This is a genomic window from Citrobacter sp. A316, from assembly GCF_002042945.1.
GTDB lineage: Bacteria > Pseudomonadota > Gammaproteobacteria > Enterobacterales > Enterobacteriaceae > Citrobacter > Citrobacter portucalensis.
The window spans coordinates 57672-115342 of sequence record NZ_MVFZ01000001.1 but is presented as its reverse complement, the minus strand read 5'-3'; the positions used below and the strand labels follow the sequence as shown (position 1 = coordinate 115342).

At 52.3% G+C, this 57671-nt stretch carries 54 protein-coding genes, 1 tRNA gene and 1 pseudogene (2 of these 56 cut by a window edge); 32 read left to right on the top strand and 24 right to left on the bottom strand.

Features of this window, described 5'->3' with window-relative positions; genetic code table 11:
• Positions 1-1998, bottom strand: the 5' portion of a protein-coding gene (locus BZK41_RS00550) for a glycyl radical protein (RefSeq protein WP_079936834.1). It extends 435 nt beyond the left edge of the window; the window shows 1998 of its 2433 coding nt (coding positions 1-1998); it begins with the start codon at positions 1996-1998; its stop codon lies beyond the left edge, outside the window.
• Between the two features lie 5 nt (positions 1999-2003).
• The gene (locus tag BZK41_RS00545) at positions 2004-2903 is read right to left on the bottom strand and encodes a glycyl-radical enzyme activating protein (protein WP_079936833.1); all 900 of its coding nucleotides are present in this window, start codon (positions 2901-2903) and stop codon (positions 2004-2006) included.
• Positions 2904-3035: 132 nt separating this feature from the next.
• Between BZK41_RS00545 and fsa the strand changes: the two genes are divergently transcribed.
• The gene (gene fsa / locus BZK41_RS00540; RefSeq protein WP_003836983.1) at positions 3036-3698 is read left to right on the top strand and encodes a fructose-6-phosphate aldolase; all 663 of its coding nucleotides are present in this window, start codon (positions 3036-3038) and stop codon (positions 3696-3698) included.
• Positions 3699-3784: 86 nt separating this feature from the next.
• On the opposite strand, the gene moeB is transcribed toward fsa, so the two are convergent.
• Both moeB and moeA read right to left on the bottom strand, forming a co-directional pair.
• A complete protein-coding gene (moeB, locus tag BZK41_RS00535) occupies positions 3785-4534 on the bottom strand; it encodes a molybdopterin-synthase adenylyltransferase MoeB (RefSeq protein WP_079936832.1) in 750 nt (249 codons plus the stop codon).
• Complete coding sequence (gene moeA, locus BZK41_RS00530) at positions 4534-5769, bottom strand: molybdopterin molybdotransferase MoeA (protein WP_079936831.1); 1236 nt, start codon at positions 5767-5769, stop codon at positions 4534-4536. The genes moeB and moeA overlap by 1 nt, the downstream gene beginning before the upstream one ends.
• Before the next feature lie 175 nt (positions 5770-5944).
• Here moeA and BZK41_RS00525 point away from each other — a divergent pair, with 175 nt between their 5' ends.
• The 6 genes from BZK41_RS00525 to gsiD all read left to right on the top strand — a co-directional run bounded on the left by BZK41_RS00525 (position 5945) and on the right by gsiD (position 13195).
• Entirely contained in the window at positions 5945-6733 is a 789-nt protein-coding gene (locus tag BZK41_RS00525; protein ID WP_079936830.1) for an aminoglycoside adenylyltransferase family protein, read from the top strand.
• 190 nt (positions 6734-6923) lie between these two features.
• Positions 6924-7889, top strand: coding sequence for a beta-aspartyl-peptidase (iaaA, locus tag BZK41_RS00520; RefSeq protein WP_079936829.1), 966 nt, complete (start codon positions 6924-6926; stop codon positions 7887-7889).
• Entirely contained in the window at positions 7876-9747 is a 1872-nt protein-coding gene (gsiA, locus tag BZK41_RS00515) for a glutathione ABC transporter ATP-binding protein GsiA (RefSeq protein WP_079936828.1), read from the top strand. The genes iaaA and gsiA overlap by 14 nt, the downstream gene beginning before the upstream one ends.
• A gap of 28 nt (positions 9748-9775) precedes the next feature.
• Positions 9776-11314 carry a glutathione ABC transporter substrate-binding protein GsiB gene (gsiB, locus tag BZK41_RS00510; RefSeq protein ID WP_079936827.1) on the top strand — a complete coding sequence of 513 codons (1539 nt, stop codon included), beginning with the start codon at positions 9776-9778 and terminating at the stop codon, positions 11312-11314.
• Between the two features lie 46 nt (positions 11315-11360).
• Positions 11361-12281 carry a glutathione ABC transporter permease GsiC gene (gene gsiC / locus BZK41_RS00505; protein WP_048235754.1) on the top strand — a complete coding sequence of 307 codons (921 nt, stop codon included), beginning with the start codon at positions 11361-11363 and terminating at the stop codon, positions 12279-12281.
• Positions 12282-12283: 2 nt separating this feature from the next.
• Positions 12284-13195, top strand: a complete 912-nt coding sequence (gene gsiD / locus BZK41_RS00500) for a glutathione ABC transporter permease GsiD (RefSeq protein WP_079936826.1) — start codon at positions 12284-12286, stop codon at positions 13193-13195.
• Positions 13196-13250: 55 nt separating this feature from the next.
• Here gsiD and rimO read toward each other — a convergent pair whose 3' ends face one another.
• The gene (gene rimO, locus BZK41_RS00495; protein WP_003831616.1) at positions 13251-14558 is read right to left on the bottom strand and encodes a 30S ribosomal protein S12 methylthiotransferase RimO; all 1308 of its coding nucleotides are present in this window, start codon (positions 14556-14558) and stop codon (positions 13251-13253) included.
• 231 nt (positions 14559-14789) lie between these two features.
• On the opposite strand from rimO, the gene BZK41_RS00490 reads away from it, so the two are divergent.
• Both BZK41_RS00490 and glgP read left to right on the top strand, forming a co-directional pair.
• Entirely contained in the window at positions 14790-14978 is a 189-nt protein-coding gene (locus BZK41_RS00490; RefSeq protein ID WP_249418755.1) for a glycine cleavage system protein T, read from the top strand.
• A gap of 48 nt (positions 14979-15026) precedes the next feature.
• On the top strand, positions 15027-17477 hold the full coding sequence (gene glgP, locus BZK41_RS00485) for a glycogen phosphorylase (protein ID WP_079936824.1): 2451 nt from the start codon (positions 15027-15029) through the stop codon (positions 17475-17477).
• Between the two features lie 32 nt (positions 17478-17509).
• Here the strand turns inward: glgP and BZK41_RS00480 are convergent, their stop codons facing one another.
• Positions 17510-18436 (bottom strand): LysR family transcriptional regulator, encoded by a 927-nt coding sequence (locus tag BZK41_RS00480; protein ID WP_079936823.1) that lies wholly within the window; start codon positions 18434-18436, stop codon positions 17510-17512.
• Positions 18437-18655: 219 nt separating this feature from the next.
• Between BZK41_RS00480 and bssR the strand changes: the two genes are divergently transcribed.
• Positions 18656-19039, top strand: coding sequence for a biofilm formation regulator BssR (gene bssR / locus BZK41_RS00475; protein WP_008784229.1), 384 nt, complete (start codon positions 18656-18658; stop codon positions 19037-19039).
• A gap of 102 nt (positions 19040-19141) precedes the next feature.
• Positions 19142-20239: a PQQ-dependent sugar dehydrogenase gene (locus BZK41_RS00470; RefSeq protein WP_079936822.1), complete on the top strand. Its 1098-nt coding sequence runs from the start codon at positions 19142-19144 to the stop codon at positions 20237-20239.
• 5 nt (positions 20240-20244) lie between these two features.
• Here the strand turns inward: BZK41_RS00470 and BZK41_RS00465 are convergent, their stop codons facing one another.
• Positions 20245-20871: a glutathione S-transferase family protein gene (locus tag BZK41_RS00465; RefSeq protein ID WP_003831628.1), complete on the bottom strand. Its 627-nt coding sequence runs from the start codon at positions 20869-20871 to the stop codon at positions 20245-20247.
• Positions 20872-21199: 328 nt separating this feature from the next.
• Between BZK41_RS00465 and dacC the strand changes: the two genes are divergently transcribed.
• The gene (dacC, locus tag BZK41_RS00460) at positions 21200-22402 is read left to right on the top strand and encodes a serine-type D-Ala-D-Ala carboxypeptidase (protein WP_032944358.1); all 1203 of its coding nucleotides are present in this window, start codon (positions 21200-21202) and stop codon (positions 22400-22402) included.
• A 45-nt stretch (positions 22403-22447) separates the two neighbouring features.
• Here dacC and deoR read toward each other — a convergent pair whose 3' ends face one another.
• On the bottom strand, positions 22448-23206 hold the full coding sequence (gene deoR, locus BZK41_RS00455; RefSeq protein ID WP_079936821.1) for a DNA-binding transcriptional repressor DeoR: 759 nt from the start codon (positions 23204-23206) through the stop codon (positions 22448-22450).
• 64 nt (positions 23207-23270) lie between these two features.
• On the bottom strand, positions 23271-23879 hold the full coding sequence (gene ybjG, locus BZK41_RS00450) for an undecaprenyl-diphosphate phosphatase (RefSeq protein ID WP_079937010.1): 609 nt from the start codon (positions 23877-23879) through the stop codon (positions 23271-23273).
• Positions 23880-24177: 298 nt separating this feature from the next.
• On the opposite strand from ybjG, the gene BZK41_RS00445 reads away from it, so the two are divergent.
• Positions 24178-25410, top strand: a complete 1233-nt coding sequence (locus BZK41_RS00445; protein ID WP_008784235.1) for an MFS transporter — start codon at positions 24178-24180, stop codon at positions 25408-25410.
• A 28-nt stretch (positions 25411-25438) separates the two neighbouring features.
• On the opposite strand, the gene BZK41_RS00440 is transcribed toward BZK41_RS00445, so the two are convergent.
• The 3 genes from BZK41_RS00440 to BZK41_RS00430 all read right to left on the bottom strand — a co-directional run bounded on the left by BZK41_RS00440 (position 25439) and on the right by BZK41_RS00430 (position 27851).
• Positions 25439-25720, bottom strand: coding sequence for a hypothetical protein (locus BZK41_RS00440; RefSeq protein ID WP_079936820.1), 282 nt, complete (start codon positions 25718-25720; stop codon positions 25439-25441).
• Positions 25721-25827: 107 nt separating this feature from the next.
• Positions 25828-26643 carry a Cof-type HAD-IIB family hydrolase gene (locus BZK41_RS00435; RefSeq protein ID WP_079936819.1) on the bottom strand — a complete coding sequence of 272 codons (816 nt, stop codon included), beginning with the start codon at positions 26641-26643 and terminating at the stop codon, positions 25828-25830.
• Positions 26643-27851: an MFS transporter gene (locus tag BZK41_RS00430; RefSeq protein WP_079936818.1), complete on the bottom strand. Its 1209-nt coding sequence runs from the start codon at positions 27849-27851 to the stop codon at positions 26643-26645. Before BZK41_RS00430 ends, BZK41_RS00435 begins: the two co-directional genes overlap by 1 nt.
• A gap of 85 nt (positions 27852-27936) precedes the next feature.
• Here BZK41_RS00430 and BZK41_RS00425 point away from each other — a divergent pair, with 85 nt between their 5' ends.
• On the top strand, positions 27937-28497 hold the full coding sequence (locus BZK41_RS00425; RefSeq protein WP_079936817.1) for a TetR/AcrR family transcriptional regulator: 561 nt from the start codon (positions 27937-27939) through the stop codon (positions 28495-28497).
• Here the strand turns inward: BZK41_RS00425 and BZK41_RS00420 are convergent.
• Entirely contained in the window at positions 28484-29281 is a 798-nt protein-coding gene (locus tag BZK41_RS00420; protein WP_079936816.1) for an SDR family oxidoreductase, read from the bottom strand. The two genes, BZK41_RS00425 and BZK41_RS00420, sit on opposite strands and share 14 nt — an antisense overlap.
• A 517-nt stretch (positions 29282-29798) precedes the next feature.
• Between BZK41_RS00420 and BZK41_RS00410 the strand changes: the two genes are divergently transcribed.
• From BZK41_RS00410 to tssD, 3 genes are read left to right on the top strand one after another with little or no spacing between them, the layout of a single operon-like run.
• A complete protein-coding gene (locus BZK41_RS00410) occupies positions 29799-30263 on the top strand; it encodes an STM2901 family protein (protein ID WP_079936814.1) in 465 nt (154 codons plus the stop codon).
• Positions 30257-30583, top strand: a complete 327-nt coding sequence (locus tag BZK41_RS00405) for a DUF1493 family protein (protein ID WP_079936813.1) — start codon at positions 30257-30259, stop codon at positions 30581-30583. The genes BZK41_RS00410 and BZK41_RS00405 overlap by 7 nt, the downstream gene beginning before the upstream one ends.
• Before the next feature lie 21 nt (positions 30584-30604).
• Positions 30605-31090, top strand: coding sequence for a type VI secretion system tube protein TssD (tssD, locus tag BZK41_RS00400; RefSeq protein WP_079936812.1), 486 nt, complete (start codon positions 30605-30607; stop codon positions 31088-31090).
• Positions 31091-31296: 206 nt separating this feature from the next.
• On the opposite strand, the gene BZK41_RS00395 is transcribed toward tssD, so the two are convergent.
• Positions 31297-32982, bottom strand: a complete 1686-nt coding sequence (locus tag BZK41_RS00395) for an aspartate:alanine antiporter (RefSeq protein ID WP_003035354.1) — start codon at positions 32980-32982, stop codon at positions 31297-31299.
• 269 nt (positions 32983-33251) lie between these two features.
• On the opposite strand from BZK41_RS00395, the gene BZK41_RS00390 reads away from it, so the two are divergent.
• A complete protein-coding gene (locus BZK41_RS00390) occupies positions 33252-33632 on the top strand; it encodes an inner membrane protein YbjM (protein WP_079936811.1) in 381 nt (126 codons plus the stop codon).
• 34 nt (positions 33633-33666) lie between these two features.
• Here the strand turns inward: BZK41_RS00390 and BZK41_RS00385 are convergent, their stop codons facing one another.
• Positions 33667-33930, bottom strand: coding sequence for a GrxA family glutaredoxin (locus BZK41_RS00385; RefSeq protein ID WP_003035358.1), 264 nt, complete (start codon positions 33928-33930; stop codon positions 33667-33669).
• Positions 33931-34102: 172 nt separating this feature from the next.
• Here BZK41_RS00385 and BZK41_RS00380 point away from each other — a divergent pair, with 172 nt between their 5' ends.
• The 10 genes from BZK41_RS00380 (at position 34103) to rlmC (ending at position 42967) form a co-directional block, all read left to right on the top strand.
• Complete coding sequence (locus BZK41_RS00380; RefSeq protein WP_079936810.1) at positions 34103-34393, top strand: YbjC family protein; 291 nt, start codon at positions 34103-34105, stop codon at positions 34391-34393.
• Positions 34377-35099, top strand: a complete 723-nt coding sequence (nfsA, locus tag BZK41_RS00375) for a nitroreductase NfsA (RefSeq protein ID WP_079936809.1) — start codon at positions 34377-34379, stop codon at positions 35097-35099. The genes BZK41_RS00380 and nfsA overlap by 17 nt, the downstream gene beginning before the upstream one ends.
• A 59-nt stretch (positions 35100-35158) precedes the next feature.
• Positions 35159-36061, top strand: a complete 903-nt coding sequence (gene rimK / locus BZK41_RS00370) for a 30S ribosomal protein S6--L-glutamate ligase (protein WP_079936808.1) — start codon at positions 35159-35161, stop codon at positions 36059-36061.
• A 90-nt stretch (positions 36062-36151) separates the two neighbouring features.
• Entirely contained in the window at positions 36152-36628 is a 477-nt protein-coding gene (locus BZK41_RS00365) for a YbjN domain-containing protein (protein WP_079936807.1), read from the top strand.
• A 432-nt stretch (positions 36629-37060) separates the two neighbouring features.
• The gene (gene potF / locus BZK41_RS00360) at positions 37061-38173 is read left to right on the top strand and encodes a spermidine/putrescine ABC transporter substrate-binding protein PotF (RefSeq protein ID WP_079936806.1); all 1113 of its coding nucleotides are present in this window, start codon (positions 37061-37063) and stop codon (positions 38171-38173) included.
• Positions 38174-38311: 138 nt separating this feature from the next.
• Positions 38312-39445 (top strand): putrescine ABC transporter ATP-binding subunit PotG, encoded by a 1134-nt coding sequence (gene potG / locus BZK41_RS00355; protein WP_079936805.1) that lies wholly within the window; start codon positions 38312-38314, stop codon positions 39443-39445.
• 9 nt (positions 39446-39454) lie between these two features.
• Positions 39455-40408, top strand: a complete 954-nt coding sequence (potH, locus tag BZK41_RS00350; protein WP_079936804.1) for a putrescine ABC transporter permease PotH — start codon at positions 39455-39457, stop codon at positions 40406-40408.
• Entirely contained in the window at positions 40405-41250 is an 846-nt protein-coding gene (gene potI, locus BZK41_RS00345) for a putrescine ABC transporter permease PotI (RefSeq protein WP_008784246.1), read from the top strand. The genes potH and potI overlap by 4 nt, the downstream gene beginning before the upstream one ends.
• A 59-nt stretch (positions 41251-41309) precedes the next feature.
• Positions 41310-41798 (top strand): YbjO family protein, encoded by a 489-nt coding sequence (locus BZK41_RS00340; protein ID WP_079936803.1) that lies wholly within the window; start codon positions 41310-41312, stop codon positions 41796-41798.
• A gap of 41 nt (positions 41799-41839) precedes the next feature.
• Complete coding sequence (rlmC, locus tag BZK41_RS00335) at positions 41840-42967, top strand: 23S rRNA (uracil(747)-C(5))-methyltransferase RlmC (protein WP_079936802.1); 1128 nt, start codon at positions 41840-41842, stop codon at positions 42965-42967.
• Positions 42968-43293: 326 nt separating this feature from the next.
• On the opposite strand, the gene BZK41_RS00330 is transcribed toward rlmC, so the two are convergent.
• The 3 genes from BZK41_RS00330 to BZK41_RS00320 form a co-directional block, all read right to left on the bottom strand.
• A tRNA-Ser gene (locus tag BZK41_RS00330) sits at positions 43294-43381 on the bottom strand.
• Positions 43382-43530: 149 nt separating this feature from the next.
• Positions 43531-44208, bottom strand: coding sequence for an isochorismatase family protein (locus tag BZK41_RS00325; protein ID WP_032939929.1), 678 nt, complete (start codon positions 44206-44208; stop codon positions 43531-43533).
• A gap of 16 nt (positions 44209-44224) precedes the next feature.
• Entirely contained in the window at positions 44225-45085 is an 861-nt protein-coding gene (locus tag BZK41_RS00320) for a pirin family protein (RefSeq protein ID WP_079936801.1), read from the bottom strand.
• A 108-nt stretch (positions 45086-45193) separates the two neighbouring features.
• Between BZK41_RS00320 and BZK41_RS00315 the strand changes: the two genes are divergently transcribed.
• The gene (locus tag BZK41_RS00315) at positions 45194-46105 is read left to right on the top strand and encodes a LysR family transcriptional regulator (RefSeq protein WP_079936800.1); all 912 of its coding nucleotides are present in this window, start codon (positions 45194-45196) and stop codon (positions 46103-46105) included.
• Between the two features lie 79 nt (positions 46106-46184).
• Here the strand turns inward: BZK41_RS00315 and infA are convergent, their stop codons facing one another.
• The 6 genes and pseudogenes from infA to trxB all read right to left on the bottom strand — a co-directional run bounded on the left by infA (position 46185) and on the right by trxB (position 52009).
• Positions 46185-46403, bottom strand: coding sequence for a translation initiation factor IF-1 (infA, locus tag BZK41_RS00310; protein ID WP_002211347.1), 219 nt, complete (start codon positions 46401-46403; stop codon positions 46185-46187).
• Positions 46331-46688, bottom strand: a pseudogene (locus BZK41_RS00305) (hypothetical protein). Before BZK41_RS00305 ends, infA begins: the two are co-directional and overlap by 73 nt.
• Positions 46689-47393 (bottom strand): leucyl/phenylalanyl-tRNA--protein transferase, encoded by a 705-nt coding sequence (gene aat, locus BZK41_RS00300; RefSeq protein ID WP_079936799.1) that lies wholly within the window; start codon positions 47391-47393, stop codon positions 46689-46691.
• 44 nt (positions 47394-47437) lie between these two features.
• Entirely contained in the window at positions 47438-49159 is a 1722-nt protein-coding gene (gene cydC / locus BZK41_RS00295) for a cysteine/glutathione ABC transporter ATP-binding protein/permease CydC (RefSeq protein WP_079936798.1), read from the bottom strand.
• Positions 49160-50926 (bottom strand): cysteine/glutathione ABC transporter permease/ATP-binding protein CydD, encoded by a 1767-nt coding sequence (gene cydD, locus BZK41_RS00290; RefSeq protein WP_079936797.1) that lies wholly within the window; start codon positions 50924-50926, stop codon positions 49160-49162.
• Between the two features lie 114 nt (positions 50927-51040).
• Entirely contained in the window at positions 51041-52009 is a 969-nt protein-coding gene (gene trxB, locus BZK41_RS00285) for a thioredoxin-disulfide reductase (RefSeq protein WP_003831889.1), read from the bottom strand.
• 547 nt (positions 52010-52556) lie between these two features.
• Between trxB and lrp the strand changes: the two genes are divergently transcribed.
• The 3 genes from lrp to lolA form a co-directional block, all read left to right on the top strand.
• Positions 52557-53051, top strand: a complete 495-nt coding sequence (gene lrp, locus BZK41_RS00275) for a leucine-responsive transcriptional regulator Lrp (RefSeq protein WP_000228473.1) — start codon at positions 52557-52559, stop codon at positions 53049-53051.
• A gap of 134 nt (positions 53052-53185) precedes the next feature.
• Entirely contained in the window at positions 53186-57250 is a 4065-nt protein-coding gene (gene ftsK, locus BZK41_RS00270) for a DNA translocase FtsK (RefSeq protein ID WP_079936796.1), read from the top strand.
• A 111-nt stretch (positions 57251-57361) separates the two neighbouring features.
• Positions 57362-57671, top strand: the 5' portion of a protein-coding gene (gene lolA, locus BZK41_RS00265) for an outer membrane lipoprotein chaperone LolA (protein ID WP_003831898.1). The gene runs 302 nt beyond the window's last position; only the first 310 of its 612 coding nucleotides appear in the window; it begins with the start codon at positions 57362-57364; its stop codon lies beyond the right edge, outside the window.

The window sequence follows — 57671 nt, the reverse complement described above, 5'->3', positions numbered from 1 at the left end:
TGCTGAGATAGACGAGGTACCGGCGTAGTAATTGCCGCCAACCGGGCCACGTCCGTAACGCGGATTATGATACTGTTTCAGTTCATCGATATAGGTCTGATAAGCGCGGGCCAGCAGCGTATCAACGCTATCGTCATCGTTGCCGTATTTCGGCGCGCCGTTGATTAGTCGTTGGCGTAACTGCTCATGGGTCAGACCGTCAAAATCATCGGCCAGCGCAGCGGCCAGTTGTTGTTGACCGATAGCGCCCTGTTCAAAGACCAGTTTCTTCACTGCTGCCAGGCTGTTACCGAGGTTGGCAATACCCACCTGCAAACCTGATACCCAGTCGTATTTCGCGCCGCCTTGCTTAATGCTTTTCGCCCGCTCAATGCAGTCGTCTACCAGCGCGGAGCACAGAATATCGTGCACGTTCTCTTCCAGCATGGTGTCGACGACATACTCAATTTCGATGGATTTACGCGTGTAGTAGCGGATCTGCGTATCCCATGCTTCCATTACTTCGTCGAAATTGTTGAAGTTACCAGCCGAGAGCGCTTTTTCCTGTGGCAGAAAGACTTTGCCGCTGGTGGCATCGCGCCCACCTTCCAGTGCCGCCAGCATCACGCGGGCAAAGTTAATAAAGCTCATGCCGGTGCAACGGTAGCCCCATTTCCCGCCAACGGCGGTTTCGATACACCCAATGGCCGCATAGTCATAGGCATCCTGAGGTTCAATGCCCAGCTTAATGAATTCTGGTATGACGATTTCATCGTTGTTAAAGGCAGGCATCCCGAAGCCGCAGCGGATCACCTGCACGCAGGCATCCAGGAAGTCATTACTCATCCCTGCGTGATAACGCACGCTCAGGTTTGGCTGCGTAGAACGCAGACGGCCGCAGGACTCCAGAATCGCGTAGGAGAGCGGGTTGACGGCATCCATCGGCTGGCCGTTAACCAGATTTTGACCACCAATGGTCACGTTCTGATACAGCGGGCTGCCCGCTGAGGCTTTCGAATGGGAGCCGGAGCGGATTTTGTTCACTTCCAGCAGTTTCAGCCAGCAGCTGTGCAGCAGCTCAATGGCGTGCTCGCGATCCAGACTCTGGTTCAGTTCGACGTCGCGACGATAGAACGGGTAGAGGTATTGATCCATACGACCAAACGAAACCGAGTGACCGTTTGATTCAATTTGCAGGATCAGCTGGATGAAATAGCACAACTGCAACGCCTGCCAGAACGTTTTCGGCGGCTCATGGGCGATCACATCGCAGTTTTCCGCCATGGTCAGCAGTTCATCTCGACGGCTGGTGCGGGTTTCCGTGGACGCCATTTTACGCGCCAGCGCGGCAAAGCGCTCAATGTGCAGACTGACGGCTTCCAGCACGATATCAATCGCTTTCAGGAACTGATCGCCATGGAGATCGTCCAGACACGTCAGATTGATACGGGAGCGACGTTCATCAACTTTGTGACGCAGACCATCAAGACCTTTTTCCAGCAGCAGCGGGAAGTTTACCGCCAGGTGTGCATCGCCGGAGGTCATGTTACCTTCGGCTTTGATAATGCCGGTTTCCAGCAGCCCTTTCTGTTCGTCGGTAAACATCCCGTAGCAGCGATCCTGCACGGTCTGACCACGCCACCATGGGCACACCTCGTGCAACACGCGTTTGTTCTCTTCGCTTACCGCAAAGCCTGCACCTGGTCTGTCGGCGAGGTCGTCGATCTCTTTTTCAATCCAGGAGACGGTGTATTCCGGGAAGATAGGCGCGGCACGCACTTCGCTTGCCTGGTTACCAATGATCAGTTCGTCATGTTTGATCCAGATGGTGCGTTCCGCCAGATGATGGGCCAGTGCCAGTGCGCGACGTACCGGGATAGGCTTATCCAGGTGTTGCTGATACATCTCGGTATAGTGCTGGGCGCGCTCGGTACAAACCGGCGGCTTCACGATGTGGATCAGGGCCGTTTTATGCGCTTTGATACGGTCGCTGAGAGTGTCCAGTTTCAGAGTGGTCATGGCGATTATCCTCGTAGGGTCGCGGTTAAACCTTTAAGGCTGGCGTACTGCTGGGCAAATTCGAGCAGTGCTGGCGCATCAAGTGGTTTATCCGGTGCGTTGTAGGGTTGACTGAGTAAGTGGTATTTGTTGATGCCAAGGGTGTGATAGGGCAAAAAATGGATCTCACCGACGTGAAGCTCATCGGCGGCAAAATCGGTAATGGCCTGAATAGCGGCTTCGTCTGCGTTGAATCCCTGAATCAGCGGCACACGGATGATCATTTTTTTACCGGCAGCGGCCAGTTTTTTTAGATTTTCCAGTACACGAGAGGCGCTGCCATCGGTCCACTGTTTAAACGGCGCATCGGCTACATGTTTTAAATCAGCCAGGAACAGATCGATGTAAGACAGTGACGGTTCAATATACTTCCACGGGACATGCAGGCAGGTTTCCACCGCGGTATGAATGCCTGCGTCGTGGCTGGCTTTGAGCAAAGCCGCTGCCAGCTCTGGCTGCATAAACGGTTCACCGCCGGACAGGGTGAGGCCTCCGCCACTGCGGTCGTAAAACGGTTTATCTCGCAATACGGTCGCCATGATATCGTCCACGCTTTTTACCTCTCCACAGACGGTTAACGCCTGAGTCGGACAGCAGTCGGTCAGCGCAGTGAGAGCGTCATCGGTCAGTTTTTCGCGATGAATCAGTAATCCGCCCAGCGCCCGTTCAATCACCGCGGGTGCTGCCTGAGCACAGAGATCGCAACCGTCGAGGCACAAACGCGCGTCATAAAGCAGGTCCTGCGTGCGGGCGCGGCTTTCCGGATTCTGGCACCACCGACAGCCCAGGGAGCATCCCTTAAGGAACACCACGGTACGAATACCGGGACCATCATGCGTGGAATAGCGCTGGATATTGAAAATCATAAGTGGCCTCATTTCTTTCATATAAAGATTAAATTACTTTCGAATGAAAGTTATATTGACATGCGTCAACTAACCGTGAGGTTTCGCCGTGCTACTTTTTATTCATGCTAATTATTCGTTTGAGGAAAGGTTATGGAACTCTATTTAGATACGTCTGATGTTGATGCGGTAAAAGCTCTGGCGCGCATTTTCCCGCTGGCAGGGGTGACCACTAACCCGAGCATTGTGGCGGCAGGGAATCAGACGCTGGAAGTACTACTGCCACAACTGCAGGAAGCGATGGGAGGGCAAGGCCGTCTGTTTGCTCAGGTGATGGCGACCACTGCCGAAGGGATGGTCAGCGATGCGCGTAAGCTGCGGGCAATCATTGCTGATATCGTGGTCAAAGTGCCGGTGACAGCAGAAGGCCTGGCGGCTATAAAATTGCTCAAAGAAGAAGGGATCCCGACGTTGGGTACTGCGGTATACGGTGCAGCTCAAGGGTTATTAGCTGCTCTGGCGGGTGCGGAATACGTTGCGCCATACGTTAACCGCGTGGATGCGCAAGGAGGGGATGGCATTCAGACGGTGACTGACCTGCAGACGTTACTGAAAATGCATGCCCCGCACGCCAAAGTACTGGCAGCCAGTTTTAAAACGCCGCGTCAGGCGCTGGATTGTCTGCTGGCGGGCTGCGAGTCCATCACGCTACCGCTGGACGTTGCTCAGCAGATGATTAGCTCTCCGGCGGTTGACGCTGCCGTCGCGAAGTTTGAGCATGACTGGCAGAGCGCATTTGGACGCACGTCAATCTGATGCTGTTGCCGGGTGGTGCTAACGCTTACCCGGTCTACGTTCGAGTCGTTGTAGGTCGGGTAAGGCGAAGCCGCCACCCGACTTTTTTACCGACTACAAACCTCACACCCCGGGTTGCGCATCAGCTTCATTTCGCGAAACTGGCAGGTCATGGCATCGTACATGACGATTTTTCCGGATGCCGGTTTACCGTAGTTTGCCAGCAGCTTAATGGCCTCCATTGCCTGTAACGATCCGATCACGCCGATCAGCGGGGCCATCACTCCGGCTTCTACGCAGGTCAGGGCATTTTCACCGAACAGACGACTCAGGCAACGGTAGCAGGGCTCTCCTTCCTGATATGTAAATACGGTAATTTGCCCTTCCATGCGAATTGCCGCACCGGAAACCAGCGGAACTCTGGCGGCAAAACATCCGGCATTCAGCTGATTGCGGATGCTGATGTTATCCGTACAGTCCAGCACCAAATCGTGTTCGGCAATAAGCGCGTGAATCTCGCTATCGTCAAGCAGCGCATTCACCGGCGTAATGGCGATATAAGGGTTAATCCGCGCTAGCGCATCACGGGCTGATAGCACTTTGGGTTGCCCTACGGTTGCATCGCTGTGCAGCGTCTGGCGTTGGAGGTTCGATACGGAGACCGTGTCAAAGTCGAGCAGGGTTAAATGCCCGACGCCAGCGCCCGCAAGGTACTGGGTTGCTGCGCATCCCAGTCCCCCCAGACCAACGACCAGTACCCGCGCATCTTTGAGCGCTTCCTGACCTTCGAAATCGAAGCCGCGCAGAATGATTTGCCGGTTATAGCGCATCATCTCCTGGTCGCTGAGTTCTGCCATTACAGGCCTCCAAACAGTGCGTTAAACGGCTCGACCTCAACCCATTCTCCGGCCTCAACGTTACCGCGATCGCGCTCCAGCACGATAAAGCAGTTGCCCTGGCTAAAGGAGCTAAAAATATGCGAGCCCTGGTGTCCAGTGGTGGTGACTTCCAGCTCGCCTTCCGCAGTACGCTGCAATACACCGCGCTGAAAATCCAGACGCCCTGGCGTTTTCTTCAGACGTGATGCGGTGCGCACGCGCTGGCGCGGAGGCAACCCACAGGCGGTGTTGCCGCTGAGTTTCGCCAGCAGCGGTTGCACCAGTTGATAAAAGGTGAGGGCCGCAGAAACCGGATTACCCGGCAGGCCACAAAACCAGCTGTTGCTCAGTTTACCAAACGCGAACGGTTTGCCGGGTTTAATGGCCAACTTCCAGAAGGCAATTTCTCCCAGCTCTTCCAGAATGGTTTTGGTGTAATCCGCTTCGCCTACCGAAACGCCACCAGAGCTGATGACGACGTCGGCCTGGCTGTCGGCTTCGATAAACGCGGCCCGCAGCGCGTTGGGATCGTCGCGAATAATTCCTAAGTTGATCACTTCGCAGCCCAACTGCTGCAGCATCAGGTGAACGGTCAGACGGTTTGTGTCATAAATCTGCCCGTCGCCCAGCGGCTGACCCGGCAGTTGCAGCTCATCACCGGTGGAGAACAACGCCACGCGAACTTTGCGAACGACCGGTACTTTGGCAATGCCGAGCGAGGCCAGAACAGGAAGCTCGGCGGTTGTCAGACGAGTTCCGGTAGGGAATACCACCGCGCCGTTTGCGATATCTTCGCCGCGCAGACGAATATTTTGTCCGCTGCGAACGTCGGCGGTAAAACTCACACCGTCGTCAGTTTGTTCCGTTTGCTCCTGCATCACCACGGCTTCACAACCGGCAGGCACCGGGGCACCGGTCATAATGCGGATGCAGGTTCCCGCAGGCCACTCGCCGTGGAATGGTTGACCAGCAAAGGCTTTGCCAGCCACCGCAAGAGGCTGGTCTGATTGTAAATCGGCTAATCGCACCGCATAGCCATCCATTGCCGAGTTATCGAATCCCGGCACATCAATCGGGGAGACGACGTCGGTGGCCAGAATGCGACCAAAGCATTGAACCAGCGGCAGCGTTTCGACGGCGGTGAGTGGGGTAATACGCGAAAGCATCTGAGAGAGAGCCGTTTCAAGCGGCATCAGTCCGGCGGTAAATTCCATGAGAAGACTCCTGCGGGGCAAAATCGAATCCGCTCATTATGTCAGAAAATGGACGCGGACAGTATGCTACCTCAGGCTTAGGATCAGATCTGATACAGGTTTTCTGCCAGAGAATAGCGCTACAGGAAAAATGCAGTATAGACTCATTATTTCTGCTTTTTCGCCAGGAGGCTAAATGTCTACGACTATCCCGGATTCAATTCGACGGCAGGTGAATGCCGCCAGTGCACTGATTGCGCGGATTATCGAGGGCGACTTGGTTGCTGTTCATTTGTATGGCTCTGCAGTTGAAGGTGGCTTAAAGCCCCAAAGCGATATCGATTTACTGGTTACCATTAGGCAGCCACTTAATACCCGGCAAAGAAAAGATCTGATGCAGGGTTTTCTGGAAATATCAGCACCGCCTGGCAGCGTTGATAGCTATCGGGTGCTGGAAGTGACCATCGTGGTCTATTCACAACTTGTACCCTGGCAATTCCCACCGTCAAGAGAAATGCAATTTGGCGAATGGTTGCGTGACGATATTCTCGCGGGAATTGTTGAACCGACACAGCTGGATCCTGATCTTGCCATTCTGCTGACCCAGGCCCGGCGCGCCAGCGTAGCGTTGTTCGGTGAACCCGCAGGGACGTTATTCAATGTCATCCCTTTTAGCGATGTCGTGCAAACATTTCGGCATATCCTTGATATGTGGCAGAAACCGGGCGATTTAGAGGGTGACGAGCGAAATATCATCCTTACTCTGGCGCGTATTTGGTACAGCGTAGTTACGGGCAATATTGTCGCTAAAGATGAAGCCGCCTCCTGGCTTATACCGCAATTACCCGTTGAGTATGCTGATACGCTGCAAGCTGCACGTGCGGAATACTTGGGATTAACCAAAAAAAACTGGGCTGCGTCTATGCCATCTGTTGAACGCTTTGTGTGTTATGCAAAAAAACAGATTACCGATAGGTTTAAATAATTTATTAATTACGTTTAGGGATCTCTTTTGCGTTAAACACATCTGCATGACCTGATGGGGCGAGTTGTAAGGCGTGAGCCTTTACCTTTACATGACGTCTGCATCTTTCTATATTCAAAAATCGAATCAATAAGTCACAGAAATTCTGATATTTATAACCCCGGTACCTGCCAGCTAATGGACGAAAAAAATGGGTAAAGCAGTCATTGCAATTCACGGCGGCGCAGGGGCTATCACCCGTTCGCAGCTGAGCCAGGAGCAAGAGTTGCGTTATATACAGGCGCTGTCGGATATCGTTGAAACCGGCCAGCGGATGCTTGAAGACGGTCGTAGCGCACTGGATGTCGTTACCGAAGCCGTACGTCTGCTGGAAGAGTGCCCGTTGTTTAATGCCGGAATTGGTGCGGTGTATACCCGTGATGAAACCCATGAACTGGATGCCTGCGTGATGGACGGTAACACGCTCAATGCGGGAGCCGTCGCCGGAGTCAGCCATTTACGCAATCCGATTCTCGCGGCGCGCCTGGTAATGGAACGCAGTCCACACGTCATGATGATAGGTGAAGGGGCTGAAAACTTTGCCATTGCGCAGGGTATGGAGCGCGTATCCGCGGATATTTTCTCGACGCCAGAACGCTACGCTCAACTATTGGCAGCGCGAGCTGAGGGTGAAACGGTGCTGGACCATAGCGCGAGCCCGCTGGATGAAAACAACAAAATGGGTACCGTGGGTGCGGTCGCGTTAGATATGTTTGGCAATCTGGCGGCAGCAACATCGACCGGCGGGATGACCAACAAATTACCGGGGCGGGTGGGCGACAGTCCGATGGTCGGCGCAGGCTGTTATGCCAATAATGCAAGTGTGGCAGTCTCCTGCACCGGAACCGGGGAAGTCTTTATTCGTGCGCTGGCGGCCTATGACATTGCGGCGTTGATGGACTATGGCGGTCTGAGTTTATCCGAAGCGTGTGAACGCGTAGTGATGGAAAAATTACCGGCGCTTGGCGGCAGTGGCGGTTTAATTGCTATCGATCATGAGGGCAACGTCGCCTTGCCGTTTAACAGCGAAGGCATGTACCGCGCCTGGGGATACGCAGGCGATACGCCAACCACCGGTATTTATCGGGAAAAAGGAGAGAGCGTTGCCACACAGTGATGAGCTTGATGCCAGCGACGTGCTGGCAGTCAGCAATCTGAATATTGCCTTTGAACAGGAGCAGCAGCGTGTCAGCGCAGTGCGCAATCTGTCATTTCGCCTGAAGCGTGGCGAAACGCTGGCGATTGTTGGTGAGTCCGGTTCAGGAAAGTCGGTAACGGCCTTGTCGCTGATGCGTCTGATTGAACAGGCAGGCGGCGAAGTCAGCTGCGATGAAATGCTGCTGCGACGCCGCAACCGGCAGGTTATTGAGCTGGGTGAACAGAGCGCATCGCAAATGCGTCACGTGCGCGGTGCGGATATCGCGATGATCTTCCAGGAGCCTATGACATCGCTCAATCCGGTGTTTACCGTGGGCGAGCAAATTGCCGAGTCAATCCGTTTGCACCAGGGTGCCAGTCACGAAGAGGCGATGGTAGAAGCGAAGCGAATGCTCGATCAGGTGCGTATCCCCGAGGCGAAGGCGATTTTATCGCGTTATCCACATCAGCTTTCCGGCGGTATGCGTCAGCGGGTGATGATCGCCATGGCACTGTCATGTCGCCCTGCGGTTTTAATTGCCGATGAGCCGACGACCGCGCTGGATGTCACCATTCAGGCGCAGATCCTGCAACTGATAAAAGTGTTGCAGCAGGATATGTCGATGGGCGTGATCTTCATTACCCACGATATGGGCGTTGTGGCGGATATTGCCGACCGCGTGCTGGTGATGTATCAAGGCGAGGCGGTAGAAACCGGCAGCGTTGAACAGATTTTTCACGCTCCCCAGCATCCCTATACCAAAGCGCTGTTGGCAGCCGTACCGCAGCTTGGGGCGATGAACGGGCATGATCTTCCGCGCCGTTTCCCGCTTATTTCATTGCAGGATCCCAGTCATGTAGAACCGCAGACTGAGCAGGACACCGTGGTTGAAGGCGAGCCTATTCTGCGGGTACGTAATTTGGTGACGCGTTTTCCTCTGCGCAGCGGCATTCTAAATCGCGTGACTCGCGAGGTGCATGCAGTGGAAAACGTCAGCTTTGACCTGTGGCCGGGAGAAACGCTCTCGCTGGTGGGGGAGTCGGGCTGCGGGAAATCCACCACCGGGCGGGCGCTGCTGCGCCTGGTTGAGTCTCAGCGTGGGGAAATCATTTTCAACGGACAACGTATTGATACCCTTGCTGCCAGCAAGTTACAGCCGCTGCGTCGGGATATTCAGTTTATCTTCCAGGATCCGTATGCCTCCCTCGATCCGCGTCAGACCGTGGGATATTCCATTCTGGAGCCGCTACGGGTACATGGGTTATTGCAGGGTGACGCGGGATCAAAACGGGTTGCATGGCTGTTGGAACGTGTAGGCTTGCTGCCTGAGCATGCCTGGCGCTATCCGCACGAGTTTTCCGGCGGTCAGCGTCAGCGTATCTGTATTGCACGTGCATTGGCGCTCAATCCCAAAGTGATTATTGCTGATGAATCTGTCTCGGCGCTGGATGTTTCAATTCGTGGGCAAATCATCAACCTGATGCTCGACCTGCAGCGAGAATTGGGTATCGCATACCTGTTTATTTCCCACGATATGGCGGTGGTGGAACGGATCAGTCACCGTGTGGCGGTGATGTATCTGGGACAGATCGTTGAGATAGGCACCCGGCGGGCGGTGTTTGAAAATCCGCAACATCCGTACACTCGCAAGCTGATGGCGGCAGTTCCGGTCGCCGATCCATCGCATCACCGTCCCCAGCGCGTGCTGTTGTCGGACGATATCCCCAGCAATATTCGCAAACGTGGCGAAGAGATTTCCCCCGTTTCGCTCCAGTTAGTTGGTCCGGGGCATTATGTTGCGCGTGGGCAACCAGAAAATGCGCTTTCGCGTTTATAACAGGCAGGCAGGGTTTAAGGAGAATAACATGACAAAAATTGTTGCTCGAAAATGGCTGGTTGCTGTGGGAGTGGCCTCTGCACTGGCTGCATCGCCTGGCTGGGCCGCCAAAGATGTGGTGGTGGCGGTGGGATCCAATTTCACGACGCTCGACCCCTATGACGCGAATGACACGTTGTCGCAGGCGGTAGCGAAGTCGTTTTATCAGGGGCTGTTTGGTCTTGATAAAGAAATGAAGCTGAAAAATGTGCTCGCGGAGAGTTATACGGTTTCTGATGATGGGCTGACCTATACCCTTAAGCTGCGCCAGGGTGTGAAATTTCAGGATGGTACTGACTTCAATGCCGATGCGGTAAAAGCTAACCTCGATCGGGCCAGTAACCCAGAAAACCATCTGAAACGCTACAACCTGTATAAGAATATCGATAAAACCGAAGTCGTCGATCCGTCGACGGTGAAGATTACCCTGAAACAGCCGTTCTCTGCCTTTATCAATATTCTGGCGCACCCGGCAACGGCGATGATTTCTCCCGCCGCGCTGGAGAAATACGGTAAGGAGATCGGTTTCCACCCTGTGGGGACCGGGCCGTATCAGCTTGATACCTGGAATCAGACAGATTTTGTGAAGGTTAAGAAGTTCGCAGGTTACTGGCAGCAGGGGCTGCCAAAGCTGGATACGATTACCTGGCGTCCGGTGACCGACAACAACACGCGTGCGGCCATGTTACAGACCGGGGAAGCGCAGTTTGCCTTCCCAATCCCTTACGAGCAGGCGGCGTTACTGGCGAAGAACAAAAACCTGGAACTGGTGGCCAGTCCGTCTATTATGCAGCGTTATATCAGCATGAACGTCACGCAAAAACCGTTCGACAACCCGAAGGTGCGTGAAGCGCTGAATTATGCCATCAACCGCCAGGCGCTGGTGAAAGTGGCTTTTGCCGGTTACGCGACGCCGGCAACCGGCGTTCTCCCACCGTCGATAGCCTATGCGCAAAGCTATACGCCATGGCCATACGACCCGGCGAAAGCGCGCGAACTGCTGAAAGAAGCAGGTTATCCGAACGGTTTTACCACCACGCTATGGTCTTCGCATAACCACAGTACCGCGCAGAAAGTGCTGCAATTTACCCAGCAGCAGCTGGCGCAGGTGGGTATTAAAGCTCAGGTAACAGCGATGGATGCCGGCCAGCGTGCGGCGGAAGTTGAAGGGAAAGCGCAGAAAGAGAGCGGGGTGCGGATGTTCTACACCGGCTGGTCTGCCTCTACGGGTGAAGCTGACTGGGCGTTGTCGCCGCTGTTTGCATCACAAAACTGGCCGCCGACTCTGTTTAACACGGCGTTCTATAGCAACAAACAGGTGGACAGTGATTTAGCGGCAGCGTTGCAAACCAACGATCCGGCGCAGAAAGCGAAGCTGTACAAGGATGCGCAGGATATTATCTGGAAAGAGTCGCCGTGGATCCCGCTGGTAGTGGAAAAACTGATTTCGGCGCACAGCACCAGGTTGACCGGATTCTGGATCATGCCGGATACCGGATTTAGCTTTGATGATGCGGATTTAAAATAAGCTATTCATTCGGCCCCGCAGCGTAGGGGCCGGCGAAGGGAGCGTGATGCTTAACTATGTTTTCAAGCGCCTGCTGGGGTTGATTCCAACTCTGTTGATTGTTGCGGTGCTGGTATTTTTATTTGTTCACCTGCTACCCGGCGATCCGGCCCGGCTGATTGCCGGGCCGGAAGCTGACGCCGAGGTGATTGAACTGGTGCGCAAGCAGCTGGGTCTGGATCAGCCGCTGCATGTTCAGTTCTGGCATTACATGACCAACGTGTTGCAAGGCGATTTTGGCACGTCGATGGTTTCTCGTCGTCCGGTTTCTGAAGAGATAGCCAGTCGTTTTATGCCATCACTATGGCTGACTATTGCCAGTATGGCGTGGGCGGTGTTATTTGGTATGACGGCGGGGATCATTGCTGCCGTATGGCGCAATCGCTGGCCGGACAGATTGAGCATGACGCTGGCGGTCACCGGGATCTCGTTCCCGGCGTTTGCGCTTGGCATGCTGCTGATGCAGATATTCTCCGTTGAGCTCGGTTGGTTACCCACCGTTGGCGCTGACACCTGGATGCACTATATCCTCCCGTCTATTACGCTGGGCGCGGCGGTGGCTGCGGTGTTAGCACGGTTTACTCGCGCCTCGTTCGTGGATGTGCTCAGCGAAGACTATATGCGCACCGCGCGGGCTAAAGGGGTGAGTGAAACCTGGGTGGTGTTAAAACATGGTCTGCGTAATGCGATGATCCCGGTTGTCACCATGATGGGGCTACAGTTTGGCTTTTTGCTCGGCGGCTCTATTGTGGTTGAGAAGGTGTTCAACTGGCCTGGGCTTGGGCGACTGTTGGTGGACTCCGTCGAAATGCGCGACTACCCGGTAATTCAGGCCGAGGTACTGTTGTTTTCTCTGGAATTTATTCTTATTAACTTAGTGGTGGATGTGCTCTACGCCGCCATTAATCCGGCTATCAGGTACAAGTAAGGATGCGATTTTTTAACTGGCGCCGACAGGCGATTTTAAATGCGATGCCTCTTGTTAAGCCAGAGCAGATACGCACACCGTGGCATGAGTTCTGGCGTCGTTTCCGTCGACAGCACATGGCGATGTTCGCTGGGCTGTTTGTATTGCTCCTGATCATGGTGGCGATTTTTGCCCGCTGGCTGACACCATTTGATGCCGAGAATTACTTCGATTATGACCGTTTGAATGATGGACCGTCGATGCTGCACTGGTTTGGCGTTGACTCACTGGGACGGGATATCTTTAGCCGCGTGCTGGTTGGCGCGCAAATCTCGCTGGCGGCAGGGGTCTTTGCCGTGTTTATTGGCGCGGCGATTGGCACGGTGCTGGGTCTGCTGGCGGGATACTACGAAGGTTGGTGGGATCGACTGATTATGCGAATCTGCGATGTGCTGTTCGCCTTTCCGGGGATATTGCTGGCGATAGCCGTGGTCGCCGTTCTGGGCAGCGGTATTGCTAACGTGATCATTGCCGTGGCCATTTTCTCCATTCCAGCCTTCGCGCGCCTGGTGCGCGGGAATACGCTGGTGCTGAAGCAACAGACGTTTATTGAGTCTGCGCGCAGTATTGGTGCCAGCGATGCGACCATCATCTTCAACCATATTCTGCCTGGAACGGTCTCATCGATCGTGGTCTTTTTTACCATGCGAATTGGTACGTCGATTATCTCTGCCGCGAGCTTGTCATTCCTGGGATTAGGCGCACAGCCGCCAACGCCTGAGTGGGGGGCAATGCTTAATGAAGCGCGCGCTGATATGGTGATCGCGCCGCACGTGGCGATTTTCCCGGCGGTAGCGATATTCCTGACGGTGCTGGCGTTTAACTTACTGGGAGACGGCCTGCGCGACGCGCTGGACCCGAAAATTAAAGGGTAAACCGTAGGCCGGATAAGACGTAACGCTTATCCGGCCTACGTTGGGTTGCGCTTAATTAAACGCGGGTGCCCCACAGATCGTATTCATCTGCGTTTTCGACCTTCACGCGGATGATATCGCCAGGTTTCACCTTGGTTTCACCATTCAGGTATACCGCGCCGTCGATTTCCGGAGCATCAGCCATGCTACGACCAATTGCGCCTTCTTCGTCAACTTCATCAACGATAACCAGAATCTCACGGCCCACTTTCTCCTGCAAACGTTCAGCAGAGATCTGCTGTTGCAATTGCATAAAGCGATTCCAGCGTTCTTCTTTCACCTCTTCCGGGATTTGATCCGGCAGGTCATTAGCGCCAGCGCCTTCTACCGGGCTGTATTTAAAGCAGCCCACGCGATCCAGACGCGCTTCCTTCAGGAAGTCGAGCAACATCTGGAAGTCTTCTTCCGTTTCACCCGGGAAACCAACAATGAAAGTGGAGCGCAGCGTCAGTTCAGGGCAGATTTCACGCCACTGCTTGATGCGCGCCAGCTGTCTGTCCACGGAGCCTGGGCGTTTCATCAGTTTAAGAATACGCGGGCTGGCATGCTGTAACGGGATGTCCAGATACGGCAGGATTTTCCCTTCCGCCATCAGCGGGATCACATCATCAACGTGCGGGTAGGGGTAGACGTAATGCAGGCGCGTCCAGATCCCCAGTTTTGATAACTGTTCGCACAGATCAACCATGCTGGTTTTGACCGGCTCGCCGTTATGGAAACCGGTACGATGCTTCACATCTACACCGTACGCAGAGGTATCCTGAGAGATTACCAGAATCTCTTTCACGCCCGCATCGACCAGACGCTTGGCTTCGCTAAGGACGTCGCCAATCGGACGGCTCACCAGATCGCCGCGCATGGATGGAATAATGCAGAACGTGCAGCGGTGGTTACAGCCTTCAGAAATCTTCAGATAGGCGTAATGGCGAGGAGTCAGCTTGACGCCCTGCTCAGGAACCAGACTCTGGAACGGGTTGTGTTTTGGTTTTGGCACATAGTGGTGAACGTGCTCCAGAACCTGTTCGTAGCTATGCGGCCCGGTGATTTCCAGCACCTTCGGGTGGACTTCACGGATCTGATCGACTTTCGCGCCCAGACAGCCGGTGACGATCACCTTACCGTTCTCGTTCAGCGCTTCGCCAATTGCTTCCAGGGACTCCTGAACCGCACTGTCGATAAAGCCGCAGGTGTTAACGATAACCATATCCGCGTCGTCGTAGCTTGGCACAACATCATAGCCTTCGGTACGAAGTTCGGTCAGGATGCGCTCAGAATCGACGAGGTTTTTCGGACAACCTAGTGATATAAAACCAATTTTTGCCATTTTCTTATTCTGTACATTGCTCGTAATCGGGGGATTATACAGATGCCTTCACGGTACATCTATATCTGATCAGCATAAGACGGAGAGAATAAAGAGCGATACCTATAAAGAGTAGACCGGTTAGTGAAAGGTGTTTAGTGAGTCTAATTCCGGCTTTAAGTGCCGCTTCTTGGCTATAGGCACTCATTATCGTAAATTTTATCTCGTCGAGCGTTACTAATGAGGTTTAATTTGAAAGATATTGTTTTGAAGTCGAAACTTGAAATGGCGAAAACGCTTTATGCTAATGGTGTGAGTTTATATTATATCTCACTTGCCACAGGCTTAAGTTGGCGTGTATTAATGACAGAATTAACGTTCATCGCCAGTCATGAAATTATTCGACAAAAATCTGACGCTCGTAACCCAGAAATTAAATAATTTACCTGTCTATTACCCATCCTACAAAATTTGAAAGGTAACGTTAATATGTATATTTCGCCACTGCCGCCCACGGCGGACTCTGATGTTGATAAACTGAGAGATGATATTGCTAATAAACTATTATTTACTATTGGCAAAGATCCCGCAATCGCCACGAAACGGGAGTGGCTTAATGCAACGTTATATGCGGTACGCGATCGGATGGTCGAGCGCTGGCACCGTTCTAATCGGGCGCAATTCTCTCAGGATGCGCGCCAGGTATATTATCTGTCGATGGAATTTTTAATTGGTCGTACGCTATCCAATGCATTGCTCTCTTTAGGTATTTATGACGAAGTCAGAAGCGCGCTGGAGGCAATGGGGCTTGAACTGGAAGAACTGATTGATGAAGAAAACGATCCCGGGTTAGGTAATGGTGGTCTCGGTCGTCTGGCGGCCTGTTTCCTTGATTCACTGGCGACGCTCGGGTTACCAGGATGTGGATACGGTATTCGTTATAACTACGGTATGTTTAAACAAAACATCGTTAACGGTGTACAAAAAGAGTCGCTGGATTATTGGCTGGAATACGGTAATCCGTGGGAGTTCAAACGTCATAATACGCATTATAAAGTGCGTTTTGGTGGGCGTGTTCAACAGGAGGGGAATAAATCCCGCTGGCTTGAAACCGAGGATATTCTGGCGGTGGCGCATGATCAAATCATTCCAGGTTATGCGACGGACACGACTAATACGTTGCGCTTGTGGAACGTACAGGTGAATAACGAAGTTAATGCGGGCAAACTGAATCAACCGGCCGACTTTGCTACAGAAGTGGAGAACAAATATCACTTCGATCGAATCTCGCGGGTTTTGTACCCGGATGATTCCACCGATGCGGGGCGTGAATTGCGTTTACGCCAGGCCTATTTCCTGGCCTCGGCAACGATTCAGGATATTCTGAGTCGTCATTATCAGTTGCACAGAACATACGACAATCTGGCCGATAAAATTGCGATTCACCTTAATGATACGCATCCGGTACTGGCGATCCCTGAGTTGATGCGCTTATTGATTGATCATCACCAGTTTAGCTGGGATAACGCGTTTGACGTGACCTGCCAGATTTTTTCTTATACCAACCATACGTTGATGAGTGAGGCGCTGGAGACCTGGCCGGTAGAAATGCTAAGTCGAATTTTACCGCGCCATCTGCAGATTATTTTTGAGATTAACGATCGTTTTCTGAAGACCTTACAGGAACGTTATCGTAATGACGGCGATCTACTGAAACGTGTGTCGTTAATTGAAGAATCCAATGGTCGTGTGGTGCGTATGGCCTGGCTGGCGGTAGTTGTCAGTCATAAGGTAAACGGCGTATCGGCGTTGCATTCAAAACTGATGACCGAATCACTATTTGCAGACTTCGCGCGTATATTTCCCCTGCGTTTCATCAATGTAACCAATGGTGTGACTGCGCGTCGTTGGCTGGCGCTGGCGAATCCACCGCTTGCCAAAGTGCTGGACGACAATATCGGTGACAGCTGGCGGGCTAAATTAATGCAGTTGGGCGAGCTAAAGCAGTTTATAGATTATCCGTCGGTGAATGAGGCAGTGCATCGTGCGAAACGTAAAAATAAGCAGCGACTGGCGCAGCATATTGCCACCCACTATGGCGTGGTGGTGAATCCTGATGCGCTGTTTGATGTGCAGGTGAAACGCATCCACGAGTACAAGCGGCAACTCATGAATGTGCTCCACGTTATTACACGATATAACCGGATTAAAGCCGCACCGGATGCCAACTGGGTACCGCGAGTGAATATCTTTGCCGGAAAAGCAGCATCCTCTTATCACATGGCAAAACAAATTATTCGCTTGATTAATGATGTGGCGCAGTTAGTCAATAACGATCCGCAAATTGGCGGCAAACTAAAGGTAGTATTTATTCCGGATTACAGCGTCAGTCTCGCTCAGCTAATTATTCCGGCAGCCGATCTGTCAGAACAAATTTCCCTGGCCGGGACGGAAGCCTCCGGGACCAGCAATATGAAATTCGGTATGAATGGTGCGCTGACTATCGGTACGCTCGACGGCGCTAATATCGAAATGCGCGAATACGTTGGGGAAGATAACATCTTTATCTTTGGCAATACGGCGAATCAGGTTGAAACTCTGCGACGTGATGGCTATGACCCGAGACACATCTTTGAAAAGGATGAGGAACTTCATCAGGTGCTGACGCAAATCGGTACGGGGGTATTCAGTCCGCAGGAGCCAGGGCGTTATAGAGGCGTGCTGGATTCATTGATTAACTTCGGCGACTACTATCAGGTGTTGGCAGATTATCGCAGCTATGTAGATTGTCAGGATGCGGTGGATGAGCTGTATCGTAATCCCCGTGAATGGACGACAAAAACCCTGCACAATATTGCTAACATGGGGTATTTCTCGACGGACAGAACGGTTCAGGAATATGCCGACCATATCTGGCGAATAGCAAAAATTCGCGTGTAGCCAGTATTTCTAACGCTCAGCCTCCCTGGTTTTCATAACAGGGAGGCTGTTTGCAAATCAGCCAGAATAGGGGCGAGGATCTTATGGGTATTGCCTTCTTTGCGCGATGAGGCAAACACGCTAAATTGTGGCAAGGGAAACGAAGTGTTTATTTTTTTTAGTCCATACAGGTGGGCGTGTGTTTCATATACCTTTTCCGGGATCACCCCTAAACAATGGGTATTGGACACAATCGTCAGAATCGCCGTAAACGATGAGGTAAGCAGGCAGCGTTCTCCTGTTCTGAATTTTTTATCCACAATACTGCGATGATAAATGATTTTCTCATTCTTAGTATTGTAACCGACCAGGCTAGCGTTTCTGAATTGCGCTTCGCTGATGGTGTTACCATATAAAGAATTATTGTGCGAGGCCGCCAGCACCAGGCGCATATCGCATATTTTCTGGCATGAAAGACTTGCTGACTCTACAGAAAAGGTAGAAAAAACGGCATCTGCCTGACGCATATTCAGCAGTTCAATAATACTCTGTTCATTCAGGTCGGCGGTAAGGTGCAGGAGGCTGATATCGGCGTCAGTCTCGATTATTCTGGCGGTGACATCTGGAATAACGATAGGGGAAATAAAAGATTCTGTATAAAGCGTTAACCTTTTTTTTGCAGCAGGCGTGGAAAGCGGCATCAGCGTTGACAGCTTATCGATAATTGGGATTGTATTATCATACAGCTCATCAGAATAGACAGTCGGTAAAAGCGCATTACCGCTACGGACAAACAGATTATCCCCCATCATTTCGCGCAGTTTTCTTAATGACTGGCTGACGGCGGAAGGCGAGATGTTCAGCATGTCAGCGACTCTGGAGATGCTACCCACGCTATAGATCAAGCAGAAAATGGTCAGCAGATTGAGATCTATTTTTGATAGTGTGCGTATTTTTTCTGCATCATTTGCTTTCGACATAGACCCCTCATCATCAACGCCATGGCAGTAACCACATCAGGTATAGCAAAAAATGTCAGACGAGTCAGACACTGAGCGCCTTCGAAAGCGTACAGAATGAAGTTGTAACATTGTAAATTATGTTAATCAATTGGGATTTATTGATGTAGGACATCTATTTGTTCAAAAAACAACCATACTATTAAGTTGCACCATAGTTGGAAAGAGGAGGAACAAAGTATGGTTGTTGACAGACTGAGAACCGATCTTCTCAACAAATTGATAAACGCCCGTATCGAACTTGCCGCTTATCTGCAGTTGAGAAAAGCGAAAGGCTACATGTCAGTTAGCGAGAGCGATCGCCTGCGTGATGTTTTTTTTGCACTGAATCGCGAATTGCACGAGCAATCACAGCTTCACGGTATGCATCTTGATCAGGAAGAGTGGAATGCCCTTCATCGTGCTGAAGGGGCGTTAGCCGCCGCCGCTGTTTGTCTTATGAGTGGACATCACGATTGTCCAACATTCATCGCCGTTAACGCAGAGAAACTGGAAAACTGCCTGACAACGCTGACGCTGAGTATCCAGAGTTTGCAATCTTACCCAACGCTGGAACACGTCTGAATCAGGGGGAGGGCGCTCCCCCTTTTCGTCAATATTATGTAAAGGTAACGGGATAATTCCCCTTGCTGGCTACGCTTTATGCAGAGCCATTAAGGAGGTGTTATGCGTCGACTCTTTCTCTGTGCTGCCTCATTCGCGTTACTTTCATCTTATGCCGCTGCGGTAAAGGTAGAAGTGCTGCAAACTAAACTTGATCACCCATGGTCACTGGCTTTTTTACCCGATAACCGCGGTATGCTCATTACGCTCAAAGGTGGACAACTTCGACTCTGGCAGCCTGATAAAGGGCTGTCCGACCCGCTGACCGGCGTACCAAAAGTCTGGGCGAATGGTCAGGGTGGGTTGCTTGATGTGGTGTTAGCTCCGGACTTTGAACGATCCCGCCGGGTGTGGCTAAGCTTCGCTGAAGCCGACCGCGAAGGCAAAGCGGGCACCGCAGTAGGCTACGGGCGATTGAGTGACGATCTCAAACATCTGCAAGGATTTCAGACCGTTTTTCGCCAACAGCCAAAGCTTTCCACCGGAAACCATTTTGGCGGACGTCTGGTATTTGATGGTAACGGTTATCTGTTTATTGGCCTGGGGGAGAATAATCAGCGCGCTACCGCCCAGGATCTGGATAAATTGCAGGGCAAATTAGTCCGACTGACCGACGAGGGCAAAATTCCGCCGGGTAATCCGTTTGTGAACATGGCGGGAGCGCGGGCAGAGATTTGGTCGTATGGCATCCGTAACCCGCAGGGTATGGCGATGAATCCGTGGAGTGATGTGCTGTGGCTCAATGAGCACGGTCCACGCGGAGGCGATGAAATCAATATCCCCGAGAAAGGGAAAAACTACGGCTGGCCTATCGCGACCTGGGGGGTTAACTACAGTGGTTTGAAAATTCCCGAAGCAAAAGGTCAAATTGTTGCTGGCACGGAACAACCCATCTTTTACTGGGAAAAGTCGCCGGCGGTCAGCGGAATGGCTTTTTACAATAGCGATACCTTCCCGCAGTGGCAGCAGAAGTTGTTCATCGGCGCGTTGAAAGATAAAGAAGTGATCATGTTGAGCGTTAAAGGGAATACGGTCACGGAGGATGGTCGCCTGTTGCAGGAAAGGGGGCAGCGGATCCGTGATGTGCGCGTCGGACCAGACGGTTATTTGTACGTGTTAACCGACGAGTCCGACGGGGAATTACTGAAAGTGAGTCCCTGATTTGGTTAGCTGACCGGGATCATCACGATTTTTTGAAACGCCGGGCGCTCGGTCAGTTGTTGATACCAGCGTTCCAGATGCGGGCGCGGGGTCCAGCTCAGGCCAACGTTGAACAGGTTATAGATGAACGGCGCAACAGCGATATCCGCGGTGCCAAATTCAGCCCCGGAGAACCATGGCTGGTCTGCCAGCGCGTTATCCAGAATGGCAAACAGGTTATCGCAAACTTGCTTACTTGCCTCAATGGCCGCCATATCGCGCTGATCGGCAGGTGTTCTGACCAGACCAAATAAGATAACCCGATGCGCTGGGCTTAGCGTCTGATTTGCCCAGTCCATCCATTTTTCACCGACAGCGCGCGCGGCCGGGGCGTCAATCCACAAACGTTTTTGTCCGTACTGAGCGGCCAGATAGCGGACAATGGTATTGGATTCCCACAGAACAACGTCCGTTTCATCATCGCGTAGTAGCGGGACCAGTCCGTTCGGGTTCAGTGCCAGATAGTCGGCATCGCGGTTACCGCCATGCTGCCCGCCCGCCAGAATTTGGTTATACGGCAGTTCCAGTTCCTCGAGCGTCCACAATACTTTTTTTACGTTGGTCGAGTTATTGCGACCCCACAGTGTAATCATAGTAACCCCGCAAATTAATTGAGCAGCTTTATGGCTGCAGATGCCATCTGACTAGCTCACATGGTGAGGTAAACCTAATATTTACGCAACAAAGTCTAAAAAAATCGTGCCAGGAGCAGCGCAGCGCGGCGTTATTGCATAAACTTTAAAAACTTTACCAACTTACGGTTTCTTTAAGCTCGTTAGTGCGTTATTACTCACCGCACTTATTTTACACGTCATCCATCAGACCTTTTCTGCATGGGTTGGCCGAGGTCGCTTGGCCGGTTTTGTGTAAACACGGTGTGGTATGACGTGGTTTTTTGGAATGGATACTCGGGTGGCATTTATGACGCAATACTTCTCTTCACTTCGCAGCTTTGCTGCAGGTTCTGCACTCTTAATCCTTTTGGCGCCGACCGTACAGGCGGCGGAGCAACCGACGGCCCCGCCGAGCGTAGACGCGCGCGCGTGGATTCTGATGGATTACGCCAGCGGCAAGGTGCTGGCGGAAGGTAATGCTGATGAGAAACTGGATCCTGCCAGTCTGACCAAAATCATGACCAGCTATGTGGTTGGGCAGGCGCTGAAGGCCGGAAAAATTAACCTCAACGACATGGTCACCGTGGGCAAAGACGCCTGGGCGACCGGTAATCCGGCCCTGCGCGGTTCGTCGGTTATGTTCCTCAAGCCCGGCGATCAGGTTGCGGTGTCCGATCTGAATAAAGGCGTTATCATTCAGTCAGGTAACGATGCCTGTATCGCACTCGCTGATTACGTTGCCGGCAGCCAGGAATCCTTTATTGGTCTGATGAACGGCTATGCGAAAAAACTGGGGCTGACCAACACGACTTTCCAGACGGTACACGGCCTGGATGCGGCAGGACAGTTTAGTACCGCACGTGATATGGCGCTGCTGGGGAAGGCGTTAATTCACGATGTGCCGGAAGAGTATGCTATCCACAAAGAGAAAGAATTTACCTTCAATAAAATCCGCCAGCCGAACCGCAACCGTCTGTTGTGGAGCACCAACCTGAACGTGGATGGTATGAAAACCGGGACCACTGCCGGGGCGGGATACAACCTGGTGGCTTCCGCGACCCAGGGCGATATGCGCCTGATCTCCGTGGTGCTGGGAGCGAAAACCGACCGCATTCGTTTTAATGAGTCAGAAAAGCTACTGACCTGGGGCTTCCGCTTTTTTGAAACCGTTACGCCGATTAAACCAGATGCCACTTTCGTGACCCAGCGCGTCTGGTTTGGCGATAAGAGTGAAGTGAATTTGGGCGCTGGAGAAGCGGGTTCGGTGACCATCCCGCGTGGTCAGCTCAAAAACCTGAAGGCCAGCTTTACCCTGACTGAACCACAGCTAACCGCGCCGCTGAAGAAAGGTCAGGTTGTGGGCACTATCGACTTCCAGTTGAACGGAAAATCCATTGAGCAGCGTCCGTTGATGGTGATGGAAGATGTGGAAGAGGGTGGTTTCTTTAGCCGCATGTGGGACTTTGTGATGATGAAATTCCACCAGTGGTTTGGTGGTTGGTTCTCTTAATCTTATCTGTTGCCGGATGGCGCAATCGCCGTCCGGCAGTATCTGTTAGTACTTCAGCGTGATACGTTGCGCTTTAGCGTACTCAACAAACGCATCGTCAGGACGGTTATCACTGATGATGGTATCAAAGCGTTTTAATTCCCCCATCCTCGCAGGTCGCACCTTGCCAAACTTGCTGTGATCGACCACCAAAACGTGATGCTGCGCCATCGACATTGCCCAGTGCTTCACCGGCAGTTCTTCCAGATTAAAACAGGTTGCGCCTTTTTCGATATGAACACCTGCCGCAGAATAAAAGGCGATATCCGGACAGAGATTGTTCAGCGTTTCCTGGAAATCGAGCGGTTTAAAAATCGCGTTACTGGCATGGAATTCACCACCACACAGAATGACGCGGCACTGCGGTTTTTCCTGCAGCACCAGAAACGTATTCAACGAGTAGCAGATTGCGGTGAAGGGCAGTTCATTGTCGATCGCTTCAATGATCCACGGCGTGGTAGTACCGCAATCGAAAAAGATGGTCTGATGCGCCTGCACGAGACTCGCCGCCTGCTGGGCGGCGCGACGCTTTTCATCAACCAGACGGGATTTTTGATCGCTGATTAAATAATGGTTAGCGCTGCGGGGTTCCAGAACAATATAGCCCCCGAGCAGCACGACGGGAGCATCATGATTATTCAGGTCGCGACGAATGGTCATCTCAGATACGCCCAGCAACGCCGCGGCTTCTTTGAGGTGTAATTTATCGCTGCGTTTCAGCGCCTGCAGTAATTGACCAATACGCTCGTCGCGTCGAGTTTCCATAGTTCCCCTGGAGAATAGAATAAGTACTCAGTTTCGCGCTTAATACTACTCTTTTTACCGTGGGTTAGTCACGTACCCAACCTTTACGGATGGGGAGGGCGAAGCAGGTGCGATAGCAAGTCTGCAAGCCGAGGTACAGGGGGGTGCCAAAGCGCTGCCAGATCATCTGGGCGCTCAGACAGCCGATCAATCCAGCCAGTAATCCGCCCAGCATATCCAGCGGCCAGTGTACGCCAAGGTAGACTCGTGACCACGCAATCGCCACGGCAACGGCCATCAGCAGAACCCCCGTCCATAGGCGATGCCAGAACAGGAAGGCCAGAGCAAAGGTAAAGATAACCGTACCGTGGTCACTCGGGAAAGAATCATCTGCCGCATGGTGCAGGAAGTTATAGCCGATGTGGTTAACGAACGGGCGATCGTGGGGGAAAAGATGCCCCATCAGCCAGGAAATCGTCAGACCGATTACCAACGCAATGGCCATTTTGATGACCAACTGGCGCTGGAGCGTAACCTGACCACGAGGTCCCCAAAGCCAGAGCACAACGGCTAACAGCGGCACAATGCTGATCAGATCTTTGGCAATGAAAATGGCGAGCGAAATGGCCCATTGCGCAGAGTCGGGTGTTGCATTGATCAAGTAAAAAAGCGAATTGTTCAGATTTTCCAGCATAACGTCCAGACTCAGTGTAATCGTTAAAAAGGCCCATAAGGGGGAGAGCATAAAATTGCTTTCACGGGATAAAAAGCGGTCTTGTCTTATTTGCGTGTTAAATGACGATTTTTAAGACAATTTATGAGGCTTATTGAGCATGATAGCGGTCTCAACTTAAATTAACCTTAAAGCAGAATGTTCTTGAGCAAATGAGTGTAAAAATGTGCGCATTTTGCTTTCAAATCACATAATTCACTATCACCAGTACGGCGCATTTATTACACTTTGCGCGATTTTTCTATAGTTAAGAGATTGCATGCAGAACCGTTTATCTTCAGGCGTCCGTTTGGGGCGTCAGGCATTACTTTTCCCGCTTTGTCTGGTGCTTTACGAATTCTCCACTTATATCGGCAACGATATGATCCAGCCCGGAATGTTGGCGGTGGTGGCGCAATATAACGCCGGATTAGATTGGGTACCTACGTCCATGACCGCCTATCTGGCAGGCGGCATGTTTTTGCAGTGGTTGTTAGGACCGCTGTCGGATCGTATTGGTCGTCGTCCGGTAATGTTAACTGGTGTGATCTGGTTCATCGTTACCTGCCTTGCGACCCTGCTCGCACAGAATATTGAGCAATTTACTTTCCTGCGTTTTTTGCAGGGGATAAGCCTGTGCTTTATTGGTGCGGTGGGTTACGCCGCCATTCAGGAATCCTTCGAAGAAGCGGTCTGCATAAAAATTACCGCGCTGATGGCAAACGTGGCGCTGATTGCGCCACTACTGGGGCCGTTGGTAGGCGCAGCCTGGGTACATGTTCTGCCGTGGGAAGGGATGTTTATCCTGTTTGCTGCTCTGGCGGCCATCTCCTTTTTTGGTCTGCAGCGCGCGATGCCGGAAACGGCGACCCGGCTTGGTGAAAAGCTATCCATTAAAGAGCTGGGCAAGGATTATAAGCTGGTGCTGAGGAATGTGCGCTTTGTTGCAGGCGCGCTGGCGTTGGGTTTTGTCAGCCTGCCGTTACTGGCATGGATTGCGCAGTCCCCGATTATTATCATCAGCGGTGAACATCTCAGCAGCTACGAATATGGTCTGTTGCAGGTGCCGATTTTTGGCGCGTTGATTGCCGGTAACCTGGTGCTGGCGCGTCTGACTTCGCGAAAAACCGTGCGTTCGCTAATTATCATGGGCGGCTGGCCAATCGCCGTTGGCCTGATTATTGCCGCTGCGGCTACGGTGGTGTCATCTCATGCATATCTATGGATGACGGCAGGTTTGAGTATCTATGCGTTTGGCATTGGCGTGGCGAATGCGGGGCTGGTGCGCCTGACGCTGTTTGCCAGCGAAATGAGTAAAGGTACCGTTTCTGCTGCAATGGGTATGTTGCAGATGCTGATTTTTACCGTCGGTATTGAGCTGAGTAAACACGCGTATCTGCTGGGAGGGAACGGCTTGTTCAGCCTGTTCAATCTGGCAAGCGGCGTACTGTGGCTGATTCTGATGGTTATCTTCCTGAAAGATAAACGGGTAGGGAATTCCCGGGAAGGTTAAGGCCCGGTTGCCCGGGCCTGGTAAAAACTTAGTGGTGGTCGTCAATCTGATGTTCGATAACCATCCCTTCACCGACGCTTGCCACATGTCGCGCATAAGGATGGACACGATAAACCGGTGCCGGGGCAGGCGCTGGAGCAACATATACTGTTTGTGGTGTGGTCGTTACGCTGACCGCCTGCGGTACGCTGACGGAAGAGGGTACTACCACCACTTTATAACCGCTGGGGACATCAACGGTAACGCTTTGCGCAAATGTTGTCCCCGCAAAGCCCAGCAACAATGTCGCCATCAGTACACTTTTCTTCATAATCCGCTCGTCTGAAATATTCACTGGAAGTAATAATCCAGCGGGTTAATTTAAGGCGGATTATGAATAGATCATGCCATCATTTTGTTGCCGTCTGTGCTGAGACGTTAATGCGTAAACGGTGCTTCATTCTTTAACACGCGGTCGATAACATCCAGCACGCCCTCTTCGTTGTTCGAACCTGCGCGATATTTCGCCGCCTCGATCACCGGTTCATGAGCGTTTGCCATCGCATAGCTAAATCCGGCCTGACGCAGCATCTCAATATCATTTCCGCCATCACCAAACACAACAACCTCATCGTCGTTAATATTCCAGCGTTGTTGCAGCAGCCGCAAACCGTTTGCCTTATGCACGCCGGGAATAATTAAATCGATGCTGCCGTAGCCGGTATGCACCGGCACCATAATATCGCCAATCGCCTCGTGGAGATCGGCCTGAACCTGCGGGATTCGGTCATCGGAAATATTCAGCCCGAACTTGAAGAAAACGTCGTTGAGGTTGTCAAAATTATCTACAAATTCAAGACGATGATAGTACATGGCGGAAACGTTCTTATGCTCATCACTGTACTGTTTCAATGTATAGGCGCTGTTTTTACCACAGGCAATAATGTCGATATCGGCGCGGGTCAGCAGATGCTCTACGATGGCATGGAAATCGTCTTTAGCCAGTTCGCCGTTAAAGACATCTTCTCCTTCACTGACCACCCAACCGCCGTTTTCGGCGACAAATGAGATTTCATTGGCCAGCTCGGGGAAAAAGGAAATCAACTGATAATATTGGTTGCCGCTGGCGACCACAAAGCGGATCCCTTGTTCTTTCATCTGGCGGTATTGCGCCATAAAGCGCTCACGGTTATAGGTTTTTTGGTCGCTTAAAAATGTGCCGTCCATGTCGACCGCAATTAGTTTGATACTCATTAGCTGTTCTCCATCACCGTGGTATTTTTGAGATCCGGTTTCGCTACCGCTTTCGCGACGACGGCGGCGACAAGCACCAGCGCCAGCACCACCAGCATAGCGCTGCGCAGGCCATAGTGTTCACCCAGATAGCCCAGCAGCGGGGGGCCAACCAGGAACGCCAGATAGCCGGTGGTCGCGACAACACTGACGCGGGTTGGTGCATCGGGGCCGGTGTCGCTGGCGGCTGAAATGGTCAGCGGGAAGCCGAGCGAAGCGCCGAGTCCCCACAAAATAACGGACACACCCGCCACCCAAGAGCTGTCGACAAAAATAATCAGGCTAATCCCGAGAGCACCCATCAGCGCACTGGCGCGCACCACAGCAACGCGGCTGTAACGGTCGATGAACCAGCCGCCGGTAAATCGCCCAACGGTCATACCCAGCGTAAAACCGGCATAAATCAGCGAGCCTGATGTCGGGCTAAATCCATGTCCGTCCACCATTAACAATGGGAGCCAGTCGTTGGCGGAACCTTCAGCAAATGCCATCGCCAGCACTACAACGCCGATCAGCAATAGCTGGATATCACGATAAAAAGGCAGCCCTTTTTCACCGGAGTGAGAACCGTCAGCGGCATTTTTGCCCGTGCCGTCAGGAATAGCTTTGATGGCGATGAAAATAGGTGTGATAGCAACCATCGCAGCCAGCAAAATATGTGCGGTTGCCGGGACGCTGAAGGCGGTAAGCATCATTCCAACCCCAGCCCCTGCCAGCGTTCCCAGGCTGTAAAAACCATGCATCATCGGCAGCACGGTTTTGTTCATTTCGCGCTCAACCGCCGCACCTTCGACGTTGATGGCAACTTCTGCCGCGCCAAAGCTGGCGCCAAACACGCCCAGGCCAAACGCGAAAATCCAGGCGGAATGCAGCCAGAGCGCGACGCTGAGGATCGCCATTCCGAGGACTGCGCAAGACATGGTGGTGCGGATCACCTTACGCGTGCCAAATCGTTTCACCAGCCAGGCCGAACAAAGTATGCCACTCATCGAACCAATAGAGAGTCCAAACAACACCGCGCCCATTTCGGCGGTAGAGATGGAGAGAATATCTCTGATGGCAGGGGTACGCGTTGCCCAGGAGGCCATTAATAATCCTGGTAAAAAGAAGAACGTGAACAGCGCCCAGGTGCGACGTCTTAAGGCTTTGCGTGATGAGATGCCAGTCATGAATTCGAGCCAAAGAAAAGAGGGAAGGAGACAACATTAGCAAGACTGTGTACATTTGTACACAAATGCAAGAAGAGGAAATGCAGTGCGACGTGCAAACGATCCGCAGCGGCGGGAAAAAATAGTTCAGGCGACTCTGGATGCAGTAATAGCCCATGGTATTCATGGGGTTACACACCGTAAAATCGCTATGATTGCCGAGGTGCCACTGGGTTCTATGACCTATTACTTTTCGGGAATCGATGAGCTTTTGATGGAGGCATTTGGCCGTTTTACTGACAGGATGATGCTGCAGTATCAGGACTTTTTTGCCGACGTTAAGGATGCGTCGCAGGCTTGCCATGCCATTACCGATATGATTTACGGCTCTCAGGTCACAACGCCTGATAATATGGAGCTCATGTATCAGCTGTATGCTTTCGCCAGCCGTAAACCAGCGTTGAAAACGGTGATGCAGAACTGGATGCTACGCAGCCAACAAACGTTAGAGCAGTGGTTTGACCCAGTTACGGCACGGGCGCTGGATGCGTTTATTGAAGGAATGACGCTGCATTTTGTCACGGACAAAAAACCGCTGCAGCGAGAAGATATCTTGCTGATGGTGGAGCGTATTGCAGGGGGGCCCGCGACAGTCAGCTGTGCGTAGCGCCCCCGGTAATATTCACCACCGTCGCGGTCATGGCGCTGGCATGGTCTGAAGCGAGAAAGGTTATGACCTCAGCGATTTGTGCAAGCGTAGGCAGGCGCGCGAGCATGGTACTTTGCGCTGCACCCCCTAACCATTGATCGATGGTTAAACCCATTGACTGTGCTTTAGCGGAGAAAATTTCTCCGGTATAGGAGCCAGCTGCAACAGCATCCACAATCGCATGCGAGCGCACGCCGACGACCCGGATATTTGCCGGTCCCACCTCGCTGGCGAGCGCTTTAATAAAAGCCTCTGTTCCTGCACAACCGACAATATGACCCAGGTGACCAGGCATCGCCATCGGAGCCGCGGGGGCAACAACGCTGAGAATGACGCCCGCACGATTGCCGCCCATGTGCGGCGTTACGGCTTTTGCGATATTGAACTGCGCCGAGAGGAAAGGGGTAATACCGCTCATAAACTCAGAGAGGGATAATGCGTCAATGCGCTTGCCCTGTTCGTGCATAAAGCCGGTCGCGTTAACCACCACATCTATTCCACCGGTTTGCAGCGCAAGTTGAGTAATTTGTTTTGATGCGTCGTGTTCGTCGAGTACATCGGTGATAAAGGTATCGACGGTACCGCCTGTCGTTCGAAGGCGACTGGCCGTCCAATCCAGCTTTTCCTGGCTACGCGCGCCCAGGTATACATGAGCACCTTCGCGCGCCATGGCCTGCGCAACCGCACTACCAATAGCCCCGCTGCCACCAAAAATTACTGCGACTTTGCCAGTAAGCAACATGACTAACCTCCATCCCCGAAAAAGCACCGTTTTAAAGTATGTGCCATAACCGGCATGCTGCAAATTTGTCGCCGCTTGGCAGAGTAGCTAACCTTTTATCCCTATCACCTGCAGCACGTTCTGTCATCCCGAGCTGGCGACGGATTGAACTGGTAGCTGGTCGCCGAGGTGCTCTCCGCGTCGTTCTGTACGCGTAGCGAAGTGGCGCTAAACAAGGGGGGTAATCAGCAAAGGGTCATCCTGAACTCATTTCAGGCCATTAAGCTCGGAAAACAGAAATACTTCGGAATGGCTGTTTTACAGGTGTCTGAAAATGATGTGGCCCCGGTAACTGCGTATCATGCATCCGAGGCCAAGATCAAAGCTATTAAAAAATAATCAATAACGCATAAAGCGTTGTAGTGTGGAGGTCAAACAGGACGTAAGTCCGCTCAAGGAGATCAGGCACACAACATCAAATTATTTTCATAAAATCAGGCTATAACGCGGTAACAATCAACGATAAATAAGGACATCAATGGACACTGTAGAGGAACTCAACGGGACATATTTCTATGCAGGGAAGTCCAATCTGACGGCTGCTGAGCTTTTGTTTATGATTTTCTGTGAGAATACCGCCAGCCAGTTCGGGATTGGTATTGCAGATTTCGGGGCTATCGTTGCCCTGGTATCAGGTCGCAATAATCTTTGGACAAGGGCAAAGCCGATTGGTGCGACTAAAGGTACTTCATACGCCTCCAAAGCAGCACGCGCAGTGTTTAAAAAGTCAAAATTCCCTTTTGGTATATCATTACCGACCTGGCTTGGCGGCTACACTCCGTGGACAGCTCGCCGTGTTATGGTCCACAACATTGGATCATTTGTTGGTCGCTCAATCCCCTTGGTTGGCATGATTATTCTGGCAGCTGACGTGTCTCAAATTACCTACCGTACTATCCGCGACTATAACGTTATAGCAAGGGGCAGTGATAAGTTATGGTAAATAATATCGAGCAAAAAATTTATGAGCTGATACGACCCTACGCAGGAACGTATTTACTCAACATAAAGAAAGTGGTGCTAACACCTAAAACTGACCTCGATACTGATCTGGATATTGACGAGGTGGAAGTCGAAGATCTGATGAATGATTTTTTTGAAATGTTCAATGTTGAGCGGGGCAACTTCAAGGTTGAAACATACTATCCTGCTGAATCATTCTCACTGAATCCATTTAAAAAATCACCACCTGTACCTGTACCTGATTTCACTATAGGCATGTTGATTGAATCAGCAAAAGCAGGACGCTGGTTATATAACTGAGCATAAGCAAGGAGCTTTAAAATGGCTGTACCTGTTCACTTATTTTTGACTGATGATGGCGGTTCGATTATCCGTGGATCGTGCGATGTTCGAGACCGTGAGGGTAGCGTGGAACTAAGGGGACTACATCACAACATAATGCTACCTACAGATCCAATGACAGGTAAGGTAACGGGAACACGTCAACATTCGCCATTTCAGTTTACTAAGGAGCTCGACAGCTCAAGTCCGTACCTGTTCAAAGCCGCGGCTACTGGTCAGACTCTCAGATCTGCTGAATTTCGTTTCTACCACATCAACGATGCAGGGCAAGAGGTAGAGTATTACCGGATCACACTCGAAAATGTGAAAGTAGTTTCAGTGAGTCCTTTAATGCACGACACTCGGGGATGCCCTGGAACAGGCCACATGGAAGATGTTGCGCTGAACTACGAAAAAATTACGCATCTGTACAAAGACGGCAATCTTTTAGCCCATGATGCATGGAATGAGCGCTCCACTGCGTAAATCACAATAGATCTACAAATATGATTTTAAAGATTTTGAATTTCAGGCAACAAAAAACCCATCAACCTTGAACCAAAACGGCGGGGTTGATGGGCTCCACAAATTGGGGACATCAAAGAAAAGCAGTGGCAATAGTTATGACTGACGCCTTGAAGAAAAGTTCTGCTTACCTGCAAAAAATTTTCGTTTAAGGGTAAATTTCAGCGCTAACCAAGGCCAGGCCAGACAATGACAATGAGTGTCCCCGCTAATGTCAGCAGAACGTTGGCAATCGCGTAGGTCCCGGCATAGCCTAACGCAGGGATGTTGCTGCGTGCGGTGTCGCTGATGATTTCCATTGCCGGAGCACAGGTACGTGCGCCCATCATGGCGCCAAACAGCAGGGCGCGGTTCATGCGCAATACATAAGCACCAAACAAGAAACAGATGACAACCGGCACCAGGCTGACCACCAGACCAGCAATCAACATTTGACCACCGACGGCACCCAGGCCATTACCAATGCCACTGCCTGCGCTTAAACCGACGCCTGCCATGAATACCATCAGACCAAACTCTTTCACCATATTCAGCGCACCCTGTGGGATGTAGCCAAACGTAGGGTGGTTGGCTCGCAGGAAGCCCAGCATGATCCCGGCGAACAGCAGTCCAGCCGCATTCCCGATGCCGAAGCTGAAATTACTGAACTGGAAGGTGATCATCCCGATCATCAGACCGATGATAAAGAAGGCGCAGAAGGCCAGCAGATCGGTCACCTGACTGTGAATTGAAATGAAGCCGATACGATCGGCAATGGTTTTCACGCGACGAGCATCACCGCTGACCTGCAATACGTCGCCTTTATTGAGCACGACGTTGTCATCAATAGGCATTTCAATCTGGCTGCGGATCACGCGGTTGAGGAAACAACCGTGGTCGGTCAGTTTCAACTGGGCCAGGCGACGACCAACGGCATTGTGGTTTTTCACCACAATTTCTTCAGTGACGATGCGCATATCGAGCAGATCGCGATCGAACACCTCTTTACCGTTACGGAAGCTGGGATCGAGGCGAGCATGGGCATCCGGATAACCCACCAGGGCTATCTCATCGCCCATTTGCAATACCGCGTCACCATCCGGGTTGGCCAGAATGCCGTTGCGACGGATGCGTTCAATGTAACAGCCGGTCTGGCGATAAATACCCAGTTCGCGCAGATTTTTGCCATCGGCCCATGCCACCAGCTCAGGGCCAACACGATAGGCGCGAATCACCGGGAGGTACACTTTACGATTGGCGTCTGTGTCCAGACCCCGTTCACGTGCGATTTGTTGGGCGCTGGTTTGCAGGTCCTGGTGCTGAAGTTTCGGCAAATAGCGCGCACCAACAATCAGACTGACCAGACCAATCAAATAGGTGAGGGCGTAACCCAGGCTCAGGTTATCGAGAGCGCTTGAAAGTTGTGTCCCTGACATTCCTGAATGGCGCAAGGTGTCACCTGCGCCGACCAGCACCGGAGTTGAGGTCATCGAGCCAGCCAGCATACCCGCCGTCAGGCCGATGTCCCAGCCAAATAGCTTACCCAGCCCCAGGGCGATCAGCATTGCGCTACCGACCATCACCAGGGCAAGCATTAGATAATTTTTCCCATCGCGAAAAAAAATCGAAAAAAAGTTGGGGCCGGCTTCGACGCCGACGCAAAAAATAAACAGCATAAAGCCGAGATTTAATGCATCGGTGTTAATACTAAAGTGCTGCTGACCTAATAATAGGGAGACCACTAAAACGCCAATGGAATTACCGAGTTGGACTGAACCCAGACGTAATTTGCCCAGACACAGGCCCAGTGCCAGGACCACAAATAATAACAGGATGTAATTCCCATTTAACAAATCTGCGACGTTTATATTCACGGAGACTAACTTCTTGTTTACTAGTAAGCTATTGAAAGAAATGGCAATTTACGCTAATGTTTTTGCCAGAAATTAAGGGGCGATAGCATCGTACACAGCCCCGAATAATGCAGCATAACAATATATGCGGCTAGTTTAATCTCATTACGTATCAACGGCTATAAGAATCGTGTGGGTGTGTTTTTGGCATGGAATGCCGAGTTACTTTATCTGACTGGACGCCTGCGGGCGAAAAGAGTGTTCGATAGAGAATGTGTCAGGAGGAACGATTGAAACATAAGCAAAGTTGGGCGAGTGCGGTTTGCTGCTTTGTGCTCTTTATTGTGGTGTGTCTTTCATTAACGCTGAACGTGAAAGGGGCATTCAGAGCGGCAGGGCATCCTGAGGTCGGATTGTTGTTTTTTATCTTACCTGGTGCTGCAGCAAGCTTTTTTTCCCATCGTCGGGAAGTGCTCAAACCCCTTCTTGGTGCAATGTTGGCGGCGCCGTGCTGCCTGTTACTGATGCGGTTCGTTTTTATGCCGACGCGTTCATTGTGGCAAGAGCTGGCGTGGTTGTTTAGTGCGGTGTTTTGGTGCGCGCTTGGCGCATTATGTTTTTTATTTATCAGTAGCTTATTCAATCAGCGTCAACGGCGGAAAAAGAACTGATGACGCCCTCAAGCTGAGGGCGTAGAAACAGCTATCAGGCGAACAGATTCATGTTCTCTTTTGCCCAAGCTTCAAAATCCGTGCAGCCGCCGATGTGTTTTTGATCGACAAAAATCTGCGGAACGGTTTCAACTGGCTTACCTACCGTCTTTTCCAGATCTGCTTTGGTAATTCCTTCAGCATGGATATCAATATAGCGGAAGTTAAAATCGTCATGCTCACTGCTTAATTTTTCTGCTAATTCTTTTGCGCGCACGCAATACGGGCACCCTGGGCGACCAAAAATAACGGCAAACATCTCTTTCTCCTCGAACTTATCAGGCCGGATGGCAATACTGGTTATGATGCCGCGATTTGTGACGGATGGAAAGCAGGTTCAGCCTGTTGCTTTGATATCCTCAAGCTATATCTGTTAAACACGGCAAGCCGGAACGTTTTATAATGAAAGCCATTTCGCCGGGAGGCCGCGTATGCGCACAATTGGTGTATTACCCAAAAGCGTATTGATGCTGGAAATAATTGGGATGGTTTTGTTATCGCTGGCGCTACTATCGCTTAACGATTACCTCACCTTGCCCGCACCGCTTAACAGCCCGTTAGCCTGCGTGGTGATGATATTTCTGGGCGTACTGCTGATGCTCCCTGCTGCGGTGGCGTTGATGTGGCGTATTGCTCAACTGCTGGCACCGCAACTGATGTCACGCGCACCCGGTGATTCAACTGATTCAGACAGAGACAAAAGAGATGACACCAACCATTGATTTACTCCGCAGCCACCGTTCCATTCGCCATTTTACCGATGATGCCATTTCGGATGCACAGCGTGAGGCGATTATTGCCGCCGCTCAGGGAACGTCAAGCTCCAGTTTTCTTCAGTGCACGACGATCGTTCGCATAACGGATAAATCTCTGCGCGAATCGCTGGCTACCTTATCTGGCGGCCAAAAGCATGTGGCACAGGCCGCTGAGTTCTGGGTGTTTTGCGCTGATTTTAATCGTCATTTGCAGATTTGCCCTGATGCGCAACTTGGGCTGGCGGAACAGCTGCTGCTGGGCGTGGTCGATACTGCGATGATGGCGCAAAATGCGTTGACGGCGGCAGAGTCGCTGGGACTTGGCGGCGTGTTTATTGGCGGTCTGCGTAACAATATTGAGTCGGTCACCGAACTGTTGAAGCTTCCGCAACATGTTCTTCCGCTCTTTGGATTGTGCCTCGGCTGGCCTGCGGATAACCCGGATATCAAGCCGCGACTACCAGCATCGATTGTGGTGCACGAAAACCAATACCAGCCACTCAACAGCGATGCGTTGGCGCAATATGATGAGCAGCTCGCGCAGTACTATCTGACCCGAGGCAGCAATACTCGTCGCGACACCTGGAGCGATCATATTCGCCGTACCATCATTAAAGAAAGTCGCCCCTTTATCCTGGAATATTTGCATAAACAGGGGTGGGCCACGCGCTAAAGATTTTAACCCAGTGTATGATACGCCAGCTTTTACCAGGTCATTCAGAGAGGTGCAGGGTGAAAATTGCCATTTTGTCCCGGGACGGAACGCTCTATTCTTGTAAACGCCTGCGTGAAGCGGCGATGCAGCGCGGTCACCTGGTTGAAGTTATCGATCCCCTTTCTTGCTATATGAACATCAGCCCGGCGGCATCCTCTATCCATTACAAGGGCCGTCAGCTTCCCCATTTCGACGCGGTGATCCCGCGGATTGGTTCCGCGATTACCTTTTATGGGACGGCGGCGCTGCGCCAGTTTGAGATGCTGGGTAGCTATCCGTTGAATGAATCGGTAGCGATTACGCGAGCGCGCGATAAGCTGCGTTCGCTACAGCTGCTGGCGCGTCAGGGAATTGATTTACCCATCACCGGAATTGCTCACTCTCCGGACGATACCAGCGACATGATTGACATGGTTGGCGGTGCGCCGTTGGTGGTCAAACTGGTTGAAGGCACCCAGGGTATTGGCGTGGTGCTGGCGGAAACGCGGCAGGCTGCAGAAAGCGTGGTAGATGCCTTTCGTGGGCTGAATGCCCATATCCTGGTTCAGGAATATATCAAAGAAGCGAAGGGCCGCGATATCCGCTGTTTTGTGGTGGGCGACGAAGTAGTGGCTGCCATTGAACGACGGGCTAAAGAGGGCGATTTTCGTTCTAATCTCCATCGCGGTGGCGTGGCGACTATTGCGAGTATCACGCCGTGCGAAAGAGAAATTGCGCTCAAAGCCGCCCGGACTATGGGTCTGGACGTTGCAGGCGTTGATATTCTGCGCGCTGATCGAGGGCCACTGGTCATGGAGGTCAACGCGTCCCCAGGGCTGGAAGGCGTGGAGAAAACCACCGGGATAGACATAGCTGGCAAGATGATCCAGTGGATCGAACGTCACGCTACGCCTGAATTTTGCCTTAAAATCGGCGGCTAAGCGCAATATCGATTGCGATCGTGGTATGACACGCTCTTTTTGCGTAAGCTGTGCCGGTATTTTTTTCATCAATAGAGGTCGCACATTATTATGACATCACTGGTCGTTCCCACTCTGGATACGTTGCGTCAATGGCTCGACGACCTGGGCATGAGTTTTTTTGAATGCGATACCTGTCAGGCGCTGCATTTGCCGCACATGCAGAATTTTGACGGCATCTTTGATGCAAAAGTTGATTTGGTCGATAACGTCATTCTGTTTTCCGCGATGGCGGAAGTCAGACCTTCTGCGCTGCTGCCGCTGGCCGCCGATCTGTCCGCGATAAATGCCAGTTCACTGACGGTGAAAGCTTTTCTGGATATGCAGGATGATAATCTGCCAAAACTGGTGGTTTGCCAGTCTTTATCCGTTACGCCGGGCGTGACGTTTGAGCAGTTCGAATATTTTATTCGCCAGAGCGAAGAGCAGATATCGATGGTGATCCTTGAAGCCGGTGCGCATCAGTTGTTATTTAATGCTGAAGAAGATGCGCAAAACAGCACCGCTGAAATTCATTTCCTCCATTAATTCTTCCTGAGTCTGGACATATATTGCGCAGCCGCTGCCATAGCGGTTGCGTATTGCCCGTTTTTATTCTGCATTTAACCTTTCATTAAAGAATTATTCACCTCGATTCAGCGCCTTCCGCTTTACGTCATAGACAATTCCTGCATAAAAAATTGATAAAAGGCGTTTTTTAAGCTGGGCTATATCCACAATTCCTGGCTAAAGTTATTCTTGCGAAGCTTACCAACGTCATCATTTAAACAGCCCTTGTGACCAGTCCTGTGGCCACGATGTATGTTGAATGCCTGGGCGGATGCCAGCGAGCAATAGCGGCGTGAGGAGAGGTCCCTCTTTTCATCGGTGCCGCATGAAAGAATATGCACGTTTCTTGCATATCATTAGAGTGTGACATTTTTGTTCGTTTGTTAACGAACTTTCAGAAGGAAAGAGATTATGACCGCCTTAAATAAAAAATGGTTATCAGGCCTGGTTGCGGGTGCTCTGATGGCCGTCTCTGCCGGCACGCTCGCTGCTGAACAAAAAACGCTGCATATTTATAACTGGTCTGATTATATTGCCCCGGATACGGTGGCTAATTTTGAAAAAGAGACCGGAATTAAAGTTATCTATGACGTATTTGATTCCAATGAAGTACTGGAAGGTAAGCTCATGGCTGGCAGTACCGGCTTTGACCTTGTCGTTCCTTCTGCCAGCTTCCTTGAGCGTCAACTGACTGCAGGCGTATTCCAGCCGCTAGATAAGAGCAAATTGCCGGGCTGGAAAAAGCTTGATCCTGAACTGCTGAAGCTGGTGGGTAAACACGATCCGGATAACAAGTTTGCGATGCCGTATATGTGGGCAACGACCGGCATTGGCTATAACGTGGATAAAGTCAAAGCGGTGCTGGGACCGGATGCGCCGGTTGATAGCTGGGATCTGATCCTCAAGCCAGAAAATCTGGAAAAACTCAAAAGCTGCGGCGTCTCTTTCCTCGATGCGCCCGAAGAGGTGTTTGCCACGGTGCTGAACTATTTGGGTAAAGATCCAAACAGTACCAAAGCGGATGATTACACCGGACCGGCAACCGACCTGCTGTTGAAGCTGCGTCCAAATATTCGCTACTTCCACTCCTCGCAATATATTAACGACCTGGCAAACGGTGATACCTGCGTTGCGATTGGCTGGGCAGGGGACGTATGGCAGGCGGCAAACCGTGCGAAAGAAGCGAAAAATGGCGTCAATATCTCCTTCTCAATTCCTAAAGAAGGTGCAATGGCGTTCTTTGACGTATTCGCGATGCCTGCCGATGCGAAAAACAAAGACGAAGCCTATCAGTTCCTCAACTATCTGCTGCGCCCTGATGTGATTGCGCATATTTCCGACCATGTGTTTTATGCCAATGCCAACAAAGAAGCGACGGCTCTGGTCAGCCCTGAAGTTCGTGACAACCCGGGCATTTACCCGCCAGCGGATGTGCGAGCTAAGCTGTTCACACTGAAAGTACAGGATCCGAAGATCGATCGTGTACGTACCCGCGCATGGACAAAGGTAAAAAGCGGGAAATAAACCGATGTTTGGGACATGACCCGGCAGGATCTTTGCCTGCCGGGCAGCGTTGAGCCCGGACACATATAACCCGGCAATACGCACCGTTATGGTGCGTTATTTGCACCGTTTCTTTGTTTTATGCCGGAGAGCACCTGAGTGAATGATGCAACCCCACGCCCACAAGCGAAAATCCGCAAGGCGCTGACCCCGCTGCTTGAAATTCGCAATCTGACCAAGTCATTTGACGGTCAGCACGCCGTTGATGACGTCAATCTTACTATCTACAAAGGTGAAATATTTGCTCTGCTCGGCGCGTCCGGCTGTGGCAAATCGACCCTGCTGCGTATGCTGGCGGGATTTGAACTGCCGACTACCGGGCAAATCATGCTTGATGGTGTCGATTTAGCGCATGTCCCGCCTTATCTGCGTCCGATTAATATGATGTTTCAGTCCTATGCTTTGTTTCCGCACATGACTGTTGAGCAGAACATTGCCTTTGGCCTCAAGCAGGACAAACTGCCGAAGGCTGAAATCGCCAGTCGGGTGAATGAGATGCTGGGACTCGTGCATATGCAGGAGTTCGCCAGGCGTAAGCCGCATCAGCTTTCTGGCGGTCAGCGTCAGCGCGTGGCATTGGCGCGCAGCCTGGCAAAACGCCCGAAGCTGCTGTTGTTGGATGAACCAATGGGGGCGCTGGATAAAAAACTCCGTGATCGCATGCAACTGGAAGTGGTGGATATCCTGGAACGCGTCGGTGTGACCTGCGTGATGGTGACGCATGACCAGGAAGAAGCCATGACGATGGCGGGCCGTATTGCGATCATGAACCGTGGCAAATTTGTCCAGATTGGCGAGCCGGAAGAGATCTATGAACATCCGACTACGCGTTACAGCGCAGAGTTTATCGGTTCGGTAAACGTTTTTGAGGGACTGCTAAAAGAACGCCAGGAAGATGGTCTGGTGATTGAGTCTCCAGGACTGGTGCATCCGCTGAAGGTGGACGCCGATGCATCTGTTGTCGATAACGTCCCGGTGTATGTTGCGCTGCGCCCGGAAAAAATCATGCTCTGCGAAGCCCCTCCGCCAGAGGGATATAACTTCGCGGTAGGCGAAGTGGTGCACATTGCCTATCTGGGTGATTTGTCTGTGTACCACGTACGTTTGAAAAGCGGCCAGATGCTTAGCGCTCAGCTACAAAATGAACATCGTTATCGCAAGGGATTACCAACCTGGGGTGACGAAGTTCGTTTGTGTTGGGATGCGGACAGCTGTGTGGTGTTGACGGTTTAAGGAGCGAAGATGAGTACACTTGAACCTCCGGCACGCGTGGATAAAGCAGGGCGATTCACGCTGTTTATGTCACGGCTGCAAATGAAGCACGGGCGCAAGATGGTGATCGCGCTGCCGTACGTGTGGCTGCTGCTCCTGTTTTTGCTGCCTTTTCTGATTGTCTTCAAAATCAGTTTGGCTGAAATGGCGCGCGCTATTCCACCCTATACCGACCTTGTTTCATGGGCTGACGATCAGTTATCCATCACGCTCAACTTAGGCAACTTCCTGCAACTGACGGACGATCCGCTCTATTTCGATGCCTATCTGCAATCGTTACAGGTGGCGGGGATTTCGACAATCTGTTGCCTGCTGCTGGGATACCCGCTGGCATGGGCCGTCGCGCACAGTAAACCCTCAACGCGTAATATTCTGCTGTTGCTGGTAATCTTACCGTCCTGGACCTCGTTTTTAATTCGCGTGTATGCCTGGATGGGGATCCTGAAAAACAACGGCGTGCTGAACAACTTTCTGATGTGGCTGGGCGTCATCGACCAACCGTTGACGATTTTGCACACCAATCTGGCGGTCTATATCGGTATTGTTTACGCCTATTTGCCCTTTATGGTGCTGCCGATTTATACCGCGCTGACGCGTATTGATTACTCGCTGGTCGAAGCGGCGCTGGATTTAGGTGCCCGACCGCTGAAGACCTTCTTTAGCGTGATTGTGCCGTTGACCAAGGGCGGGATTATCGCCGGGTCAATGCTGGTGTTTATTCCGGCTGTCGGGGAGTTTGTGATCCCGGAACTGCTGGGGGGGCCGGATAGCATCATGATTGGCCGTGTGCTTTGGCAGGAGTTTTTCAATAACCGCGACTGGCCGGTGGCTTCTGCTGTCGCCATTATTATGCTGCTGTTACTGATTGTGCCAATCATGTGGTTCCATAAATATCAGCAAAAAAGCGTGGGGGAACACGGATGAATAACTTACCGGTCGTTCGCTCGCCGTGGCGTATTTTTATCCTGGTAGTGGGCTTTACCTTCCTGTACGCGCCGATGCTGATGTTGGTTATCTATTCGTTTAACAGCTCCAAGCTGGTGACGGTCTGGGCGGGGTGGTCAACACGTTGGTATGGTGAGCTTTTTCACGATAGCGCGATGATAAGCGCCGTCGGCATGAGCTTAACGATTGCTGCGGGTGCTGCGACGATGGCGGCAATCCTCGGCACCATCGCCGCCGTGGTAATGGTGCGCTTTGGTCGTTTTCGCGGTTCGAATGGTTTCGCTTTTATGATCACCGCGCCGCTGGTTATGCCGGATGTCATTACCGGTTTGTCGCTGCTGCTGCTGTTTGTAGCGCTGGCTCACGCCATCGGCTGGCCGGCGGATCGCGGCATGTTGACCATCTGGCTGGCGCACGTCACCTTCTGTACGGCGTACGTGGCGGTGGTGATTTCCTCGCGTTTGCGCGAACTGGACCACTCCATTGAGGAAGCGGCGATGGATCTTGGCGCCACGCCGCTGAAGGTCTTTTTCGTCATCACGCTGCCGATGATTATGCCGGCGGTGATTTCAGGTTGGCTATTAGCCTTCACACTGTCACTCGATGATCTGGTCATTGCCAGCTTTGTCTCTGGTCCTGGCGCCACAACGTTACCGATGCTGGTGTTCTCCAGCGTACGTATGGGGGTGAACCCGGAGATCAACGCGCTGGCGACGCTGATCCTTGGTGTGGTAGGAATTATCGGATTTATCGCGTGGTATCTGATGGCGCGAACAGAAAAACAACGGATCCGCGATATCCAACGTGCAAGACGCGGCTGAAAAAACTAAAATCTGCCAACCTGTCTATACGGCGCAGCTGTGGTGGCTGCGCCGTTTTCATGGAAGACGACGCGTTGGGATTTTTTAAGAAATCATCCACATCACATGCTCGCTTAAACGTCCCTGCTTTGGTGCAGGTGGCGGCGCTGGCTATTATCATGATCCGCTGTCTCGATCTGTTGATGATTTTTAATACGCTTGGGTTTCGTGGAACCAGTGAGTTTATTCATCGCAGTGTGCAGACCTGGAATTTGACGCTGGTGTTTCTGGGCAGTCTGGTGCTGCTGTTTATCGAAATTTACTGCGCATTTTCGCTGGTAAAAGGACGGAACTGGGCACGCTGGATCTATCTGCTGACCCAGGTTATCGCCAGCGTCTATCTGTGGGTGGCTTCTCTGGGCTACGGATATCCGGAACTGTTCAGTATTGCGGGGGAGTCCAGACGCGAAATCCTGCATACGCTGGTGATGCAAAAACTGCCGGATATGCTGGTATTGCTGCTGCTGTTTGTTCCTGCGTCCAGCAGGCGGTTCTTCCGTTTGCAATAACGTGTATAATCTTGGCCCCCGGTTAATTTGTAGGTCTTTGTATGCAGTGCGCACTATATGACGCCGAACGCTGTCGCTCCTGTCAGTGGATAACACAGCCTGTCGCCGATCAACTCTTCGAAAAAACAGCCGATCTGCAGAATCTGCTGGCCGAGTATCCGGTCGGAGAATGGTGCGCGCCGGTCAGTGGTCCGGAAAGCGCGTTTCGTAATAAAGCCAAAATGGTAGTCAGCGGCAGCGTGGAAAAACCGCTGCTGGGGATGCTGCATCGTGACGGTACGCCTGAGGATTTGTGCGACTGTCCGCTTTATCCTGAGTCTTTTGCGCCCGTATTTTCCGCGCTTAAGCCGTTTATCGCTCGGGCGGGGCTGACGCCCTATCACGTAGCGCGCAAACGCGGGGAACTGAAGTATCTGTTGTTAACGGAAAGTCGGTTTGACGGCGGTATGATGCTGCGTTTTGTCCTGCGTTCTGAAGCAAAATTAGCACAGCTGCGCGCAGCGCTCCCCTGGTTGCAGGCACAACTCCCACAGTTAAAAGTGATCACTGCCAATATTCAACCGGTGCATATGGCGATCATGGAAGGGGAGACAGAAATCTTCCTGACCGAACAACAGGCGTTGGCGGAACGCTTTAACGATGTGCCGTTGTGGATCCGCCCGCAGAGCTTCTTCCAGACTAACCCGGTGGTGGCGGGACAATTATATGCCACGGCGCGCGACTGGGTGCGTCAGCTTCCGGTTAATCACATGTGGGATCTGTTTTGCGGCGTCGGGGGTTTTGGTCTGCATTGCGCTACGCCGCAGATGAAACTGACGGGTATTGAAATCGCGCCAGAGGCGATTACCTGCGCGAAGCAGTCAGCGCAGGAGCTTGGGTTGCAGAATCTGCATTTTCAGGCGCTGGATTCAACTCAGTTTGCTACCGCTCAGGGCGAAGTACCGGACCTGGTGCTGGTGAATCCGCCGCGTCGCGGGATTGGAAAGCCGCTATGCGATTTTCTCTCCCGCATGGCACCACGTTTTATCGTTTATTCCAGCTGTAATGCGCAAACCATGGCGAAGGATATTCGTGAGTTGCCTGGGTATCGCATTGAACGCGTCCAGCTTTTCGATATGTTCCCACACACCGCGCATTATGAAGTGTTAACGCTGCTCAGCCGACAATAACTGACTTGCCTGATGGCGCTTCGCTTATCAGGCCTACGTGCTGTTCGTCATTCGTAGGCAGGATAAGGTGCTTGCACCGCATCCGGCAAATGCAACATGCGAAAAAAAAGCCCGTACTTTTGTACGAGCTCTTCTTAAAATATGGCGGTGAGGCGGGGATTGACTCGCTTTGCTCGCCCCTGCGGGGCAGCCCGTTCGCGATGCTCCCGGTCTGTCCAACTGGCTGCGCCAGTAGTCGAACCCCAGTCGGGGCTTCTCATCCCCACCTGGCTATGCAATATGCGAAAAAAAAAGCCCGTACTTGCGTACGAGCTCTTCTTAAAATATGGCGGTGAGGCGGGGATTCGAACCCCGGATACGTTGCCGTATACACACTTTCCAGGCGTGCTCCTTCAGCCACTCGGACACCTCACCATATTGTATTGCTGCCTGACCGCTTGGGGGGCAACGGGGCGCTACTATAGGGAGTTGCGCTAGAACGGTCAAGCAGAATTTACGTGTTAACTCTCGTTTGGTTACGCATTATACATATTCCTCCGCCCAGGCAGGCGCGGAGGATAGGATTAGCGCTGAGAGTCCAGTTTTTCGCCGTTGGTCACGACTTCCTGGGCTTTGCTGTAGCTTTCGATCAGCAACTGATAAGCCGGGAAGACTTTGGTATACACTTCAGCCCATTCGGCGGCGTCTTCACGGTTCCATGTGCCCTGAATTTCAGAAGCGACGGCGGCGGTATCCATCGGCACAACGCCAGCCTGAACAACGCGAGCCAGGGTGATTTCCTGCGCCATTTTGCTGTAAGTACCGGAAGCGTCGATCACAGCGAAAACCTTGTAGCCTTCCGCAACCGCGCTGATGGCCGGGAAAGCCATGCACACGCTGGTAATTGTACCGGCGATAATCAGCGTTTTACGACCCGTTGCTTTGACCGCTTTCACGAAGTCTTCGTTATCCCAGGCGTTGATTTCGCCTTTACGTGCCACGTATTGGGCATGCGGCGCATTGGCGTGGATCTCAGGGATCAGCGGGCCGTTAGGTCCCTGCGGTACGGATGCCGTGGTAATCACCGGCATCTTCGCCAGGGTTGCCATTTTTGCCAGCGCGGCGGCACGCGCACGTAGTTCTGGCATTGGCATGTCGCCGACGGTCTGGAACAGCCCGCTCTGATGATCAATAAGCAGCATGACTGAATCATTCACATCGATGACCGGACGTGAACCATTAAAGTTTGCAGGACTGGACATATTCTTCTCCTTCGATTCAGATTTGGCCAAAGCGGCCAGAGTTAAAATCGCGTACGGCTTCAGCGATTTCTTGTTTCGTGTTCATGACAAACGGACCGTAACCTACAATCGGCTCGTTCAACGGTTCTCCAGAAAGCAGCAGCACGCTGGCGTCGCTGGAGGCTTCAATATGTAGCGTTTTCCCTTGCTGGCTCAGCACCACCAGTTGCGCTTCGCTGGCAGAAGTAGTGCCGTTTACGGTGATATTCCCTTTCAATACCACCAGCGCAGTGCTCCATCCTTCCGGCTGCGACAACGTGAGCTGATGATTACGTTGCAAACGCATATCCCAGACATTCAGCGGCGAGAAGATATGTGCCGGGCCTTTTGTATCCTGATAGCTGCCCGCAATCACCCGAACGCTTCCTGCTTCATCGGGCAGGGCGACAGTGGGGATCACATCACTGCTGATGCCCTGGTAACCCGGAGCTGCCATTTTGTCTTTTGCTGGCAGATTGACCCACAGCTGTACCATTTCCAGTTCGCCACCCTGACGGGTAAATTCAGGTGAATGGAACTCTTCGTGTAATATTCCTGCTCCCGCAGTCATCCACTGCACGTCGCCGGGACCGATAATGCCGCCGCGCCCGGTTGAATCACGGTGTTCAACTTCGCCGCTGTAAACGATGGTCACCGTCTCAAAACCACGGTGAGGGTGTTCGCCTACGCCGCGTTTTTCGTTACCCGGTGTAAACGTATGTGGACCGGCGTAATCCAGCAGCAGGAACGGACTTAGTTGCTCAGCATGAGACTGGTAAGAAAACATCGAGCGAACCGGAAATCCATCGCCAACCCAGTGCGGGCGAGGTGCGGTGTAGACGCCTGTTACTTGTTTCATATGTGTCTCCTCTGTGGCGTTATCTTGATGTGAATAAGCTTATATTTATGACAGCGAGCTGAGTAGTAGCTAAAATAGTCCTCACTGTCTCATAAATAGGACAATTGGATGACAAAGCCAGATCTCAATGATTTTGCATGGTTTGTGCATGTTGTAGAGGAAGGGGGATTCGCGGCGGCGGGTCGGGCGCTTGATGAACCGAAATCAAAACTGAGCCGACGTATAGCGCAACTGGAAGAGAGGTTGGGGGTACGGCTGATTCAGCGAACCACCCGGCAATTTAATGTGACGGAAGTTGGGCAAACCTTTTACGAACACTGTAAAGCGATGCTGGTGGAAGCACAGGCGGCACAGGATGCGATAGCCGCGTTACAGGTTGAACCGCGTGGCGTGGTGAAGTTGACGTGCCCGGTCACGTTGCTGCATGTGCATATCGGGTCAATGCTTGCCCGTTTTATGGCGCGTTATCCTGACGTATCAGTGCAACTGGAGGCCACTAACCGCCGCGTGGACGTTGTTGGAGAGGGGCTGGACGTGGCGATTCGCGTCAGGCCCCGGCCATTTGAGGATAGCGACTTGGTGATGCGCGTCCTGGCGGACAGGGGACATCGTTTGTATGCCAGCCCGCAGTTAATCGAGCAAATGGGGGCGCTACACTCTCCGGCGGAGCTGACGCGCTGGCCGGGTCTGAGTCTGGCGACGGGTAAACATGTACATCGGTGGGAGCTATTTGGTCCGCAGGGCGCACGGGCGGAGGTGCATTTCACGCCGCGTATGATCACCACCGATATGCTGGCGTTACGCGAAGCCGCGGTTGCCGGTGTAGGGGTTGTACAACTACCGCAACTGATGGTGAAAGAACAATTAGCGGCAGGTGAACTGGTGGCATTGCTTGACGGTTGGGAGCCCAAGCGGGAGATTATTCACGCAGTCTTTCCGTCTCGTCGGGGATTATTGCCATCAGTGCGCGCATTAGTGGATTTCTTAACGGAAGAATATGCGCGGATGATTGAGGATTAAATACCTGACCTCAGCCCACAAAAAAGGCCGGTTAAACCGACCTTTTATTATCTGGACGCCATTCGGGCGTTAAAAACAATCAGCGACTACGGAAGACAATGCGGCCTTTGCTCAGGTCGTACGGGGTCAGCTCAACAGTCACTTTGTCGCCCGTCAGGATGCGGATATAGTTTTTACGCATTTTACCGGAGATGTGTGCAGTAACCACGTGACCGTTTTCTAACTCTACGCGGAACATGGTATTAGGTAACGTATCGAGAACGGTACCCTGCATTTCAATATTGTCTTCTTTGGCCATCTAATCCTCTGGGGTATCACTACCGTAATTTGAACCGGCAAGATAATGCCGAAGTTCTTTTAATAAGTAAAGATTTGTGCGTTTAAAACACAGCAAATCGGGTTTGGCGCATTACTCTAACCACACACGGCGAAGCCGCACTTAAAGCGCAACGTGTAAGGGAACGAGGAGATAAACGATAGGCGTTGCCTGACGCGAACTGTTCCTTAACGGCGGCGGGGTAATGGGCTAAACCAACTCTGCGCGACAATTATAACACCCCGACAAAAAATGTGCCGAAAACATTCACCTTTGAGGCGAAAATAACGTCCTGGGAACCCAGAAATGGCTCGGTAGCCGCTGCTGGCGCAGTCTGCTCAGGTGTTCAAGGTACTCCCGACGTGGGGTTTCGACGGCGCCCAGCGAAGCTGTGTGGCTATTTAATACCTGGCAGTCGATTAATTTTCCGCCCTGACGGATAAATTCAGTACAAAACACAAGCAGTGCGGTTTTGGACGCATTTTCCTGACGGCTGAACATTGATTCGCCACAAAATAGTGTACCTTGCGCCACGCCATACATACCGCCCACTAATTCATTTTGTCGCCACACTTCAATGGAGTGCGCATGCCCCAGTTCGTGCAGGCGATGGTAGGCATCAACTACATCATGCGTTATCCAGGTGCCTTCTTCCCGGTCGTTCGCACAGCCTTCAATCACCTGACCGAACGCGTAATTGAGCGTCACGCGATAAGGCGAGTTTTTATGAAAGCGTTTCATGCTGCGGCTGAGATGAAATTTCTCGGGCCAAAGAATGGCGCGTGGATCGGGCGACCACCAAAGGATGGGGTCGCCAGGCGAAAACCACGGGAAAATTCCGCGCTGATAGGCCATTAACAGTCGGGCTGGACTGAGATCGCCGCCAAGCGCCAACAAACCGTTAGGCTCGCGTAAAGCGCCTTCCGGTGAAGGGAAGGCTATAGAATGGCGGGACAATTGCACCAGGCGCATGACAGCGAAACTCCACTACGCGAGTTTGATCGTTCAATAATAGCTTACAGACGTTGCTTAAACTGGTAATAACGCCCCTGCCGGGCTAACAAATCTGCGTGATTACCTTGCTCAATAATGTGTCCGTTGTCCATCACTATTATTTGATCAAAACGTGACAAGCCGCGCAGACGATGTGTCACCATCAATACGGTTTTATCGCGCATGACATCGCTAATTAATTCAAGCATTTGGCTTTCTGTTGTTGCATCAAGCCCTTCGGTCGGTTCATCCAGCAGCATCAGTGGGGCATCGTGCAATAAGGCGCGGGCGATAGCCAGACGACGGAGTTCGCCGCCAGAAAGCTGTCGACCACCTTCACCTAACCAGGCGTTGAGTCCATCACCCTCAAGCAGTTTGTCCAGACCGACGCGGCACAGCATCGCGGATAATGTGTCATCACTGGCGTGCGGTGCTGCCAACAGCAGATTATCGCGAAGCGTCGCGCTGAACAGGTGCACGCGCTGTGGCACGACGCTGATGCTCTGGCGCAGCGTGGTTTCACTGAGGGCTGAAATCGGCTGCTCATTAATCAGAATTTCGCCGTGCTGCGGATCCCATGCGCGGGTTAGCAATTGCAGTAACGTTGACTTACCGCAACCGGTGCGACCGAGAATGGCAATGTGTTCACCGGGCTGAGCCTGTAGGGAAAGGGTGTCGAGTGCTTTTTGTGTTTGCCCCGGATAACTGAATGAAACATCGCGCAGCGTGAGAGTGATCTGCTCAGAAACCGGAGAACCGGCATCCGGGAAGGTGACTTCTGGCTGCTGTTCGGTCAGTTCGGTGATGCGCAGCGCAGAGGCAATAACCTGTCCGAGATGCTGAAACGCGCCGGTGACGGGTGCTAATGCTTCAAACGCGGCCAGCGCACAGAAGACAAACAGCGCGATCAGCGCGCCAGGCTGGGTATTGCCACCCACGCCGCCTGAGGCCATCCATAACATTACAACCACTGCCAGTGCGCCGACTAACAGCATGACCGCCTGTGATAGCGCCGTTAATTCAGACTGACGTCGTTGGGCTTCATGCCACTGCAACTCGGTGGCTTCCATTTGGGCGCGGTAACGTTCACTGGCGCCAAAGATGGTCAGTTCAGCCTGGCCCTGCAACCAGGATGTTAACTGCTGACGATACTGCCCACGTAAATGCGTCAAACTTTGCCCGGTGCTTTTACCTGCCTGATAAAAGAGTGGAGGCAAGATAAATAAGGTCAGCAGCATAATACCGCCGAGAGTGATAGCCAGCGTGAAATCGAGAACGCTTAGCCCCAGCGTGACCACCATGATGACGACAAAAGCGCCCACAAGTGGGGAGAGTACGCGCAAATAGAGATGATCGAGCGTGTCGACATCCGCCACCACGCGGTTAAGCAATTCACCTTGTCCATAACGGGACAGGCCAGCAGGGGAGAGCGGCAGCAGTTTGCTGAAGGTATAAATACGCAAATGTTGCAGCACGCGGAACGTCGCGTCGTGGCTGACCAGTCGCTCGAAATAGCGGCCCGCGGTTCGGGTGATTGCCGCACCGCGTACCCCGGCTGCAGGGAGCATATAGTTAAAACTGTAAATCCCGGTGACACCTACCACCGCAGAAGCCGACAGGAACCAACCTGAAAGCGTCAGCAAACCAATACTTGCCAGCAGTGTGACGATCGCCAGAACGATCCCCAGGGTTAACATCCATTTGTGACGTTTATACAGCGTCAGATAAGGTAGCAAAGCGCGCATTTAGATGTCCTCCTGACGATGAGCCAGTAATGTCGCAAACGCCCCGTTGGCTGCGCTAAGTTCGGCATAAGTGCCTTGTTCAACGATCTGTCCGTCCTGCATCACCCAGATAACGTCCCAGTCGGCAAGATCTTCAAGTTGATGTGTCACCATCAGCGTGGTCTGGCGGCGTGACGCTGCGTTCAACGCCTGCATCACGCGTTGTTCGCTGTGCGCATCAAGGCTGGCGGCGGGCTCGTCCAGCAACAATAACTGACATGGATTGAGTAAGGCGCGAGCCACGGCAACGCGCTGCGCTTGTCCGACAGAAAGTCGAGCAGCCTGATCGCCTACTGGTGTATCCACACCCTGTGGCAGAAGTGGTAAAAACTCACTGACCCAGGCGCTGTCGAGTGCGGCCTGTAGCTGTTCTTCGTTGGCATCGGGGCGAGCGAGCAGCACGTTATCGCGTAACGTGGCGGCAGGGAGCTGCGGATTTTGTCCAACCCAGGACAGCTGTTTGCGCCAGCAATCAGGCGACAGGTCGCGCAGCTCAAAGCCGTTAATCCGCAGCGATCCCTGATAAGAGAGAAAACCGGACAGGACATTGAGCAACGAACTTTTACCGGAGCCGCTGCGGCCAACCAGCACTGCGCGTTGGCCCGCTGGCAGGGTAAAGTTGAGCGGACCTGCAAGCACTTTACCTTCCGGCGAGGTGATGACCAGATCTTCTGCTTCAATTGAAACAGCGTCTTTTGTCGTCAGCTCAATGTCGCCACGCTCAGGATGTGCAAGCGGGGTTTCCATGAAGGTTTTCAGACTATCCGCGGCACCAACGGCTTGCGCTTTTGCGTGATAAAACGTGCCCAGATCGCGCAGGGGCTGGAAAAATTCCGGCGCCAGAATGAGCGCAAGGAAGCCTGCAGCCAATGTGACGCCTGTCCCGTAGTGGCCAAAATCGAGCTCACCGAGGTAGGAAAAACCGAAGTAAACCGCGACCAGTGCGATGGACAGGGAGGTAAAGAACTCAAGGACACCGGATGACAGAAACGCCAGGCGCAGGACTTCCATGGTGCGCTGGCGGAAATCTTGTGACGCTGCGCGGATGCTTTCTGTTTCAGCTTCGCCGCGACCAAAGATTCTTAGCGTCTCCATACCCCGGAGGCGATCGAGGAAATGGCCACTGAGGCGAGCAAGAGCCTGAAAATTGCGGCGGTTAGCGTCGGCTGCACCCATACCAACCATCGCCATAAACAACGGGATCAGCGGGGCAGTTCCAAGCAGAATAAGGGCGGCTACCCAGTTTGACGGGAATACCGCTGCCACGATCAATAAGGGGACGCATACGGCCAGAGCCATTTGCGGCAGATAACGTGCATAGTAATCATGCATGTCATCAATCTGTTCCAGGATTAGCGTAGCCCAACTCCCGGCCGGTTTGCCTTGTATCCAGGCGGGACCTGCTTGTTGTAGACGGTCAAGCACCTGACGGCGAATCTCAAAGCGGATATGTTGGCCAGCATGAAACCCGACGCGTTCGCGTAACCAGACGACCCATGCTCGCAGGATGAAAATCAATACCAGCACAATGAAAGGGAGCAGAAGCGCCTCTCTGGGGATATTGTCCATGATCATATGGTCGAGAATTCGGGCCATGAGCCAGGCCTGAGCGACAATTAACAGGCCGCTCACGAACCCCAACAGGCGTGAAATGTTCAGCCATCGTTGGGAAATTACACTTTGCTGTTTTAACCAGCGGGTCAGTTCTTTTTGACGGGTTTTATTCATTGCACGCTTAGCAGGTGAGTTATTGGAATTTTTGGGCAGGGCAATGTTACAACGGGGCAAAAATAAAGGCGACTTATAGTCGCCTTTTTTACTTTTGTTACTGATTTGTAAAACTTATTTGCAAGCGTCTGCCAGACCGTCGAGATAACGTTCTGCGTCAAGCGCAGCCATACAACCGGTGCCTGCTGAAGTGATCGCCTGGCGATAAATATGGTCCATTACGTCACCGGCGGCGAATACACCCGGAATACTGGTTTGGGTGGCATTACCATGAATACCGGACTGAACTTTGATGTAGCCGTTCTCCAGTTCAAGCTGACCGTCGAAAATGGCGGTATTCGGGCTGTGACCGATAGCGACAAACAACCCTGCAACGTCAAGTGACTCGACGTTGTCAGTGTTTTGCGTATCGCGCAGGCGCAGTCCGGTTACGCCCATTTGATCGCCGGTCACTTCTTCCAGTGTGCGGTGGGTATGCAGCACGATGTTGCCGTTTTCGACTTTATCCATCAAACGCTTGATCAGGATTTTCTCGGCGCGGAAGCTGTCACGACGGTGAATCAAATGCACTTCAGATGCGATATTCGCCAGGTACAGCGCTTCTTCAACAGCGGTGTTGCCGCCGCCGATCACCGCAACTTTTTGATTACGGTAGAAGAAACCGTCGCAGGTCGCGCAGGCAGAAACGCCACGGCCTTTGAATGCTTCTTCTGAAGGCAGACCCAGGTAGCGTGCTGACGCACCGGTGGCGATGATTAATGCGTCACAGGTGTATTCACCGCTATCGCCGGTCAAACGGAAAGGACGGTTTTGCAGATCAACTTTGCTGATATGATCAAAAATGATTTCAGTTTCAAATTTGGTCGCATGTTCGTGCATACGTTCCATCAGCAGCGGGCCAGTGAGATCGTGCGGATCGCCAGGCCAGTTTTCCACTTCTGTTGTTGTGGTCAGCTGACCACCTTTTTCCATACCGGTAATCAGTACCGGTTGCAGGTTAGCGCGTGCAGCGTAGACCGCAGCGGTATATCCCGCAGGGCCAGAGCCCAGAATAAGAAGTTTACTGTGTTTGGTTGCGCCCATGAGATCCCCATAGTTGTTGGCAGGCAATGAGCAGGATTGTAGGGAATTTACAGGCGTAAAAAAAGAGTATGGCGATTTTGTTAACAATATGTGTAATAGCAGAAACCGATGAACGGGTGAATTAAGCGTAATACTATAACGATTTCTACTTAAAATCGGTCAGTTATAAGGTGATAAAATGACGATTTTCCATCACTGCGAATGAATAACTGGCATGTTGTACTAAAAATCGATGTTTTGCTTTGACAATCACCTGCTGTTTTGCGAAAACATTCAAGGAAGAAAAAAACTGTGTCATGTATGTGCTGCATAATCATGCATGTAGATACCATGTTTACCGTGTTAGCGAAATCTACGCATGGTGTGGACAGATGCCATTCGTGATGTCGATAGCCGCCGACAGGCAACGGTCTTCTCACCATAAACCCAGACATTGCGAACCGAAAATCCCTCTGGGTTGCGGTTTATTTTGATGGGGAGCGACTCTGAACAGTGATGTTGGTAGAGTCAGGCAGGAGTAGGGAAGGAATACAGAGAGACAATAATAATGGTAGATAGTAAGAAGCGCCCTGGCAAAGATCTCGACCGTATCGATCGTAACATTCTTAATGAGCTGCAAAAGGATGGGCGTATTTCTAACGTCGAGCTTTCTAAACGTGTGGGACTTTCACCAACGCCCTGCCTTGAGCGTGTGCGTCGGTTGGAAAGACAGGGTTTCATTCAGGGCTATACAGCGCTGTTAAACCCACATTATCTGGATGCATCACTTCTGGTTTTTGTTGAGATTACTCTGAATCGTGGCGCTCCGGATGTGTTTGAACAATTTAACACTGCGGTACAAAAACTTGAAGAAATTCAAGAGTGTCATTTGGTTTCCGGTGATTTCGACTATTTGCTGAAAACACGCGTACCGGATATGTCGGCATACCGTAAGCTGTTGGGGGAAACCCTGCTGCGTCTGCCTGGCGTGAATGACACACGTACCTATGTAGTAATGGAAGAAGTCAAACAGAGCAATCGTCTGGTAATTAAGACGCGCTAACACGGAACAGGTGCAAAATCGACGCAGTTTGATTACACTCCTGTTAATCCATACAGCAACAGTGCCGGGGCAACCCGGTGCTGTTGTCCGTTTTAGCATCGGGCAGGAAAAGCCCGAAACCTGGAGAGCCGTTTTTGAGCCAGGAATACACTGAAGACAAAGACGTCACATTGACGAAGTTAAGCAGCGGGCGCCGACTTCTGGAAGCGCTACTGATCCTTATTGCCCTTTTTGCCGTCTGGTTGATGGCTGCCTTACTCAGCTTTAACCCTTCGGATCCCAGTTGGTCGCAAACCGCTTGGCATGAGCCTATCCATAATCTGGGCGGAATACCTGGAGCATGGCTGGCGGACACGCTGTTCTTTATTTTTGGCGTCATGGCCTACACCATCCCCGTCATCATTGTCGGTGGCTGCTGGTTTGCCTGGCGACATCAGGCCAGCGATGAATACGTCGATTATTTTGCCGTTTCGCTGCGCATTATTGGCGTTCTGGCGCTGATTCTCACTTCCTGCGGGCTGGCCGCAATTAACGCCGATGACATCTGGTATTTCGCCTCTGGCGGCGTGATCGGCAGTCTGCTCAGCACTACGCTACAACCATTGCTGCACAGTAGCGGCGGCACGCTGACGTTGTTGTGCATTTGGGCGGCTGGATTAACGCTGTTCACCGGTTGGTCATGGGTGAGCATTGCGGAAAAACTGGGCGGCTGGTTACTCAACATCCTGACGTTTGCCAGCAACCGTACCCGCCGCGACGATACCTGGATCGATGACGAAGAATATGAAGATGAAGAAGAGTCTGTCGATGCCGCTGATGGCAAACCCCATGAATCGCGCCGTGCTCGTATCCTGCGCGGTGCGTTAGCGCGCCGTAAGCGTCTGGCTGAGAAATTTACCAACCCGCTTGGTCGTCATACTGATGCGGCGCTGTTCTCCGGCAAACGCATGGATGATGAAGACGAAATTGAATACAGCGCCCGTGGCGTGGTTGCCGATCCTAACGATGTGCTGTTCTCCGGTAATCGCGCGACGCTGCCAGAATATGACGAACTTGATCCACTGCTTAACGGGCACTCGGTGACCGAGCCTGTGGCTGCAGCAGCTGCAGCTACAACAGCCGCTCAGGCATGGAGCGCGCCGGTTGATCCGTTGCTGCAAACGTCGCCTGTGACCAATACTGTTATGGAGCAACCGGTCCCAACCGTGGCCTGGCAACCCGTGCCTGGTCCGCAAACCGGTGATGCCACGATTGCACCAACGCCAGAAGGTTATCCGCAACCAACCCAGTACGCGCAACCTCCGGTGCAGCAGCCGTATGAGCCATGGCAACAGCCTGTTGTGGAGGAGAGTCCGCAGCCGCAATATTACGCACCGCAGCCCGTTGAACCTGTATATGCGCAGCCAGTCGCGCCGCAGCCGGAACCTGTTTATCAGTCAGAGCCCGTGCTGCAACCTGTCTATCAACAGGATCCGACATCTCAACAGAACGCCACATTCCAGCAGCCTGCTTATCAGCCGGAGTCTGTGCCGCAACCTGTTTATCAGCAGGAATCAATCCCTCAACAGAACACTACGTTCCAGCAGCCTGTGGTTGAACAACCACCAGTGGTGGAACCTGAGCCGGTGGTTGAAGAAGTTAAACCGACTCGTCCGCCGCTCTATTACTTTGAAGAAGTCGAAGAGAAACGTGCGCGTGAACGTGAGCAACTGGCCGCATGGTATCAGCCGATTCCAGAACCTGCTCAGGAGCCTGAGCGTGTTAAGCCGTCTACGCCATCTATGCCGACGACGGCATCCATACCGCCAGTTGAGTCTGTTGCTGCCGTTGCACCGCTGGCTGCCGGTGTAAAAAGCGCCGCTTTAGGGGCGGGGGCCGCTGCCGCAGCGCCTGTCTTTAGCCTTGCGGGTGGCGGTGCGCCGCGTCCGCAGGTGAAAGAGGGCATTGGCCCGCAGTTGCCGCGCCCGAATCGTGTGCGCGTGCCTACTCGTCGTGAGCTGGCTTCATATGGCATAAAACTGCCGTCACAGCGTATGGCTGAAGAGAAAGCGCGCGAAGAGCAGCTTGATACAGATGCGTACAATGACGATGAAATGGATGCAATGCAGCAGGACGAGCTGGCACGTCAGTTCGCTCAGTCGCAGCAGCATCGTTATGGCGAAGAGTATCAGGACGATACCCACCAGACTGATGACGAAGATTCAGCCGCAGAAGCGGAACTGGCTCGCCAGTTTGCTTCTTCTCAGCAGCAGCGTTATTCCGGTGAACAGCCTGCCGGAGCGAATCCGTTCTCCCTCGATGACTTTGAATTTTCGCCAATGAAAACGCTGGTGGATGAGGGGCCGCATGAGCCGCTGTTTACGCCTGGCGTAATGCCGGAGCCCGCGCCGCAGTACCAGGAACCCGTTGCGCCGCCGCAGCACTATCAGCAACCGACACAGCCAGTTGCACCACAGCAGCACTATCAGCAACCAGCGCAGCCAGTTGCACCGCAGCAGCATTATCAGCAACCGGTGCAGCCAGTTGCACCGCAGCAGCACTATCAGCAACCGGCGCAGCCAGTTGCACCGCAGCAGCACTATCAGCAACCAGCGCAGCCAGTTGCACCACAGCAGCACTATCAGCAGCCAGCGCAGCCTGTTACACCGCCGCCGCAGGATAGTCTGATCCATCCGCTGCTGATGCGTAATGGCGACAGTCGTCCGGCGCACCGTCCAAGCACGCCGCTGCCATCGTTAGATCTGCTCACGCCGCCGCCGAGCGAAGTTGAGCCGATAGATACGTTCGCACTGGAACAAATGGCGCGTCTGGTGGAAGCGCGTCTGGCGGATTTCCGCATTAAAGCCGATGTGGTGAACTACTCTCCTGGCCCGGTGATTACTCGCTTTGAGCTTAATCTGGCTCCAGGGGTTAAAGCGGCGCGTATTTCTAACCTGTCACGAGATCTGGCGCGTTCATTGTCGACCGCGGCGGTGCGTGTGGTTGAGGTAATTCCAGGCAAACCGTATGTTGGACTGGAATTACCGAACAAAAAACGTCAAACCGTTTATCTGCGTGAAGTGCTGGATAACGCTAAATTCCGTGATAACTCATCTCCGCTGACAGTGGTGCTGGGCAAAGATATTGCGGGCGAACCGGTAGTGGCCGATCTGGCTAAAATGCCGCACCTGCTGGTGGCAGGGACAACCGGTTCCGGTAAGTCTGTTGGGGTGAACGCCATGATCCTCAGCATGCTCTATAAAGCGCAGCCGGAAGACGTTCGCTTTATCATGATTGACCCGAAAATGCTGGAACTTTCTGTTTATGAAGGTATTCCGCATCTGCTGACTGAAGTTGTGACCGACATGAAAGATGCCGCCAATGCCTTGCGTTGGAGCGTCAATGAAATGGAACGTCGCTACAAACTGATGTCGGCGCTTGGCGTGCGTAACCTTGCCGGTTATAACGATAAGATTGCTGAAGCCGCCCGTATGGGACGTCCAATTCCGGACCCATACTGGAAGCCGGGCGACAGCATGGATGTTCAGCATCCGGTTCTGGAAAAACTGCCGTATATCGTGGTGCTGGTGGATGAATTCGCCGACCTGATGATGACCGTTGGCAAAAAGGTGGAAGAACTGATAGCTCGTCTGGCGCAAAAAGCGCGTGCGGCAGGGATCCACCTGGTGCTGGCAACCCAGCGACCATCAGTTGACGTTATCACCGGTCTGATTAAAGCGAACATCCCGACGCGTATCGCCTTTACGGTGTCCAGTAAAATTGACTCGCGTACCATCCTTGACCAGGGCGGTGCGGAATCGCTGTTGGGTATGGGTGACATGCTTTATTCTGCACCAAACTCGACGATCCCTGTGCGTGTACACGGCGCCTTTGTACGCGATGAAGAAGTTCACGCGGTGGTTCAGGACTGGAAAGCGCGTGGTCGTCCGCAATACGTTGATGGCATTACCTCTGACAGCGAAAGCGAAGGCGGCGGTGGCGGCTTTGATGGTGGCGAAGAACTGGATCCGCTGTTCGATCAGGCGGTGAACTTTGTTACTCAGAAACGCAAAGCCTCAATCTCCGGCGTTCAGCGTCAGTTCCGTATCGGTTACAACCGAGCGGCGCGCATCATCGAACAGATGGAAGCGCAGGGAATTGTCAGCGAACAAGGGCATAATGGTAATCGTGAAGTGCTGGCTCCGCCGCCCTTCGAATGATTGCAAAGTTAAGTAATTCAGTATTTTCTACTTTCCTCATGCTGATTTTTGGCCTGAAATGGATAGCAGAGGGATCTCCCCGTTGGGAGTGACGTATTTTGAGGAATAACGATGAAAAGAATCGCAATCACCTGTGCATTACTGTCGAGCTTTGTGGTGAGCAGCGTCTGGGCTGATGCTGCCAGCGACCTGAAAAGCCGTCTGGATAAAGTCAGTAGCTTCCATGCCAGCTTTACTCAGAAGGTCACGGACGGTAGCGGTGCGGCGGTGCAGGAAGGTCAGGGCGACTTATGGGTTAAACGCCCTAATCTGTTTAACTGGCATATGACGCAGCCTGACGAGAGCATTCTGGTTTCCGATGGTAAAACGCTGTGGTTCTTTAACCCGTTTGTTGAGCAGGCGACTGCGACCTGGCTGAAAG

Bases quoted from the DNA above. Each gene is read 5' to 3' on its own strand.
- BZK41_RS00340 (WP_079936803.1), top strand. From the start codon at position 41,310: ATGGAAGACGACGCGTTGGGATTTTTTAAGAAATCATCCACATCACAT.
- BZK41_RS00420 (WP_079936816.1), bottom strand. From the start codon at position 29,281: ATGTTGCTTACTGGCAAAGTCGCAGTAATTTTTGGTGGCAGCGGGGCT.
- rlmC (WP_079936802.1), top strand. From the start codon at position 41,840: ATGCAGTGCGCACTATATGACGCCGAACGCTGTCGCTCCTGTCAGTGG.
- potI (WP_008784246.1), top strand. From the start codon at position 40,405: ATGAATAACTTACCGGTCGTTCGCTCGCCGTGGCGTATTTTTATCCTG.
- BZK41_RS00320 (WP_079936801.1), bottom strand. From the start codon at position 45,085: ATGAAACAAGTAACAGGCGTCTACACCGCACCTCGCCCGCACTGGGTT.
- cydD (WP_079936797.1), bottom strand. From the start codon at position 50,926: ATGAATAAAACCCGTCAAAAAGAACTGACCCGCTGGTTAAAACAGCAA.
- moeA (WP_079936831.1), bottom strand. From the start codon at position 5,769: ATGGAATTTACCGCCGGACTGATGCCGCTTGAAACGGCTCTCTCTCAG.
- BZK41_RS00325 (WP_032939929.1), bottom strand. From the start codon at position 44,208: ATGTCCAGTCCTGCAAACTTTAATGGTTCACGTCCGGTCATCGATGTG.
- ybjG (WP_079937010.1), bottom strand. From the start codon at position 23,879: ATGCTGGAAAATCTGAACAATTCGCTTTTTTACTTGATCAATGCAACA.
- BZK41_RS00410 (WP_079936814.1), top strand. From the start codon at position 29,799: ATGGACACTGTAGAGGAACTCAACGGGACATATTTCTATGCAGGGAAG.
- trxB (WP_003831889.1), bottom strand. From the start codon at position 52,009: ATGGGCGCAACCAAACACAGTAAACTTCTTATTCTGGGCTCTGGCCCT.
- dacC (WP_032944358.1), top strand. From the start codon at position 21,200: ATGACGCAATACTTCTCTTCACTTCGCAGCTTTGCTGCAGGTTCTGCA.
- iaaA (WP_079936829.1), top strand. From the start codon at position 6,924: ATGGGTAAAGCAGTCATTGCAATTCACGGCGGCGCAGGGGCTATCACC.
- glgP (WP_079936824.1), top strand. From the start codon at position 15,027: ATGTATATTTCGCCACTGCCGCCCACGGCGGACTCTGATGTTGATAAA.
- gsiD (WP_079936826.1), top strand. From the start codon at position 12,284: ATGCGATTTTTTAACTGGCGCCGACAGGCGATTTTAAATGCGATGCCT.
- nfsA (WP_079936809.1), top strand. From the start codon at position 34,377: ATGACACCAACCATTGATTTACTCCGCAGCCACCGTTCCATTCGCCAT.
- BZK41_RS00435 (WP_079936819.1), bottom strand. From the start codon at position 26,643: ATGAGTATCAAACTAATTGCGGTCGACATGGACGGCACATTTTTAAGC.
- BZK41_RS00545 (WP_079936833.1), bottom strand. From the start codon at position 2,903: ATGATTTTCAATATCCAGCGCTATTCCACGCATGATGGTCCCGGTATT.
- BZK41_RS00525 (WP_079936830.1), top strand. From the start codon at position 5,945: ATGTCTACGACTATCCCGGATTCAATTCGACGGCAGGTGAATGCCGCC.
- BZK41_RS00445 (WP_008784235.1), top strand. From the start codon at position 24,178: ATGCAGAACCGTTTATCTTCAGGCGTCCGTTTGGGGCGTCAGGCATTA.
- aat (WP_079936799.1), bottom strand. From the start codon at position 47,393: ATGCGCCTGGTGCAATTGTCCCGCCATTCTATAGCCTTCCCTTCACCG.
- fsa (WP_003836983.1), top strand. From the start codon at position 3,036: ATGGAACTCTATTTAGATACGTCTGATGTTGATGCGGTAAAAGCTCTG.
- BZK41_RS00480 (WP_079936823.1), bottom strand. From the start codon at position 18,436: ATGTCGAAAGCAAATGATGCAGAAAAAATACGCACACTATCAAAAATA.
- tssD (WP_079936812.1), top strand. From the start codon at position 30,605: ATGGCTGTACCTGTTCACTTATTTTTGACTGATGATGGCGGTTCGATT.
- gsiB (WP_079936827.1), top strand. From the start codon at position 9,776: ATGACAAAAATTGTTGCTCGAAAATGGCTGGTTGCTGTGGGAGTGGCC.
- lrp (WP_000228473.1), top strand. From the start codon at position 52,557: ATGGTAGATAGTAAGAAGCGCCCTGGCAAAGATCTCGACCGTATCGAT.
- potH (WP_079936804.1), top strand. From the start codon at position 39,455: ATGAGTACACTTGAACCTCCGGCACGCGTGGATAAAGCAGGGCGATTC.
- BZK41_RS00405 (WP_079936813.1), top strand. From the start codon at position 30,257: ATGGTAAATAATATCGAGCAAAAAATTTATGAGCTGATACGACCCTAC.
- moeB (WP_079936832.1), bottom strand. From the start codon at position 4,534: ATGGCAGAACTCAGCGACCAGGAGATGATGCGCTATAACCGGCAAATC.
- BZK41_RS00365 (WP_079936807.1), top strand. From the start codon at position 36,152: ATGACATCACTGGTCGTTCCCACTCTGGATACGTTGCGTCAATGGCTC.
- BZK41_RS00385 (WP_003035358.1), bottom strand. From the start codon at position 33,930: ATGTTTGCCGTTATTTTTGGTCGCCCAGGGTGCCCGTATTGCGTGCGC.
- BZK41_RS00440 (WP_079936820.1), bottom strand. From the start codon at position 25,720: ATGAAGAAAAGTGTACTGATGGCGACATTGTTGCTGGGCTTTGCGGGG.
- BZK41_RS00465 (WP_003831628.1), bottom strand. From the start codon at position 20,871: ATGATTACACTGTGGGGTCGCAATAACTCGACCAACGTAAAAAAAGTA.
- cydC (WP_079936798.1), bottom strand. From the start codon at position 49,159: ATGCGCGCTTTGCTACCTTATCTGACGCTGTATAAACGTCACAAATGG.
- bssR (WP_008784229.1), top strand. From the start codon at position 18,656: ATGGTTGTTGACAGACTGAGAACCGATCTTCTCAACAAATTGATAAAC.
- BZK41_RS00470 (WP_079936822.1), top strand. From the start codon at position 19,142: ATGCGTCGACTCTTTCTCTGTGCTGCCTCATTCGCGTTACTTTCATCT.
- BZK41_RS00315 (WP_079936800.1), top strand. From the start codon at position 45,194: ATGACAAAGCCAGATCTCAATGATTTTGCATGGTTTGTGCATGTTGTA.
- BZK41_RS00380 (WP_079936810.1), top strand. From the start codon at position 34,103: ATGCGCACAATTGGTGTATTACCCAAAAGCGTATTGATGCTGGAAATA.
- deoR (WP_079936821.1), bottom strand. From the start codon at position 23,206: ATGGAAACTCGACGCGACGAGCGTATTGGTCAATTACTGCAGGCGCTG.
- rimO (WP_003831616.1), bottom strand. From the start codon at position 14,558: ATGGCAAAAATTGGTTTTATATCACTAGGTTGTCCGAAAAACCTCGTC.
- potF (WP_079936806.1), top strand. From the start codon at position 37,061: ATGACCGCCTTAAATAAAAAATGGTTATCAGGCCTGGTTGCGGGTGCT.
- gsiC (WP_048235754.1), top strand. From the start codon at position 11,361: ATGCTTAACTATGTTTTCAAGCGCCTGCTGGGGTTGATTCCAACTCTG.
- infA (WP_002211347.1), bottom strand. From the start codon at position 46,403: ATGGCCAAAGAAGACAATATTGAAATGCAGGGTACCGTTCTCGATACG.
- BZK41_RS00430 (WP_079936818.1), bottom strand. From the start codon at position 27,851: ATGACTGGCATCTCATCACGCAAAGCCTTAAGACGTCGCACCTGGGCG.